The organism is Nostoc sp. CCY0012, from assembly GCF_963920855.1.
GTDB lineage: Bacteria > Cyanobacteriota > Cyanobacteriia > Cyanobacteriales > Nostocaceae > Cyanocohniella.
On the sequence record NZ_CAWUDM010000005.1, the window covers coordinates 1 to 57,671 of the forward strand.

45 protein-coding genes and 2 pseudogenes (1 of these 47 running past the window's edge) are annotated in these 57,671 nt (G+C 41.1%); 32 read left to right on the plus strand and 15 right to left on the minus strand.

Translation table 11 applies throughout. From position 1 onward, the window contains the following. Positions 1–94: 94 nt before the first annotated feature. Complete coding sequence (locus ACM0OS_RS02045; protein WP_414541486.1) at positions 95–349, minus strand: TIGR03643 family protein; 255 nt, start codon at positions 347–349, stop codon at positions 95–97. A gap of 39 nt (positions 350–388) precedes the next feature. Then, complete coding sequence (locus ACM0OS_RS02050; protein WP_414541487.1) at positions 389–1,252, minus strand: Tab2/Atab2 family RNA-binding protein; 864 nt, start codon at positions 1,250–1,252, stop codon at positions 389–391. Here ACM0OS_RS02050 and ACM0OS_RS02055 point away from each other — a divergent pair. The 3 genes from ACM0OS_RS02055 to ACM0OS_RS02065 all read left to right on the plus strand — a co-directional run bounded on the left by ACM0OS_RS02055 (position 1,251) and on the right by ACM0OS_RS02065 (position 4,245). Further along, complete coding sequence (locus ACM0OS_RS02055; RefSeq protein ID WP_414541488.1) at positions 1,251–1,403, plus strand: hypothetical protein; 153 nt, start codon at positions 1,251–1,253, stop codon at positions 1,401–1,403. The genes ACM0OS_RS02050 and ACM0OS_RS02055 overlap by 2 nt on opposite strands. Positions 1,404–1,444: 41 nt before the next feature. After that, positions 1,445–3,421, plus strand: a complete 1,977-nt coding sequence (locus ACM0OS_RS02060; protein ID WP_414541489.1) for a protein kinase domain-containing protein — start codon at positions 1,445–1,447, stop codon at positions 3,419–3,421. A 77-nt stretch (positions 3,422–3,498) separates the two neighbouring features. After that, positions 3,499–4,245, plus strand: a complete 747-nt coding sequence (locus tag ACM0OS_RS02065) for a DUF561 domain-containing protein (protein ID WP_414541490.1) — start codon at positions 3,499–3,501, stop codon at positions 4,243–4,245. Positions 4,246–4,382: 137 nt separating this feature from the next. Here ACM0OS_RS02065 and ACM0OS_RS02070 read toward each other — a convergent pair whose 3' ends face one another. Beyond that, a complete protein-coding gene (locus ACM0OS_RS02070) occupies positions 4,383–5,531 on the minus strand; it encodes a DegT/DnrJ/EryC1/StrS family aminotransferase (RefSeq protein WP_414541491.1) in 1,149 nt (382 codons plus the stop codon). Positions 5,532–5,773: 242 nt separating this feature from the next. Between ACM0OS_RS02070 and ACM0OS_RS02075 the strand changes: the two genes are divergently transcribed. After that, entirely contained in the window at positions 5,774–6,550 is a 777-nt protein-coding gene (locus tag ACM0OS_RS02075; protein ID WP_414541492.1) for an ABC transporter permease, read from the plus strand. A 114-nt stretch (positions 6,551–6,664) separates the two neighbouring features. After that, positions 6,665–8,506, plus strand: coding sequence for a tetratricopeptide repeat protein (locus ACM0OS_RS02080; protein WP_414541493.1), 1,842 nt, complete (start codon positions 6,665–6,667; stop codon positions 8,504–8,506). A gap of 26 nt (positions 8,507–8,532) precedes the next feature. Here ACM0OS_RS02080 and ACM0OS_RS02085 read toward each other — a convergent pair whose 3' ends face one another. Continuing rightward, the gene (locus ACM0OS_RS02085; RefSeq protein WP_414541494.1) at positions 8,533–8,718 is read right to left on the minus strand and encodes a hypothetical protein; all 186 of its coding nucleotides are present in this window, start codon (positions 8,716–8,718) and stop codon (positions 8,533–8,535) included. A gap of 684 nt (positions 8,719–9,402) precedes the next feature. On the opposite strand from ACM0OS_RS02085, the gene ACM0OS_RS02090 reads away from it, so the two are divergent. From ACM0OS_RS02090 to ACM0OS_RS02105, 4 genes are all read left to right on the plus strand, one after another. Beyond that, positions 9,403–10,254: an SDR family NAD(P)-dependent oxidoreductase gene (locus ACM0OS_RS02090; RefSeq protein WP_414541495.1), complete on the plus strand. Its 852-nt coding sequence runs from the start codon at positions 9,403–9,405 to the stop codon at positions 10,252–10,254. A 267-nt stretch (positions 10,255–10,521) separates the two neighbouring features. Next, positions 10,522–11,157, plus strand: a complete 636-nt coding sequence (locus ACM0OS_RS02095) for a hypothetical protein (RefSeq protein WP_414541496.1) — start codon at positions 10,522–10,524, stop codon at positions 11,155–11,157. Positions 11,158–11,246: 89 nt separating this feature from the next. Beyond that, positions 11,247–11,885 carry a hypothetical protein gene (locus ACM0OS_RS02100; protein WP_414541497.1) on the plus strand — a complete coding sequence of 213 codons (639 nt, stop codon included), beginning with the start codon at positions 11,247–11,249 and terminating at the stop codon, positions 11,883–11,885. Between the two features lie 10 nt (positions 11,886–11,895). Next, positions 11,896–12,702, plus strand: coding sequence for a pentapeptide repeat-containing protein (locus ACM0OS_RS02105; RefSeq protein ID WP_414541498.1), 807 nt, complete (start codon positions 11,896–11,898; stop codon positions 12,700–12,702). A 435-nt stretch (positions 12,703–13,137) separates the two neighbouring features. Here the strand turns inward: ACM0OS_RS02105 and ACM0OS_RS02110 are convergent, their stop codons facing one another. Further along, positions 13,138–16,956, minus strand: a complete 3,819-nt coding sequence (locus ACM0OS_RS02110; protein ID WP_414541499.1) for a PAS domain S-box protein — start codon at positions 16,954–16,956, stop codon at positions 13,138–13,140. 428 nt (positions 16,957–17,384) lie between these two features. On the opposite strand from ACM0OS_RS02110, the gene ACM0OS_RS02115 reads away from it, so the two are divergent. Together ACM0OS_RS02115 and nifV are read left to right on the plus strand one after the other, a co-directional pair. Continuing rightward, the gene (locus ACM0OS_RS02115; protein ID WP_414541500.1) at positions 17,385–19,145 is read left to right on the plus strand and encodes a ShlB/FhaC/HecB family hemolysin secretion/activation protein; all 1,761 of its coding nucleotides are present in this window, start codon (positions 17,385–17,387) and stop codon (positions 19,143–19,145) included. A 33-nt stretch (positions 19,146–19,178) separates the two neighbouring features. Then, complete coding sequence (gene nifV / locus ACM0OS_RS02120; RefSeq protein ID WP_414541501.1) at positions 19,179–20,309, plus strand: homocitrate synthase; 1,131 nt, start codon at positions 19,179–19,181, stop codon at positions 20,307–20,309. 57 nt (positions 20,310–20,366) lie between these two features. On the opposite strand, the gene ACM0OS_RS02125 is transcribed toward nifV, so the two are convergent. Further along, on the minus strand, positions 20,367–21,071 hold the full coding sequence (locus ACM0OS_RS02125) for an actin-binding WH2 domain-containing protein (protein WP_414541502.1): 705 nt from the start codon (positions 21,069–21,071) through the stop codon (positions 20,367–20,369). A 36-nt stretch (positions 21,072–21,107) separates the two neighbouring features. Further along, entirely contained in the window at positions 21,108–22,658 is a 1,551-nt protein-coding gene (locus ACM0OS_RS02130; protein WP_414541503.1) for an NAD(P)/FAD-dependent oxidoreductase, read from the minus strand. A 385-nt stretch (positions 22,659–23,043) separates the two neighbouring features. Here ACM0OS_RS02130 and ACM0OS_RS02135 point away from each other — a divergent pair, with 385 nt between their 5' ends. From ACM0OS_RS02135 to ACM0OS_RS02170, 8 genes are all read left to right on the plus strand, one after another. Beyond that, on the plus strand, positions 23,044–24,333 hold the full coding sequence (locus ACM0OS_RS02135; protein ID WP_414541504.1) for a glycosyltransferase: 1,290 nt from the start codon (positions 23,044–23,046) through the stop codon (positions 24,331–24,333). 126 nt (positions 24,334–24,459) lie between these two features. After that, positions 24,460–25,518, plus strand: coding sequence for a glycosyltransferase family 2 protein (locus ACM0OS_RS02140; protein ID WP_414541505.1), 1,059 nt, complete (start codon positions 24,460–24,462; stop codon positions 25,516–25,518). Between the two features lie 186 nt (positions 25,519–25,704). Then, positions 25,705–26,577, plus strand: coding sequence for an ABC transporter permease (locus ACM0OS_RS02145; protein ID WP_414541506.1), 873 nt, complete (start codon positions 25,705–25,707; stop codon positions 26,575–26,577). 3 nt (positions 26,578–26,580) lie between these two features. Continuing rightward, entirely contained in the window at positions 26,581–27,858 is a 1,278-nt protein-coding gene (locus ACM0OS_RS02150; RefSeq protein WP_414541507.1) for an ABC transporter ATP-binding protein, read from the plus strand. Positions 27,859–28,611: 753 nt separating this feature from the next. Further along, on the plus strand, positions 28,612–29,586 hold the full coding sequence (locus ACM0OS_RS02155) for a glycosyltransferase (protein ID WP_414541508.1): 975 nt from the start codon (positions 28,612–28,614) through the stop codon (positions 29,584–29,586). A gap of 143 nt (positions 29,587–29,729) precedes the next feature. Further along, entirely contained in the window at positions 29,730–29,906 is a 177-nt protein-coding gene (locus tag ACM0OS_RS02160) for a hypothetical protein (protein WP_414541509.1), read from the plus strand. A gap of 158 nt (positions 29,907–30,064) precedes the next feature. Continuing rightward, on the plus strand, positions 30,065–31,426 hold the full coding sequence (locus ACM0OS_RS02165; RefSeq protein WP_414541510.1) for an NAD(P)/FAD-dependent oxidoreductase: 1,362 nt from the start codon (positions 30,065–30,067) through the stop codon (positions 31,424–31,426). A gap of 231 nt (positions 31,427–31,657) precedes the next feature. After that, the gene (locus tag ACM0OS_RS02170) at positions 31,658–33,019 is read left to right on the plus strand and encodes an NAD(P)/FAD-dependent oxidoreductase (protein WP_414541511.1); all 1,362 of its coding nucleotides are present in this window, start codon (positions 31,658–31,660) and stop codon (positions 33,017–33,019) included. 165 nt (positions 33,020–33,184) lie between these two features. On the opposite strand, the pseudogene ACM0OS_RS02175 reads toward ACM0OS_RS02170, so the two are convergent. The 4 genes and pseudogenes from ACM0OS_RS02175 to ACM0OS_RS02190 form a co-directional block, all read right to left on the minus strand. Beyond that, positions 33,185–34,417 (minus strand): annotated as a pseudogene (locus ACM0OS_RS02175) (ATP-binding protein); the annotation flags it as partial. A gap of 63 nt (positions 34,418–34,480) precedes the next feature. Beyond that, positions 34,481–34,927: a response regulator gene (locus tag ACM0OS_RS02180; protein ID WP_414541512.1), complete on the minus strand. Its 447-nt coding sequence runs from the start codon at positions 34,925–34,927 to the stop codon at positions 34,481–34,483. After that, positions 34,875–36,114: pseudogene (locus ACM0OS_RS02185) on the minus strand (ATP-binding protein). The gene ACM0OS_RS02180 and the pseudogene ACM0OS_RS02185 overlap by 53 nt, the downstream one beginning before the upstream one ends. A 514-nt stretch (positions 36,115–36,628) precedes the next feature. Next, a complete protein-coding gene (locus ACM0OS_RS02190; protein WP_414541513.1) occupies positions 36,629–38,140 on the minus strand; it encodes a dolichyl-phosphate-mannose--protein mannosyltransferase in 1,512 nt (503 codons plus the stop codon). A 1,126-nt stretch (positions 38,141–39,266) separates the two neighbouring features. Between ACM0OS_RS02190 and psaC the strand changes: the two genes are divergently transcribed. From psaC to ACM0OS_RS02240, 10 genes are all read left to right on the plus strand, one after another. Then, positions 39,267–39,512 (plus strand): photosystem I iron-sulfur center protein PsaC, encoded by a 246-nt coding sequence (psaC, locus tag ACM0OS_RS02195; RefSeq protein ID WP_012411495.1) that lies wholly within the window; start codon positions 39,267–39,269, stop codon positions 39,510–39,512. Positions 39,513–39,739: 227 nt separating this feature from the next. Next, positions 39,740–41,638 carry a glutamine--fructose-6-phosphate transaminase (isomerizing) gene (gene glmS, locus ACM0OS_RS02200; RefSeq protein ID WP_414541514.1) on the plus strand — a complete coding sequence of 633 codons (1,899 nt, stop codon included), beginning with the start codon at positions 39,740–39,742 and terminating at the stop codon, positions 41,636–41,638. 47 nt (positions 41,639–41,685) lie between these two features. Continuing rightward, positions 41,686–42,003: a hypothetical protein gene (locus tag ACM0OS_RS02205; protein ID WP_414541515.1), complete on the plus strand. Its 318-nt coding sequence runs from the start codon at positions 41,686–41,688 to the stop codon at positions 42,001–42,003. Positions 42,004–42,026: 23 nt separating this feature from the next. Beyond that, positions 42,027–42,287, plus strand: coding sequence for a hypothetical protein (locus ACM0OS_RS02210; RefSeq protein ID WP_414541516.1), 261 nt, complete (start codon positions 42,027–42,029; stop codon positions 42,285–42,287). Further along, positions 42,284–42,691: a type II toxin-antitoxin system VapC family toxin gene (locus tag ACM0OS_RS02215; RefSeq protein ID WP_414541517.1), complete on the plus strand. Its 408-nt coding sequence runs from the start codon at positions 42,284–42,286 to the stop codon at positions 42,689–42,691. Before ACM0OS_RS02210 ends, ACM0OS_RS02215 begins: the two co-directional genes overlap by 4 nt. A 58-nt stretch (positions 42,692–42,749) precedes the next feature. Further along, complete coding sequence (locus ACM0OS_RS02220) at positions 42,750–43,958, plus strand: restriction endonuclease subunit S (protein ID WP_414541518.1); 1,209 nt, start codon at positions 42,750–42,752, stop codon at positions 43,956–43,958. Positions 43,959–43,983: 25 nt separating this feature from the next. After that, positions 43,984–44,229 carry a UPF0175 family protein gene (locus ACM0OS_RS02225; RefSeq protein WP_011320217.1) on the plus strand — a complete coding sequence of 82 codons (246 nt, stop codon included), beginning with the start codon at positions 43,984–43,986 and terminating at the stop codon, positions 44,227–44,229. A 290-nt stretch (positions 44,230–44,519) separates the two neighbouring features. Beyond that, positions 44,520–47,759, plus strand: a complete 3,240-nt coding sequence (locus ACM0OS_RS02230; protein WP_414541519.1) for a type I restriction endonuclease subunit R — start codon at positions 44,520–44,522, stop codon at positions 47,757–47,759. 232 nt (positions 47,760–47,991) lie between these two features. Continuing rightward, a complete protein-coding gene (locus ACM0OS_RS02235; protein ID WP_414541520.1) occupies positions 47,992–48,492 on the plus strand; it encodes a CHAT domain-containing protein in 501 nt (166 codons plus the stop codon). 571 nt (positions 48,493–49,063) lie between these two features. Beyond that, positions 49,064–49,639, plus strand: a complete 576-nt coding sequence (locus ACM0OS_RS02240; RefSeq protein ID WP_414541521.1) for a Uma2 family endonuclease — start codon at positions 49,064–49,066, stop codon at positions 49,637–49,639. A gap of 41 nt (positions 49,640–49,680) precedes the next feature. Here the strand turns inward: ACM0OS_RS02240 and ACM0OS_RS02245 are convergent, their stop codons facing one another. The 4 genes from ACM0OS_RS02245 to ACM0OS_RS02260 all read right to left on the minus strand — a co-directional run bounded on the left by ACM0OS_RS02245 (position 49,681) and on the right by ACM0OS_RS02260 (position 54,519). Continuing rightward, positions 49,681–51,084, minus strand: coding sequence for a hypothetical protein (locus tag ACM0OS_RS02245; RefSeq protein ID WP_414541522.1), 1,404 nt, complete (start codon positions 51,082–51,084; stop codon positions 49,681–49,683). Between the two features lie 168 nt (positions 51,085–51,252). Next, positions 51,253–52,467, minus strand: coding sequence for a pyridoxal phosphate-dependent aminotransferase (locus ACM0OS_RS02250; protein ID WP_414541523.1), 1,215 nt, complete (start codon positions 52,465–52,467; stop codon positions 51,253–51,255). A 118-nt stretch (positions 52,468–52,585) separates the two neighbouring features. Then, a complete protein-coding gene (locus tag ACM0OS_RS02255; RefSeq protein ID WP_414541524.1) occupies positions 52,586–53,992 on the minus strand; it encodes a cytochrome P450 in 1,407 nt (468 codons plus the stop codon). 74 nt (positions 53,993–54,066) lie between these two features. Continuing rightward, positions 54,067–54,519, minus strand: a complete 453-nt coding sequence (locus ACM0OS_RS02260) for a hypothetical protein (protein ID WP_414541525.1) — start codon at positions 54,517–54,519, stop codon at positions 54,067–54,069. A 143-nt stretch (positions 54,520–54,662) separates the two neighbouring features. Here ACM0OS_RS02260 and petN point away from each other — a divergent pair, with 143 nt between their 5' ends. The 3 genes from petN to ACM0OS_RS02275 form a co-directional block, all read left to right on the plus strand. Further along, positions 54,663–54,749: a cytochrome b6-f complex subunit PetN gene (gene petN, locus ACM0OS_RS02265; RefSeq protein WP_013189847.1), complete on the plus strand. Its 87-nt coding sequence runs from the start codon at positions 54,663–54,665 to the stop codon at positions 54,747–54,749. 7 nt (positions 54,750–54,756) lie between these two features. Continuing rightward, positions 54,757–54,918, plus strand: coding sequence for a hypothetical protein (locus ACM0OS_RS02270; RefSeq protein ID WP_414541526.1), 162 nt, complete (start codon positions 54,757–54,759; stop codon positions 54,916–54,918). Between the two features lie 151 nt (positions 54,919–55,069). Beyond that, on the plus strand, positions 55,070–57,671 hold the 5' portion of the coding sequence (locus tag ACM0OS_RS02275; RefSeq protein ID WP_414541527.1) for a GAF domain-containing protein. The gene runs 527 nt beyond the window's last position; 2,602 of the gene's 3,129 nt are visible here — the first part of the coding sequence; its start codon is at positions 55,070–55,072; its stop codon lies off the right edge, out of view.

Sequence of the window (57,671 nt, forward strand, 5' to 3'; positions counted from 1 at the left end):
GCAAGTCAAAGGCGGGGTGAGGTCAAAAACTAGACTTGCATGTTATTTAATTCATGTTCTTTAGGACAAGAATTTATGTTTAAAAATTTAATTTTTAGGTTTTTTGATTATCTGACTTAAATTTACCCGCAATAAAACTTCGCTTATTTAGGTGTTTTGTTTTGCGCTTGGTAACTCGCTCTCGCCACATCCGAAAACTAGATTCTTTCATTTCTCGCCGCATGAGGTTAATTACATCTTTTTCAGATAAGCCAAATTGAATTTCAATAGCCTCAAAAGGTGTTCTATCTTCCCAGGCCATTTCTATGATGCGATCTATGGTTGTAGAATCTAGTTCGGGTAGCTTCATGGGATTGATTAGATTTTTAGATATTCATACACCTAAAGTCTAAGCTATATTAATCTCCTGTAAAAGCCAAAATCCAGCAAAAGATTCGGTTTGGGGATCAGATTGTACACCGATAAAATGCACGCCGTTGGCGTTTTGTTTGGCTTTTTCAAAACCTTCAGCTTCTGCTAAAATTTGGGGATTTTTGATATTAGCCAAAATCCAACTTTCAGTAGCACCAGTTTCTAAAACTAATCTTCCTTGTTGTTTGGTGTCAAACTTCAAAAAAGCCAACTCTAACCCAGACATCCAACCTGCTATGGGTAATGCTCTCGGTGAGAAAATTAATACCCCAGGAATCCGGGTTTCTGGCGATAGATCAGCCAATTCTAGGGGAAAAGCTTCACCAAAACCAATTTCCCACTCTGGCATTTCCGCAAAATCCGCAGCTTGTAAGCTGACAAATGCCCATTGTTTGCCTTCTAAAGCATCTGGTAACCTTTGAGGTAAAGGACTTTCCAAACGTACCGAAGGATTAGTCCCACCTTGATAACCTTCTTCTTGGGGATAAACTTCCTCCATGCGCTGTTTCAGCCATTGGTTGAGAACTAAAATACGGCGGCTAGGTTGAGCAGGAATACCCACATCCTGACAGGCTTTAGTAATCATATTGCTCATTTGGCGACGGAAAAAGCGGATTTTGATTGGTGCTTCCCCGGCTTTGTCAATTGCTTCTTGCAATGCTGTCCGTAACCAACCCGAATTTACCTGCGTACTAGAACAATATTGTGCGTAACGAAATAAAGAATCGGGCTGTGTACTGATATCCCCAGGACTTTCGCAAACTAAAACTTCCCAAACTTTTTTCTGATTGGCGTCCAAAATAGGACGAGAGTAAAAATCGATTTCCCAAATACTACCCATGTTTTGCCGTGGAATTGTGGCGACTTTATATTTTTCTGATATTTATCATCATAAGAGGGAATGGCAAGATGAGGAGATTGAAGAAGCAGGGAGAAACTTCCTAGCTGCTATTTTTCCAGTTAGCGATCGCAAATATGAACAATGTAGGTGAAAATATGGATATAATTCACAACGGCTGATCAATAACTAAATATGAGCTACTGCCTCAATCCCAGTTGTGATAACCCCCTCAATGCTGATGGTACAGAATTGTGCCAGAGTTGTGGGACAAGAATAATACCACTACTGCGAAACCGCTATCGCATTATCCAGCCACTTGGCGGTGGGGGCTTTGGCAGAACTTTTTTGGCGGAAGATGAAGATAAGCTCAAAGAACATTGTGTTGTAAAGCAGTTAGCACCGAGAGTTTCAGGTACTACCGCTTTACATAAGGCTACTGAATTGTTTCACGAAGAAGCGCGGCGTTTGCAACAGTTAGGAGAACATCCCCAGATTCCTACTTTGTATGCTTATTTTCAGCAGGATCATTATTTATACTTAGTACAACAGTTAATCCCCGGACAAACTTTACGCCAAGAGTTGAAACAGCAGGGAACTTTCAGCGAGGAGCAAATTTGGCAAATTCTCAGGGAATTATTACCAGTTTTGAAGTTTATTCATGATTATCAAGTCATCCACCGCGATTTAAAACCCGACAATATCATTCGTCGCTGTTCTCAAGATACTAATTCTTTTTCTGCCAGTAATTTAGTCTTGATTGATTTTGGTGTTGCCAAGCAAGTAACTGCAACTTCTATGGAACACACAGGTACTAGTATCGGTTCCTATGGCTATGCACCAATGGAACAAATGAAAAATGGTTTGGCATATCCAGCTAGTGATTTATTTAGTTTAGGTGCAACCTGTTTTTATCTGTTAACGGCTATTCATCCATATCACTTGTACATGGAACAGGGCTATAGCTGGGTGTCATGTTGGCGGCAAAATTTGCAGTCGCCCATATCCACAAAATTGCAACAGGTTTTAGATAAGCTGTTACAAAAAGATTTAGCACATCGCTACCAGTCAGCAGATGAAGTGCTACAAGATATACCAACACAGCGAAAACAGGCAGTAAGTCCCATACAGCCTTTACCGTTGAAAATTAACTTGAAATCATCAGTTTTTCCTAAGACTGTAATTCAAACGGAAATTGGGTGGCGCCATAAACGCCTCATTGGTTGTGCTGGTGTAATTTTGCTGTTGGGTTTTGGGGGATTTCTGCACTCTTGGCAAAATTTATCTTTGACTGGACATTTAGCTGATGTTAATTCCCTAGCCTTCCAACCCCATCTGCACAATTCGGCTTCTGGGAAGACAATCTTTGCTAGTGGTAGTGATGACACCACGATTAAACTTTGGCATCTAGAAAAAAAACGGAAAATCCGCACTTTTAAAGGACATTCAGACTGGATTTATGCTGTTACAATCAGCCAGGATGGGCAAACCCTTGTCAGTGGTAGTAAGGATAACACCATCAAAGTGTGGAATCTGCATACAGGAGAAAAAATTCGCACGCTGACAGGACATAAAAGTTATGTTCATTCAGTTGCTGTTAGCCCCGATAATCAAATTTTGGTAAGTGGTGGTTATGACTCGCTGATTAAAGTATGGAATCTCAATACGGGAGAAGAAATCCGCACTATCAGGGGTCATTTAGGAGAAGTTTTATTTGTAGCTATTCATCCAGATGGTCAAAGTTTTCTCAGTAGTGGTACTGACGATACCATTAAAATTTGGAATTTAAACACAGGCGAAAAAATATTTAATTTGACAGGACATTCCGCTGATGTCAACGCCTTAGCCATTAGTCCAAACGGTAATTTAATGGTTAGTGCCAGCGATGATAAAACTATTAAACTGTGGAATTTCAATACTGGTAAAGAAATACGCACCTTGTCAGGACATGAAGCTGATGTCAATGCGATCGCCTTTAGCCAGGATGGTATATCTATAGCTACTGGCAGTGATGACAACACAGTGAAAGTATGGAACCTCAGCACAGGACAAGTAATACATGATTTTCGAGGGCATACAGCCGAAGTTTTTGCCGTGGCTTTTAGTCCAGATGGCAAAACCCTCATTAGCGGGAGTAAAGATCAGAGTATTAAGATATGGCAACTACCATAGATTTTTGCAGCTTTTCTACTCTGCTTACAGAGGAACGGTAGAATAGGCCTTATTTTCGTAGCCTCAAAAGAAGAACTATGACAATGCATTCTACTCTCCAACGTGCATTTACCAACCGCAGCGTTTTGAAAGTGATCAGTGGTTTGAATAATTTTGATCGCGATCGCGTTGCTGCTATCATCAAAGCAGCTGAACTCGGTGGTGCGACTTTTGTCGATATTGCAGCTGATCCTGCATTAGTTGAGTTGGCAAAAAACTTGATTAATTTGCCAGTTTGTGTATCCGCCGTAGATCCAGAAAAATTTGTTCAAGCTGTAGCTGCTGGTGCAGATTTAATTGAAATCGGCAACTTTGACAGTTTTTACGCCCAAGGACGCAGATTTGAAGCCGAGGAAGTTTTAGCACTAACTCACCAAACCCGCGCCCTGTTGCCAGAAATCACCTTATCTGTCACCGTTCCCCACATCCTGGAACTAGATCAACAAGTACAACTAGCAGAAGAACTAGTCAAAGCCGGTGCTGATATTATTCAAACCGAAGGCGGTACCAGCAGCCAGCCAGCACACCCCGGAACCTTGGGATTAATTGAAAAAGCCGCCCCCACCTTGGCAGCAGCTTATGAAATTTCTCGTGTAGTATCAGTACCCGTACTCTGTGCTTCCGGCATTTCTAACGTGACCGCACCTCTAGCGATCGCCTCCGGTGCAGCAGGCGTTGGTGTAGGTTCCGCCATTAACCAACTCAATAGCGAAGTAGCCATGATTGCTGCTGTGCGCGGCTTAGTCGAAGCCATAGCTAATCAGGCGATAAGCTTGACGGTATAGCTCTTACCGTTTAGTTAGGGAGTGGGGAACTCGGGGCCCCCTCTGGGGATAAGGGGTAATGGGGAGTGGAGAGTAAAGAACAAATTTCCCCCCTGCACCCTGCACCCTGCCCCCCTGCCTCTTCTGCTCCCTACTATTTAACTTAAACAATCTTTCAACGCATAAATCACCTGGTCTTGCTGTTCTTGTGTCAATTCTGGGAACATGGGCAAAGATAGCACCTCTTGACAAGCTAACTCTGTCACGGGTAATTGCCCTGGCTGATAACCTAGATGTTGATACACGGGCTGCAAATGTAGGGGGTGGGGATAATAAACCATTGAACTGACTCCCTGTTCTTGTAATTGACTACGCACCGAGTCTCGATAGGTAGCTGTAGAACCATTTCGCCCTTCAGTGGAGATGCGAATAGTGTATTGATTCCAGACACCAACACCACCAGGTAACTCTTGGGGTGTCACAATACCGGGAACTTGACTGAGAAATTTTTGGTAGTAAGCGGCGATCGCCTGCCTTTTCTGATTCCAAGTATCGAGGTGTCGGAGTTTAATTTGCAGAATTGTCGCTTGAATAGCATCTAAACGGCTATTTACACCAACTTCCTCGTAATAATACTGCTTTGTTTGTCCATGTTCCTTGAGTACCCGCAGCTTGGTAGCCAATTCAGGATCATTAGTCGTAATGGCTCCACCATCGCCGCAACCACCCAAATTCTTGGTAGGGTAGAAACTAAAGCAACCAATATGTCCAATACTACCGACTTTCTGATTATTCCAACTGGCACCTGTAGATTGAGCGCAATCTTCAATAACTGCTAAATTATGAGACTGAGCGATAGCCATCAGTGCTGTCATATCCACAGGTTGCCCAAATAAATGCACTGGGATAATGGCTTTAGTTTGAGGAGTAATCGCCGCAGTCACCTGATGTAAATCAAGATTAAAAGTAGTAGTGTCTATATCAACAAAAATTGGCTTGGCACCTACAGCACTAATGACTTCAGCCGTCGCCACAAAAGTAAAGGGTGTAGTAATTATTTCATCACCTGCACCAATTTCTAAAGCGCGTAATGCTAAGTAGAGTGCATCTGTCCCAGAGTTGCAAGCTATACAATTACTTACTTGATGATAGGCTGCAAATTGTTGCTCAAAGCCTTCAACAATGGGGCCGCCAATGTAACGCCCAGAAGCCAAAACCTCTAGAACAGCTGCACTCACTTCTGCTTCAATAGTGCTGTATTGTTGTTTAATATCAAAGGCAGGGATAGAATTTACGCTTTGGATCATGAGTTTTCATTAATTTGAAGATACAAAGGATGCACTTCGACGGCCAATTTTTGCTGATTGAGATATTTATCAAAAAGCCTTTGAAAGACTGTCGCCCCGGATACGCATCAAAGCGGGATATTACTGAATTTATTTTATGGTTAAGGATACCATTGGTTGGTAAAAAAGGTGATACATATCAACCAAGATCCAACACCTGGAATTAAAGTTCCAAGTATATCGGCTTAGGAGGTAGAAAACCCATGACGGATTTGATCAGGCTCGATTTGGTTGATTTAGGACTGGCTGTCGGATTGATGGCCATTGCCATTGGTTTATCTGCCTGGGAAAAACTCGGACTAGAGTTAAACTTAGCCATTGTAACTGGCAGAACTATCCTCCAACTACTGGTATTAGGATACGTTTTAGATTTCATTTTTGCTTTAGACAATCCTTGGGCAGTTTTGGCGATTTTAGCAATAATTTTGACAATTACGGCGATTGTCGCACGAAACCGCATCAGCCAAAAAATTCCCTCTGTTTTGCCTTTGGTTTGGGGAGCAATTTTAATCAGTACCGCCTTGACAGTGCTTTACACCAACTTCTTAATTATTCAACCAGATAGATGGTACGAACCGCGATACATAATTCCCTTAGCAGGAATCATTTTAGGTAACGCCATGAACGCCGCCGCCATCTCTGGCGAACGTTTGGTTAGCACCATAAACGCTCAACCGTTGGAAATAGAAACTCACCTCAGCTTAGGTGCAACTCCCCAGCAAGCAGTCAGCCAGTACCGCAAAGAAGCCATTAGAGCCGCGTTTCTGCCCACTCTCAATCAAATGATGCTGATAGGTATGGTAGCCATCCCCGGCATCACCACTGGACAGTTATTAGCAGGAATCAGACCCCTAGATGCCATTTCCTACGAAATTTTAATTATCTTCATGGTGGCGATCGCTAATTTATTGACCACAATTTTAGTCACCAAAGGGTTAATGCGTCAGTTCTTCAATTTTGCCGATCAATTGGTAAGGTAGGGCGTAGGGAGATGGGGAAAAGATTAACTAATTCGTAATTCGTAATCCCCTTGTCCGCAGTCTCTAATCCCCAATCCCCATTAAAATGAGAATTGACGTTCTCCAGTAGCTACAGTGTCAGAATCTCTGCCATTACGTGATCAATATCTCGCTTTAATTGATGAAATTATCCAAGCCACTCTCCAGGGCAAAATTAGCTCTGTGGAAATGGTGTATCAAATGTTGCAGAAAAATATTACTTCGGGGACAGGAGAAGTCTTTGAGTTAGTTTTGAGCGATCGCCTCAGCACCATCCAAGCTCAAGTAGATAATGAAACCGACGAATTGAAGAAATCTAAAGCTAGTCGGAGTTTGAGAGCAATTAAGACCATTCAAAGCCAATGGCAGCGATATTGGGAGCAAAATAAAGCTACAGAAGCGATCGCCTCGGCAGTCAAAGATATAACTACAGCTGCTACTGATGAACGTCTGGCGACATTTTTACGGGTTATCGATCCCAATCAAAAACAGCCACCAAATTCGCAACAACTACAGCAGTTATCCAAAGCTTTACAACAATTTGCTCAGGTAGATTCAGACTTGCAGGAAATCACCCAAGGAATTACCCGTGGTTTAAATGCTCGGCAACGACTGCAAAACGACTTGGTAAGTTGGATGTATGAGCAAAATCAGCAATTGGGATTTGGCGGTGTCCCTGGAGAAAGTGGCCCTTGGGCAACTTGGGCGAAACAAGTTAAAAGTGATATTCCCCAAGCATTTTTTCGCACCTTAGCAATGGAACAATCTGCCATTGAATTTGCCGAACGCCACAACAGTCTTACCCTTGGTGACTGGGTAGAGATGGCGTTAATTTTGCAATATTTACAACTAGGTTTAGTCAACTGGTTTGACCAACAAGCCTATAACATCCAAGCCGGTTCAAAGTTGTCGATTTCCACATTTTTAACCTTTGCCGTAATTTGGAGTCAATTGGCAAGTGGTTTTCAGAGTAGGGCCACATATAGTAATGCCTGTTCTCAAGTAATGCTGCAAATTCTCCGCAATTTTTCCCAGCGTTCATATTTTCCTCTTTACGGGGGAATTTTTGCTTCTTTTTCTGGGAGTTCTCTACGTGATGCCTTAGATTATTTAGATGAACCACTGCGACGAGTTGCCAGAACCCAAGAAAAAGCCAGAATTTTGACACTCCTTGGCTATTCACAGCGTGCTTTAGGACAATATCAGCGCTCTATCCAATTTCATCAGCAAGCACTAGAAATTTCTAGAAATGCAGGCGATCGCCCCTGTGAAATTGCCAATCTTAACCACCTCAGTCGTACCTATGTACAAGAGAAAAATTATCCTGAAGCGATTAACTATAGTCAGCGGGCATTAATGCTGAGTCGGCAAGCAGGCGATCGCACCGGAGAAGCCAACGCCCTGGTAAGTCTGGGTTACAGCGAAGTGATGCAGGCACAACAACTCGAACAAATAGAACCAGAAATTTACGAAACAGCTATTAACTATTTGGAACAAGGTTTAAAGTTATCAGAACAGTTAAATGATATTCAAAGTAAAGCTTTGTGTTTTAGTAGCTTAGGTATTGCTTATCTAGTTATAAGTCAAGCACCAGCAGCAATTCCCTATTTAGAAAATGCCTTTAAAACAGCCCAAATTTCCGGCGACTTGTATCTTCAAGGACGTAATCTAGCTTATTTATCTGAAGCTTATTATCAACTACAAAATTCAGAAAAAGCTATATATACTGGTGCCTTAGGTATGTATTTGCTAGAACAAATTGCGTCTAATGAGTGGCGACAACCCGCAGGGTTACTCACAATTTTACAAGGACAAATAGGAGCAGAAGCTTTTCAAAGTTTATTACAGCAACATCGTCCTAAAATGATTGCCATTATTGGTGTAGATGGCTATGATTACATTCCTAAATTGTTAGCCAGATACAAAGAAAGTATCTAATTTAATATTATTTAAAAAATCTGGGGTTATAAAATTCGCCGCAATTCTCCCACTGTATTTGCTGTGATAATATCCCGTAAAATCAATTTTAATCTTTCTAAATCAGATATTTGGACAATTTGTGGTATCAATTCCAAGCCATCACTGCCAAATTTTGCGTCTAGGCTAGTTTCGATGCTAGAAATTATTCCTTGTCTTTGTCCACCTAACAAGAATATCTAAGTAGGACGGCGTAAATAATTAAAGGTTTGTAGTGAGTTAGCGCGGTCTTGGGGGTTTCCCCCATGAGCGACTAACGTTCGCGTCAGCGTGCCGGAGGCATCACCCGTAGGGTGAGGACTTTAGTCCTCAAATAAGGGCTTCAGCCCTTACTACGAAATGAATTTTAATTATTTTACATTGCTGAACATAGTTTGATTTTTTCTCGCCGACTTACCTAGTAGCTGTGTTACCCATCTTACCCAGTTATCGAGTGCGAGACTAATTAACCTTTTGGTGCTGACATCTGCGGATTTTGCCATTGGGAAAAGACAATATTTCAGTATCAAGTTTAACAAACCATCTTGTCCACCTCAAGCGATCGCACACTATAAATAATTGGTGATTTTTGTATAGCAACAGCCAGATAAATTAGGACACAAAATGTAAAATATGTTCTATTTACCAGCAAAATTCAATAATTGCTCATCGCTCATCTAATTTCCACAGAATAAATTTAGCATTAGAAAGAAAATCTGTAAAAATTACCAAATGTTGATAATTCCTTCATAAAATTGTTTTATGTCAAGATTCATGAATGATTAAATGCCATTGCTTTGCCTGATTCCTAAAACTCATAAAACTAAGCGATCGCTTCAATAACTAATAGCTTGCAATAGACCTCTTGCAATAAAAATATGACCCAGCTAAACAAGGCTGTTGTGCTGATTACTGGTGCATCTGGTGGTTTCGGACAGGAACTAACCCGACAGTTGTTAGCAGCTGGTAGCCGACTAATTTTAACGGATGTAGATGAAAGGTTGCTGTACGAACAAATAGAAGTAATTCACCATGAAATCGGAATTGGCGAAGTACTTGCTTGCATGTCTGTAGATCTTTCTACCCGCGAGGGATGTGAAATTCTGTATCGTCAAGTGAAGAAACTCAATATTCCCATTGATATTGTAATTAACAATGCTGGGATTGCACTTTTTGGCCGCATGGACGAAATTCCTAGTGAAAAATGGGAGCGTCTGATGCAAATAAATTTACTCGCCCCAATGCGATTAAGTGCGCTTTTTATTGCTGATATGATTGCCCGCCAACAAGGTCACATTGTCAATATTTCCTCCGTAACAGGCTGGTATGCACCAAGTGGAATGGCTCATTATGCAACTAGCAAATTTGGTCTACGGGGATTCAGTGAAGGACTTTTCCAAGAAGTCAAAGACCATAATGTTAAGGTGACAGTTGTTTATCCTTCTTTTAGCCGCACCCCAATTCTTCAGTCGGAACGTTTAGGAACTTTAGCAGAAGGTTTTCATGGCTTCCCAGAAAATCTAGCAACTGATCCTGCTAAGGTAATGAGTGCCACAATTCGAGGAATTATTCACAACGAACTACACGTATTTCCCGATGCAACAGCTAAAAATACCCATTTTCTCAAACGATATTCGCCACAATTACTGACCTGGATTATTGATAAACTCTTCAAGAATTTAAAAAATAATCAAAGAAATGAAACCCAGATTTTAGGGACTGACAAATAAACATCAGCCAACCTAACACAATAAACTTCTTTGTTCCTTATTTCTCTGTGTCCTCCGCCCTCTCTAATGCCTTTTTCTATAACTGTCCCTGAGCAGTAAATGTACGCCAAAGTATATTAATAGTTAGCAGAAATTAATATTTTATTTCACCCTTCAATATTAATGAGATGAACCACTAGTAGCACTGCGCGGCAGTCAAAATACTTATAAAATAGGGTATTCTCTAATTGAGAATGGTGGCTTAATTTACGCCGTATAGTACTAGTAATGCGATTATTTTGTTCCTGGCAACATACATTGCAAAATTTCGGAGTTGAGCAAGTAGCAATTGAGCAAGCCTTTACTGATTTGGTAGAGGCTTATTCTACAGGCGATCGCCACTACCACACACTCCAACACATTGAACACGTCCTCAGCACAATTGATACTTTGCAAGCCTACGCTCATGACCTAGTTGCTGTGAAACTTGCAGCGTGGTTTCATGATGTAGTATATGACAGCCAGGCAAAAGATAATGAAGAACAAAGCTCAGACTATGCTTGTAAGATGCTGAGTAATTTGGGGATTCCCCACAGTAATATTACTATTATTAGCCGTCTCATTTTACATACTAAATATCACCAAGCCCTTACTGATGACCATGATAGTCAAGTCTTACTTGATGCAGATTTGGCTATTTTAGCAACTAACCCAGTCCAGTACCGACAATACGCCCATGCTATTCGCCAAGAATATGCATGGTTGTCAGAATTAGAATATATTACAGGTCGTAGACAAGTTTTAGAGAATTTTTTGCAGCGGCAGCGTATTTATCATACACCTTTGATGTTCCAGGTTGCCGAACAATCTGCTCGTGCCAATCTCCAGGCAGAAATTCAAACACTTGACCCCAGTCATAGGTAATAACACAGTACCAAACCTTATGGTAGGTTAAGGTTACACTCACACATTGCAATAGTTAACTTGTATCCTCATGACTGGAGAGTATAATCTTGGGAATAGAACTACGCAGTTTCGTCTTTCTCGACAGCCTGCAACCTCAACATGCAGCTTATATGGGAACAGTAGCCCAAGGTTTTTTGCCCTTACCAGGAGATACATCATTATGGATTGAAATCTCTCCGGGTATTGAAATTAATCGCATTACAGATGTAGCGCTAAAAGCTGCCTCTGTGCGCCCAGGAGTACAGGTAGTTGAACGACTCTACGGTCTACTAGAAATTCATTCTAGCTCCCAAGGAGAAACGCGGGCTGCGGGTCAAGCTATTTTGGCGGCACTAGGAGTTAAAAAAGAGGAATGTCTCAAACCGCGTGTTGTTTCTAACCAAATTATCCGCAACATTGATGCCTACCAAACCCAATTAATCAATCGCACGCGCCGAGGACAACTACTACTAGCAGGACAAACCCTGTATGTTTTAGAAGTTCAACCTGCTACTTATGCTGCACTAGCTGCCAATGAAGCCGAAAAAGCCGCAGCAATTAATATCTTAGAAGTGCAAGCTGTAGGCAGCTTTGGCCGACTGTACTTAGGTGGAGAAGAACGGGATATCCTCGCAGGTGCGGCGGGAGCATTAGCGGCGATAGAAAATGTCGCTGGTCGGGTACATCCCCAAAGTGCAAATGAGTAAAGGAGAGAAAATGGCAAATCTAGAGCATCTGACTTTACTCAAAGCAGGTGCAGTTACATGGGTAAAGTGGCGACAGCAAAATCCGCAAATAAAATTAGACCTAAGCGCCGCCGACCTCAAAGGAGATAACCTCAGAGGTGCAGACCTCCAAGAAGTTAACTTGAACAAGGTAGATTTAAGTCATGCTTTATTAGTGCGGGCTAACCTTAAAAGTGCTGACTTGAGTGGTGCAAACCTTCATCAAGCCACGCTCATAGAGGCGAATTTAACCGCAGCGAACTTTAGTGTGGCTAACTTAAGCAGCGCTGTATTAACTCAAGCCAATCTCAGTCATGCTAATTTGATTGGATCTGACTTGAGTCAGGCAAATCTGCAAAGCGCTGTCATCTTTAATGCCAACTTAATTGGCACTGACCTCAGAGACGCTAACTTAAGAGATGCCGATTTGGGTACAGCGCAGTTAATGAGGACTAACCTTTGTTTTGCCAACTTGATGGGAGCTAACTTAATTGCGGCTAACCTCAGCGAAGCTATTTTGCACGCAGCAGAACTGATGGGGACTTACCTTTATCAAACTAACTTATACAAAGCCAATCTCACCCAAGCTCACCTGAGTGGTGCATACTTGTTGCGGGCTAACCTGCGTGAAGCTGACTTAAGAGGTGCCAATTTATCATGGGCTAACCTCTCAAGAGCAAATTTGGCAGGGGCCAATCTTCAAGGAGCTAATTTGAGGGGTGCTAATCTTCAGGATGCTAACCTCATTGGCGTGAATTTTCAGGATACAATTATGCCGGATTTTTATAAGCGTGTTTAACTTCAACTCAACCCAACATTGATCTCAGAAACTCACCAGGGATATTGGTGTTGGGTTTCCTTACGTCAACCCAACCTTGTATATTGAGAGAAGCCTTGCAAAATAAGAGTTTTAGATTTTTATCTAGCGATAGTGATTAAAGAGGGTTAGTCAGGAAAGAGCTCGTACCGCTGCGCGGAAGTCAAAAGTCAAAAGTCAAAAGTCAAAAAGCTTATCAAACAGGCTGTTTGACGATTTCAAATGGTATGCCTATTTACGCCGTGTTGTACTAGTAGGTTTTAAACTTGAGTTTGGACTAATTTGCATTTAGAAGCAATGAATAGAAGGCAAGAGAAAGTAACCCAACTTCTTTGAGAGGCTGAGTTTAGATAGCTTTGCGGAATTTTTCTAGTTGTGTCAGGATCATCACGGCCTATCCAGTGACAGAATATTTTTTTAGTTGGAGTCCCTAAGTAGATGATTTAGGCTGTGCAATAAATCTTGGGCTGTGTAGGGCTTGGAAATAACTAGTTGGACTTGAGTATTATCGGCCATCTCCAAAGCTTCATGGGGGTTGATGCCGCTGCAAGCAATGATTTGCACTTGGGGGTTCATTTTTTGTAAGGTGCGGATAGCAGTGATTCCGTCCATTTCTGGCATCATGATATCCATCAACACTGCACTGATGTGCTTTTTGTGCTGGGCATAAAGTGCGATCGCCTCGATGCCATTACTGGCTATGAGAGTTCTATAGTTGTGCTTTTCTAGAATGATTTTGGCAATTTCTTGAATTTGCGTTTCATCATCCACTACTAAAATCAGTTCTCCCTGTCCAGGAAATGGCTCTAAATTCTTGGTTTCCAGTGATGGAGTGGCGGCGACGGCGGGTAAGAACAGCTTAAATTTACTACCTTGCTCAATTTTACTAGACACGCTCACAAAACCCCCGTGGCTTTTGACAATGCCCAACACGGTGGAAAGACCCAATCCCGTACCTGTACCGATTTCTTTGGTGGTGAAGAATGGTTCAAAAATCCTATCTAATGTGGCTGGTGCCATGCCAATTCCCGTATCGGCCACAGTGAGCAAGATATAATTCCCAACTTTGGCATCAAGATGCATTCGGGTATAGGCTTCGTCAATAAAGATATTTTGGGCAGAAATTGTCAGCTTACCACCGTCTGGCATGGCATCGCGGGCATTCACCACTAAATTCATCAGTACTTGATGTAGTTGTGTCACATCCCCAGAGATAGCCCACAAATCTTCTGGTATGGAGAGTACAAATTCGATACATCTAGGAAATATTTGTTTGGCTATGAGGGTAATTTCTGCAATCAGGTGCTTGATTTGCAGGATTGTACGTTCTCCTTTAAATCCTCGCGCAAATGACAACACTTGTTTGACTAAATCAGCGCCGCGTCTGGCGTTTTTTTCGATAATCGCTAGTAGACGTTGATATTGTTCTTGGTCCTGAGCAAATCTTACTTGTAGCAGTTGAGATGCTGCCAAAATTGGTGTCAGTATATTATTTAAGTCGTGAGCAATGCCACCGGCTAAAGTGCCGAGGCTTTCTAAGCGTTGAGCGCGGAAAAACTGCTCTTCAAGTTGTTTTTTTTGTGTAATGTCAGTATCAACTGAGAGGATAGCCTTGGGTTGTCCTGCGGCATCACGCATCAGTGTCCAACGGCTTTCAACGATGACTTCTTGCCCAGATTTGGTAAATTTACGTAATTCACCTTGCCAGGAACCAGATTCGGTGACGGTTTTTAAAGCAGCTTTGAGTTGAGGCGAAGTTTTTTTGAACATCAGATGTTGGACATCTTTACCCAAGGCTTCTTCTGCTAACCAACCATATAAACGCTCTGCACCTTGATTCCAATATGAGATTTGGCTTTGAAAATCTCGCACTAAAATGGCATCAGTGGCAATATCGAGTAAAGCTGCTTGTTCAAAGATTTTATTTTCAGCATGTTTGCGTTCACTGATGTCTGAAAAGGAAGCAATCACGGCATAAGGAGTGGGTTCATTGTCACGAAACAAAGGTTGGGAATTAATAGAAATCCAAACCAGTTGTCCATGAGGCTGATAAACTCCCATAACTACATTCGAGCAGGGTTGTCCTGTGCGTAAAGTGACTATTGCTGGATGAGTTTCACCAGGAAATGGAGAGCCATCTTCTTTAATGGTGTGCCAACAAGAATCAGTACAAAGGCGGCCAAATATTTGCTCGGAAGAAAGCCCCAAAATCCTTTCGGCGCTGGGATTACAAGCGATGCTCCTACCATTAGCTTCGTATACCACAATGCCCTCAGACATTGCTGTCACCACTGAACGGTAACGTTCTTCGCTGTCTCGTAATGCTAACTCTGCCTGTTTGCGTTCGCAGATGTCTCTAGTTGTACCAATCATCCGCGTTGGCTGACCAATTTCGTTATTAAAGACTTTAGCTTTGTGACTCAGCCAGTGAACGCTGCCATCGGGCTGAATAATTCTAAATTCGCTGTTTAATTCATTGGCTTGCTCAAGGCTATCAGCTATAGCGGCAGTTAAACATTCCCGGTCTTCAGGATGAACTAAGTTCAATAGTTCTGCCATGCTATGACTACCATCACCACTGGGTAAACCATATATGTCTTCCAGGTTACTAGAACACACTAGCTCGTTGGTGATCAGATTCCAGTCCCACATTCCCATGTAAGAGGCTTCTAAAGCAAAACTCAGTCTGGCCCCACTTTCTTGCAACGACTCTTCTATCTGCTTACGTTCTGTAATATCTTCGGCAATGCCGGCATTATATTCTACATGGCCTTGCTGATTATATATGGCAAAGCCCCGATCCCAGATCCATCGCATGGAACCATCGGGGTGGGAAATCCGATATTCGACATCAGCCGACTCACCCTGCTTCTGGCGCTGTATTTTGGCCAGCACACGATGGCGATCGTCTGGATGCACTGCTTCTAACCATGAGCCTGGCTGATCAGTTAAACTCTGGCAAGAGCGACCCCAAATTTTTTCATAAGCAGGATTAACATACAGGTTCTCCTCTAAATCTGGGGTTGACATCCAAATTACGGCTTGAGTATTTTCGGCAATCCGGCGAAATTTTTCTTCACTCTTTTGCAGTGATAACTCTATCTGCCGACGTTCAGTGATGTCTCTACCTACACCCTGGATTTCTACTACCTTTCCTGTGTCATCTTGGATTGCGGTTACATTCCATTGAAACCAGCGCAAACCCTTCACTGTTGCCGCACGTCGCTCATTAATAGTCAACTGGTAAGGTGGAGATAGCAAATCGGTGAGATTTTGTTTGACTTTAGCCACATCATCGGCATAGATAAAATCAAATAGAGACGAATGGCGAAATTCATCTATTTGCCAACCGAAAGTTTGACAAGCGGCTGTATTAGCGAAGGTAATTTGCCCATGCAAATCCACCCGGATAATCACATCAACTTGAGTTTCTACTAGTTGGCGATAAAGTTGTTCACTTTGCCGCAATGCTTCTTCGGCACGCTGGCGTTCATTAATTTCCTGTTGTAAAAGGTTGTTAGCTACAAGCAGTTCAGATGTGCGTTCTCCTTGAAATTTTGCCAGGGTTTGCTGTAATTTCTGATTTGCCTGCACAATTTCTGCCAATTCTGCATCCAAGCAACATGGTGATTCATCTTGAGTTTGAGAACATACCTGATGTAGTTGTTGATTTACTTGTCCTAACTCATGTGTTGGGTATTGTAAATCTTGCTGCAAGGGGTTGATCATCCCAACCATGTTTGCCAGATCAAGGGCTTTGAGTAATCTAGTGTCCGTGACAATTCCCACCAATTGCCTGCCCTCATTCAAAATGGGCAGATAACGAACTTGGTGCTGACGCAGTAGTGTCCAGGCTGTAAAAATATTTTGGGAATGGGATGTAGTCATGGTAATAACTGGCTGTACCATGACCTCGGCTATTTTGACCTGGGATATATTTATCCCGTTGGCAATGAGTTTGATGACATCTTTAGCCGTAAAAATACCTAATATTTCTTTTTCTTCCACAACCAAGACATAGCTGGTGTCTTGATGCTGAAATATCTGTTTATTTAAGGAATAATGTTGATCAATGAGGGAATAATTATGACTTCGCTCTTGATTCATCAAGACAATGGCATCGACGACATAACTATCAGGGCTAATCGTTAACGGACAATGATCAATCACATGATATAAATCAGGCATGTAAATTAGCTGATTTTTAAATCGCATAGTTAATTCATCAATTTTCATGTTTTTATTGACGTCTGAACTACATAGCGAAAGTTATGCCGAGCTAAATCTGGGGAATCAAGAATTATAAAGATTAAAACAGCTAGGGAACAGATTTATCGCTGAATTAAATGATATTTGTGTCAAATATAGCTATAGTCTAAATCAGTATCCAACCAAGGTAGTTGAGGAAATTTTGTAGTTCTTAAACCCATTGTATTGGCAAATCCTGAATAGATGACTTCTTACCTAAAGAGATTACCTTAATTAGTGGTTTCACCCTCAGGGGGTCACACCACCCACACTAAGCTACTGGACTAGAGTTGAATCTTGGGGTTACTGAACAGAATTACTACTTGCTATTCCAAAGAACAAGTATATCTAGTAATATTTTTATCTAAGGAGTCTCTGCATCATTTCATAGTTCCTGAGACAAACTAGACCAGTCCATGATAGATAACTACCTCCAGAAGTTCAGCATGTCCTGGCTGCCTCTGGGTTTGTCTGCATTACTCAGTAGCATAATTTCTCATCCGACAAAAGCTCAGGTTGTCGATCCCATACAACTACCACCCCCGCAGGATCTCCAACCAGTGGTACCTGTGCCACAAGCACCAACGACACCACCGCAACCACTACCCCCACCGGCAGATTTATTCCCGCCTGCTCCGGCTCCTTCTACACCTGAATACCAATTACCGGAGAATATTCCACAGACTATTACTGTAGAACGCTTTGAAGTTATTGGCAGTACAGTATTTAGTGCCGAAGAATTAGCCGCAGCTACTGCGGAATTTATTCAAAGACCGATCTCATTAGCTGAGATTTTTCAAGCTCGTACTCAAATTACGGAACTATACATCAGCAAAGGCTATATCACTTCTGGTGCCTACATACCACCCCAAACTATTCGCTCAGGTGTAATCAAAATCCAAGTGGTTGAAGGTCAATTAGAGGACATCCAAGTTACAGGTACTCAACGTTTAGACTCTAATTATGTCCGCAGTCGCCTAGCGATCGCCACATCCGCGCCCTTGAATCGGCAAGAATTGTTGGCAGCATTACAACTATTGCAACTTGACCCTTTAATTGAAACTTTATCTGCGGAACTATCAGCAGGGTTGCATCCAGGGACGAGTATCCTCCAAGTGAAGATTCAAGAAGCAAAAACATTTAGTGTTCAAGCCATTCTCGATAATGGGCGATCGCCTAGTGTGGGTAGTTTTCGCCGCCGCTTACAATTGAATGAAGCCAACTTGCTGGGATCGGGAGACAGCTTGAGTCTCACCTACACTAATACCGATGGCAGTAATGCCTTAGATACCAGCTACACATTGCCGGTGAATCCTCACAACGGCACACTTACCTTGAATTGGGGAACGGCTGCGAGTAATGTCATCGAACGTCCTTTCAATATCCTTGATATCCAATCATCTTCTCACTACTATGAATTGACATTTCGCCAGCCATTGCTGCAAACACCCACCCAAGAATTTGCTCTGGGTGTGACAGCTTCTAGAAGAGAAAGTGATATTTCCTCCTCTTTATTGGAGCAAAACGAGACTCCCCTTTCTGAACTTTCACCAGGAGCTGATGCAGCCGGAAGCACACGCATATCTGCAATCCGCTTTTTTCAAGAATGGACTAGTCGCAATACTCAGGAAGTAATGGCATTGCGATCGCAATTTAATTTGGGTATAGGTGCATTCAATGCCACAATTAATCCCGAACTTCCCGATAGTCGCTTTTTGGCGTGGCAAGGGCAAGCACAGTGGGTGCGCTTATTAGCACCAGAAACGTTACTAATTCTCCGGGGAAATACGCAATTAGCATCCAGGGCGCTTTTACCTTTAGAACAAGTAGGACTAGGTGGTGTCAACAGTGTTCGTGGCTATCGGCAAGATTTACTCTTGACTGACAATGGTGCTGTGGCTTCAGCGGAAGTTCTTCTACCTATTGTGCGTTGGCCCCAAATAGACAGTTTGTTGCAGGTTGTCCCTTTTGTTGATTTTGGTGTTGCTTGGAATAATAACGCCCAGAACCCTGACCCTAATACCCTAGCATCTGTTGGCTTAGGTCTGAGGTGGACACAAGGCAATAATTTTACTGCTCGTCTCGATTGGGGTATTCCTTTAGTCTCTGTGCAGCAGCAGAACAAAACATGGCAAGAAAATGGACTGTATTTTTACTTACAATATAATTCTTTGTGATCTGCGGGACTTGCTTGTGGGGGCATTGCTGATATGAGTGAAATTGTGATTAATGATACAACTCTCCGGGATGGTGAACAAGCAGCTGGTGTGGCTTTTAATTTAGAAGAGAAAATAGCGATCGCTCAATTACTCGATGCAATGGGAGTCCATGAATTGGAAGTTGGTATTCCCGCAATGGGTGTAGGAGAACAGCAAGCGATTATCGCCATTACTCACTTGGGTTTGCGCGCTCAATTACTTGGTTGGAACCGGGCTGTGATTTCCGATATTCAGTCTTGTATCGCTTGTGGTTTACAGCGCGTACATATATCTATTCCTGTCTCGACAATTCTCATTACCGCTAAATTTCAGGGTAACTGGCAAGTTGTTTTCCAAAAACTGCGAGATAGCATCAGCTTCGCTGTAGATCATGGACTTTTTGTCTCTGTAGGTGGAGAAGACTCTTCTAGAGCCGAGGAAAAATTTCTCCTTGAGGTAGCACTTTATGCTCAAGAATGTGGTGCATCGCGGTTTCGCTTTTGTGACACAGTAGGTATTCTCGATCCTTTCTCTACTTATACGCAAGTTCAAAAGTTAGTCAAATTATTATCCATACCCGTAGAAATGCACACCCACAATGATTTTGGTTTAGCAACTGCCAACAGTCTAGCGGGAATCAAAGCAGGGGCTTTATCAGTTAATACAACAGTTAATGGTTTAGGTGAAAGAGCGGGAAATGCAGCTTTAGAAGAAGTGGTAATGGCTCTCAAACGCATATATCAGTATGATTTAGGACTTGATACTTCTCGTTTATTAGAAATATCTCGACTTGTCGCCTCAGCATCAGGGTACAATGTCCATCCGTGGAAGGCAATTGTCGGTGAAAATAGCTTTGCTCACGAATCAGGTATCCATGCTCATGGGATATTACAAGACTCTAATACTTACGAAGCATTTTCCCCCGAAGAGGTGGGTTCACAGCGACGTTTAGTTGTGGGTAAACATTCTGGCCGGCATTTATTGTCTAACTTACTGCAACAGCATGGGATATTTTTGAATCCAGAAGCCACCCAGTCTGTTTTAGATGCAGTACGACAAGCATCTGTGGAGAAAAAAACTAGTTTAACGACGCAAGAACTTTTGCAAATAGCAAAAGCACAGCAGCTGATTAAAAAGAACTAAGGACTGGGGGTGAGGGAGATGAGTCATATTGTCTACCCAAACAAATATGATCGCTATTCAACGCCATCCCAAGAGGTAGCTGATAGCTTGAATAACGCTCAGATAAAAATTACCTTCTCTTTCTCGAAACAGTTGAAAGGCAGAATCAGGCGCACCAAAAAAAGGTCTGAGAGTCCATCCTAGCTGACTGCCTACGAAAGCATACAGTAATAACCAAAATTGTAAGATTTTCTTACGTGTTTTGCTACCTTCATTATCTTGTTCTAAAACTAAATTCATTGCCTGATATAAAGAAGATATGCCAATGAATCCTGTGATGGCAAAAATTACTACATTTAACAAAATTAAAAATTGATAATTATTAGTAGTAATTAAGAAAAATAGTGTAATTGGGGCAAAACTAAATAGAAGGACACTAGTAACGGAAACCGCCGTTAAAACTAGGGCAAAGTGCTGACCAAAAGTACGTTTGGAACCAAAAATAATATTAGAAAAATACAATGTTGGCAGACAAATTAGCAGTGTGATGAGATAAAGTGCTGGTAATTTGACCGCGGAAGATAACGCTTGCATCCAACTATGGTATGCACCAATGATGCCGCCATAAATAGCCAGAAATATGGAACTACAAACCAACAAAGAAATGATTTTGCTTGGTAATCTTGCACCTTGGCGAATTTCATCAAGAAAAACCAGGCGATCGCGCAGTAAGCTGATCAGTACAGGAAAGTATTTTATGCCTACAGATTTCCGCTCAATCATTTTATTTTTACACACCTAATATGCAAGTTTTGGCCATCATTCATCAGCATAATCAGCACCAGAACCATATTTCCAAGCATCAATTAAACGATGCCAATAATATTGTTGTGCGCTTGATTGATGATTTATCCATGTTTCTAACATTGGACTTAGTTTAAATAAGGCAGTATAAACACCTAAATTACTGTAATGTAGTATCCAATCGAGTAAACTACCCAATCCAACTTGGGGAATTATTTTGGCAATTAATCCCGGATGGGATAAGCCAGTGCTTAACAATGTTTGTGTCAGTGCTGAAAATTGCACGACATCTTGCAAAAACGGTTTAAGTACTGGTGTCCCTAACTGTTGCATTTCCTGAAAAACTGCCGAGAGTAAGTTATTAATTTGATCAGGGTCAATTTTTTGATTTACACCCACACTCATGGCCTTTTGAAATAACCAAGTTACTGTGAGATTTGGCTGATAAGGTTGCAACAGGGCTAAATTTGGGGCTGATAATTGATTGGTTTGTAGTGCCTCTTCAATGCCATATGTTAACCGCTTCAGGTGACGCACCATTGCCCCAAAGCCGCCAAAACTTAAGGGAGATTGACTACCACTGCTATCACCTACGGGCAAAATGCGATTCCAAGGGGTTTTCAGGGGACTTTGGCGGTAGGTAGGAAAAAAACCAAACAATGCTCGTTGAAATTGCAATTGATTTAATTCAACACCTTGATATTCTGGCAGCAGCCGCAGATACTCGGCAAATAATTCTGCTAAACTCAAGCGTTGAAGTTCTGCATCCATGTAGGTAAACAAGTAAGTGGTTCTACCATCCCTAGCGGGGAAAGCTTCCCAAAAGTACTGGCATTGATTTTGCAGAGGCGTGAATGATAACAATAAGTCGCCAGAATTATTTTCGGGAAAACCTTGGGCGCAACTTCCCACTACTAAGCACAAAGCATCTGGTTTTTTACCTTGGCGTGCTTGGCGGGAGATGGGTGAAAAATGCCCCATTGCATCGATTAATAACTTTGCTTTGTATTGGTTATTGACTATCACCCCATCTGGATGAACTATTGCTTCTGTAAAAGGTGTGTTTTCTAGCAACTGGCCCCCAGCCGCCAGAAATCGGGTTTTCAATTTCTCTAGTAGGTAAACCGGATCAATGCCGATATTCAAGACATCCTCAACCCACACTTGTGTACCACCATCAAAACTGACGCGTGCGGGGTTATATTGAGTTGCGATCGCCTGTTCTAATTCTTCACTACTTAGCATGTTTAATTGCAAAAACACTGCTAATTCTGGGCGAGAAATATTCCATTCTTGTTCTCTCCCCCGCAAAATTCCTCGTTCTATTAAGGCTACTCGCCGCCCCTGCACCGCTAAAGCGCAACCAATTAAAATGCCTAATGTGCCACCGCAGACAATGGCATCCCACTCGAAAGTGCCTAAATTTTGCTGACTTTCTTTAACTACTGTCGGTACTGGTGCTGTGTTTTCTCTGATAGATTTCAGGAGGCGATCGCCTTGATACAAACCTCCCAAGGCATCGCCTGGTAATTGCGAAAGAATTTCTTCAGTGAGGGATGGGGACATATGATATCATTTCTGCCGAGCTAATTATCTTAATCCTATCTTTACCAAAATTTAAATTGTTATTTTTTCTACAAAACTGCTATCTTCATGAAAAATTCATCTTATTTAGTATATGCTTAAGTAGATTTTTATGTTAATTTACCAAATATCAATTCATAATTAAGGCATTTTTTAGTAGTTGCCTTAACCAGCTATTAGCCAACTAGTAATTTTAGTTATGGCTGGGTTAAATAATGCACTTGCTTTGTGTATATTATGTTAATTCAAATAATTCAAAAACTTATTCTAACTATTCCTCTAGCTAGAAATTTTCCCATAATATCTGTGTTAGAAATATATAGATTTCACCAAAGATAAAATATTGTACTTTGGGATACACATTCCTATGAGAGTTGCTTTTATAGTCGGCAAATTTCCTATTTTATCCGAGACTTTTATTTTAAATCAAATCATAGGATTAATTGACCGTGGGCATCAAGTTGATATCTATGGTATCCCACCAAATAATGCCAAAGTACATCCAGATGTAGAAACTTACCACCTATTAAATCATACTTATTATCGCACAGAAGTTCCTAGAAATTACTTGTGGCGTCTCCTAAAAGGCATCAAATTAATCCTGGCGAATTTTTTCCAAGCTCCTTTAGTGATACTGCGATCGCTCAATTTTTTCCAATATGGTAGAGAAGCCATTTCTTTACGGTTATTGTACTCAGTTGTTAGGTCATTAGCCGCCCAACCATATGATATTATCCACTGTCAGTTTGGGACTAACGGTTTGGAAGGAATGGTTTTGCGTGAACTTGGGGCGATCAAAGGCAAGTTGATTACTACGTTTCGCGGCTACGATATCAGCTGCTTTGTTCAAGAAAAAGGAGAAGATGTTTATGAACCCCTATTTGCGAAAGGAGATTTTTTTCTTGCCAACTGTGAATATTTCCAGCGCAAAGCCATTAAACTAGGTTGTGATCCGCGAAAAATCGTTGTTCATGGTTCAGGTATAGATAGTAGTTTGTTTCCATTTAAAGTCAGACAGCCCCGTCCCGATGGTAAGATTAGGATTACCACCACTGGTCGGCTTGTAGAAAAAAAAGGCATTGAATATGCTATTCAAGCCGTTGCCAAAGTATCCAAAGTTCACCAAAATATCGAGTATAAAATCATTGGTGATGGCATATTACAACCAGAATTACAGCAGCTAATTGATTCCCTGGATATTGGTGATAAAGTACAGCTTGTGGGGTGGAAAACACAGCCAGAGATTGTGGAAATTATTGATAGTTCGGATATTTTTATCGCCCCCAGCATTACAGCTAAAGATGGCAACCAAGATGCCCCAGTGAATACTTTAAAAGAAGCCATGATTATGGGGTTACCAGTAATAGCTACTCGCCACGGTGGTATACCTGAATTAGTGAAAGATGGTGTCTCTGGCTTCCTTGTACCAGAACGAGATACTGATGCCATAGCTGAGAAATTAAGTTATCTAATAGAGCATCCAGAAATTTGGGCAAAAATGGGTAAAGCAGGTCGTGCTTATGTAGAAACACATTACGATCTGCATAAGTTAAACGATAGGCTAGTTGAAATTTATCAGCAGATAATGACACATAATTTATATTCTTCAACTACAGAATTAACTCCACTAGTCAATATGAATTATGAAAATATATAAGAAAATTATCATTAAATTGCCAGGAGCCAATATAGACATATCAAGCTACTAACAAAATCTAGAATTTGACAATTTCTTTACTTATTCCGGACATTCAAAACTACATTTATTGATTGAAATTACGCCATGAACTCACAAGCGATCGCCACCCCAGAAGTTACAATTGTTGTATCCCCACGGGAACGTTTCAGCTATACCAGTGAATCCCTAGAAAGCATTTATGAACATACTGAATATCCCTTTAAATTAATTTATGTTGATGGCGGTTCCCCACGTCACATCAAAGATTATTTAGCCAAACAGGCCGAACAAAAGCAATTTCAACTAATTCGCACGGATTATTATCTCGCCCCAAACCACGCCAGAAATATAGGACTACAACAAGTTACAAGCAAATACGTCGTGTTCATCGATAACGATGTCGTCGTTACCCCTGGTTGGTTAAAGCCTTTGGTTGAATGTGCCGAAGAAACAGGAGCCACAGTAGTTAGTCCCTTAATCTGTCAACATCTACCACTACACACAGAAGTACATTGTGCAGGCGGAGAATCTGGCGTAGCAGTAGAAACCAAAGGAGAAACCACAAGACGGCGGATAATTGAAAAAATTTATAAACAAGGTCGGAAAGTTGCAGATGTACTTCCCCAGCTACAACGACAAGAAACCGGACTAGCAGAGTTCCATTGCATGATGGTACGCACAGAGATATTTCAGCAAATTGGGCTGTTAGACGAAAAACTGCTGAACACCAAAGAACACGTTGATTTTTGCATCTTGGTAGCTCAAGCAGGCGGTACAGTCTACCTAGAACCAGCATCGCTCATGACTTATGTCCCAGGTGTGCAACTAGAGTTGACAGACATACCTTACTACATGCTGCGTTGGAGTGATGCTTGGGAAATAGAGAGTCTACAACGCCTACGGGAAAAGTGGGATATCACCGAAGATCAGTACTTCAAAAATAAATACAATCGTTTGGGATGGCGGCGACACATGACCATTATTAAACCTTTGTCCCGTAAACTCCTCATTGGTAAAATTAATTCTCGCCTAGCTAACAAAATTCTGGGTTCTGTAGACAAAGTAGTCAATCGTTTTGTCACCAACCGCTACGCTCAAAAACACTTACCCAGTGTCATGCAAAAGCAAAATATCAAGCAGGGTGAGTCTGTAGGTGCGAACTAGAGACTAGGGACTAGAGGCTAAAAATTACTCTACTACAAGTCGGCGTAAATAAACAGACCAGTTGAAATCAATGAAAAGCCTATAAAATAAGCTTTTTGACTTTTGACTTTTGACTTCCGCCTTGCGGTACTAGCCTCTCTTTCAGACAATTGACATTTGCAATCTCTTGGCCAAAGGTAAACAGTTTTGAAGCAACATCAAAGACGTAATTCTCAGTTAAATAAGGTCGTACATACACCAGAAAGTACACTGAGACATCCGCTGACATTGTTTCGACAAATGTGGCGAGACTTGCTAGCCTCTCGTGAACTTGCTTGGCGACTAATGGTAAGGGATATTAGCGCCCAATATCGTCAATCATTTTTAGGCATCGCCTGGGCTTTTTTACCGCCAATCGTCATGGCTGTTGGTTTTACCCTTGCTAGTAATGCCAACGTGATTAGTATTGGCGCTACTGATTTACCGTATCCCGCTTATGTTATGTTTAGCACTGCCTTGTGGCAAACATTTGTTGAAGCCTTAAATGGGCCAGTGCAAGCAGTGACTGTAGCCAAACCCATGTTAGCCAGAGTTAACTTTCCCCGCGAGGCACTTATATTAGCAAAAATAGGTGAAGTGTTTTTTAACTTTGCCATCAAGCTAATTTTAATTGTGGCATTGTTTATCTGGTTTCGCATTCCCGTAGGCTGGACAGTGCTGTTAACTCCAGTGCCATTAATTCATTTAGTTTTGCTGGGAACATTTATCGGCATTTTATTAGCGCCGTTAGGAGTACTGTATCAAGACGTATCGAAAGGACTAACGTTAATTACAGGTTTTTGGCTGTTCCTAACTCCTGTCGTTTATCCAGTTCCTACAGAAGGAACCTTTGGTTTGTTAGTACAACTTAATCCCGTCACTCCCTTACTAGTAACTACCAGAGAGTTAGCCACCACAGGAATAGTATCTGAACCTGTTGGATTTTGGCTAGTCAGTATGATTACTTTAGTAGGACTACTGCTAACCTGGATTACATTCCGTCTTGCTATGCCTTTTGTGGTTGAGAGAGTGAGTTCCTAAATAATGACTAATTTAATTACCAAAGAAATTGCTGTTTACCCTGACAATAGCGAAGTAGTTGTTTCTGTTGAAAACGTCTCCAAAAAATTCTGTAGAAACCTCAAAAAATCTTTAATGTATGGTGTCCAGGATATTGCCATAGAATTATTAGGAGCTAATAGAAAAAGTGATACTCTACGTCCAAAAGAATTTTGGGCCCTGAAAGATGTTAGCTTTCAACTGCGGCGAGGAGAAGCTTTAGGTTTAGTAGGGTCAAATGGAGCCGGCAAAAGTACGCTCCTACGTATTATTAGTGGTTTGATTAAACCAGATACTGGCAGAGTTGAAGTTAAAGGTAGAGTAGCCCCATTGATTGCACTAGGAGCCGGGTTTAATCCTATTCTTACAGGGAGAGAAAATATTTATGCCAATATGTCAATTTTAGGTTTATCTACTAAAGAAATAGAAGCAAGATTTCAAGATGTAATTGATTTTGCAGAAATTGCTGATGCCATTGATTCACCTGTACAAACTTATAGTTCTGGCATGGCAGCCCGCTTGGGATTTGCTTGTGCGGTGCATATAGAACCAGATATATTAGTAATTGATGAAGTCCTGGCAGTAGGGGATATTAAATTTAGAATGAAATGCCACCGGATGTTAGCAAAGCTGCGAGAAAAAGGCACAGCTTTCATCTTGGTTTCCCATAATGCTCATTCAATTTTAAATATCTGTAATAATTCAATTTATTTATCCAAAGGTAAGTTGATTTTAGCCGATGAAACAGAAATAGTTGTTCGTAAATACGAAGAAGATTTATCTTTAAGTGGGTTAGGAAATGCTTTAGGGGCAATGGTTTTCCCAGAAAAACCTAGAAATGAGAGTATGGGATTAGATATTGTCTCTCTGGCTTTTAAAGATACAGCAGGTAATATTTTGCCTACACTCATGACTGGTGAGCCTGCTTACTTATCCGTAGAATGTAAAGCTTATCAATCTATTGAAAATGCCAATTTGGGTGTGTTAATTACTGCTTTATCAGGCGAAAATGATCTAGTTTTATATCTGACAGCTAACAGCGATAACGAGCTTTTAAAAATATCGCCTGGAAAACTAGAAATCCAAATGTCTATGCCTTATTGCGGATTAGTTCCAGGTGTATATAGTGCTAAAATTTATGTCAGAAAAGACGTACAGACATTTGATATAATCGAGTCTTTTCGCTTCACTGTAAAAGCCAATAAAAATACAAGTCGGTGTTTATTTTATCAACCACGAACCTGGAAAGTTATTCAAAATTGAGTCTAACAGTGAACTATGGTTTACACCCACTTTGTAGGTGAAACAGGGTATGCTTCAGGTTCCTCAAGAGACTAGAATTGGTATTAACATCGCTAGTACATCAAGGCGAAAGTTAATAGTCACAAGGCTTGTATTTTGGGCGCGTAAATAATTAAAGGTTTGTAGTGAGTTAGCGCGGTCTTGGGGGTTTCCCCCATGAGCGACTAACGTTCGCGTCAGCGTGCCGGAGGCATCACCCGTAGGGTGAGGACTTTAGTCCTCAAATAAAGGCTGTACTGCTTCGCAGAACCCGTAGGGTAGCCCTTATTACGAAATGAATTTCAATTATTTTACGTTGCTTAACATAGTTTTATTTCTTCTCGCCGACTTACTTATTCAGCGGCTCTAGACCTTGAAAATTTGGTAAGAGAGCGATAAATCGCTCACTACGAATAAAAGATTATTTTATTAATTAGGTCTACCTAGTTAGTCAAAGAATAAATTTATGGGCGGACTAACAAGCTGGTACAAGATACAAAATTTATATGAAAATATAATAGCTAAAGTCCTGCATTCATAGTTTATTGTATTTATCTCTATCTATTTAAGTGCATTCAATATGAATAGGAATTACGCATTCGCTACGAAAATGAAGGCTTTGAGATTGCTTCCCTACGGTCGCAATGACGAAAATACATGGTTGGTTACGTAAGTCCTGATGAAAATAAAATCCTTTGACTAGGATTAATTGCTGGATAATACTGAGGAAAACAGATGTCAAACCTAGTTTCAGTCATCATCCCCTGCTGTAATGCAGAAAAATGGATAGCCGAAGCAATCGATAGTTGTTTACAACAAACCTATTCAGCTATCGAAATCATTGTCATTGATGATGGCTCTACAGACAATTCTTTAGAAATTATCAAACGTTACAAAGATAAAATTATTTGGGAAACTTCGCCCCACAAAGGCGGCAATTATGCCAGAAATAGAGGATTTGATTTGTCTAGAGGAGAGTATATTCAGTACTTGGATGCAGATGATTATATTTTGCCTGAAAAAATTGCCAGACAAGTCAGTTTTCTTGAGCAAACAGCAGCAGATGTGGTATACGGCGACTGGAGACATCAGCGCCATTTGTCTGATGGTTCTAGTTTCCTAGACAATATAGAAATTTCTGAATCACAAACAGATATTTTGGCTTCTCTATTAGCTAATTGGTGGGTAGCTCTCGCTGCTTTACTCTATAAAAGAACCGCAGTAGAAAAAAGTGGCGGTTGGGATGAAACTTTAACTGCTGCTCAAGACAGGGATTTTTTCATCTCAGTGGTAATGAATCAAGCTAAAGTTGTGTATCAACCTGGTTGCTATGCAATTTATAGGAGACATGGTGCAGTCACAGTGTCTACTTCGTCTAAGAGTCGTTGGTTAAAGTGTCACTATTTAGTATTAAGTAAAGTAGAGCAAAAACTCTTGCATAGAAACCAGCTTTCTTTAAAGTATCGTCATGCTTTAGCTAAATCATATTTTGACCTTGCCAGAGAGTCTTTATTTATAGATTATTCACAATATTTATTTTTTTTAGAAGAAGCTTTAAATCTGTTTCCAGAGTTTAAAGCCAATAGTAAAAGACCAGTATATAAGTTTGTACAAAATCTTTTTGGTTTTCGACAAACTGAAAGAATTGCCTGTGGTGTCTTATTTATCAAACAATTTTTTACTTCAGGAAAACTTGGTATGACATCATAGTGTATTCATACTATTCCTATATGAAATAAACATTGTTTAAGTTGGGGGAGATTCAGGATATTAATTTCAATTTTGTATATTCGGTTGTCTTGTGGCAATGTGGAATAGACACATCACAATAACCTGCAAGGAAGAAAATACTGATGAACCGCTCGAAAATAGTTGCAATTGTTACAGGCGCAATTTCTATTCTCTTAGCGATCGCCTACCTCATCTTAGTACAATTGCTGGACTACCGGGACATGAAACCAGCCCCTATTGGTCAAGTAATACAGCAACAGATAGTAATTAGGGAGTGGGGAGTGGGGAGTAGGGAGTAGGGAATGAGAAGATGGGGAGATGGGGAATGACCGATAAGTAACTTTGATTACTTTAACTATTTTTTCATATGTTCAGAATAAACAGAAAAATATATGATAAGTTTGATACATAATTGTTAAGAAGAGTTACAACCCCCGTAACACAAGGAAATATTTTTATGGTAGATTCACTCGAGAATAACCCACCACATCAAGTTGTGATTGTTGGTGGTGGCTTTGGTGGACTGTATGCTGCAAAGGCACTTGCTAAGACAAATGTAAAGGTTACTCTCATCGATAAACGTAACTTTCATTTATTCCAACCGCTGTTATATCAAGTTGCCACAGGTACTCTATCACCTGCTGATATTTCCTCACCATTGCGATCTGTACTCAGCAAAAGCAAGAATACAAAGGTGTTGCTGGGAGAAGTAAATGATATTAATCCAGAAGCACAACAAGTAATTTTGGATGACAAAGTAGTACCTTACGATACATTAATTGTTGCCACAGGTGCCAAGCATTCCTATTTTGGTAAGGATAACTGGGAAGAATTTGCTCCTGGCTTGAAAACCGTAGAAGATGCCATAGAAATGCGTCGCCGGATATTTACGGCATTTGAAGCCGCAGAACAAGAAACTGATCCCGAAAAACGTCGTGCCTTGTTGACCTTTGTGGTTGTGGGTGGTGGCCCTACAGGGGTAGAATTGGCAGGTGCGATCGCAGAGTTGGCATACCAAACCCTCAAAGAAGATTTCCGCGACATCGACACTGGCGAAGCCAAAGTTTTACTGTTAGAAGGTATGGATCGTATCCTGCCACCTTTTGCGCCAGAGTTATCCCAAGCAGCAGCAGCATCCTTGGAAAAGTTGGGTGTTGTAGTCCAGACTAAAACTTTGGTAACAAATATTGAAAATGATATTGTTACCCTCAAACAAGGCGATGAGGTCAAAGGAATTGCCTCAAAAACTATATTATGGGCAGCCGGTGTCAAAGCTTCTGCAATGGGTAAAGTCCTAGCAGAACGTACAGGTGCAGAGTGCGATCGCGCTGGACGTGTGATTGTAGAATCTGACTTGAGTATCAAGGGTTATGACAATATTTTTGTAGTTGGGGATTTAGCCAATTTCTCCCATCAAAACGGCAAACCTTTACCTGGTGTTGCACCCGTAGCCAAACAAGAAGGAGAATATGTAGCTACACTTATTCAAAAACGCCTCCAAGGTCATACTTTGCCACAATTTAATTACATCGACCGGGGTAGTTTGGCGATGATTGGGCAAAACTCAGCGGTTGTAGATTTGGGTTTCATCAAGCTAAAAGGTTTCTTTGCTTGGTTAGCTTGGCTAGTGATTCACATCTACTTCTTAATCGAGTTTGACAATAAATTAGTAGTAATGATTCAGTGGGCGTGGAATTATATCACTCGCAATCGAGGCGCTAGATTGATTACAGGTCAAGAAGTTTCTCTAGAAAAAAGAACTGTTAATAGTAGTAGTCATTACCAGACTACAGAAAAGAGACTGCCAGTCAATGTCTAGAATGTTTGCTTGATAGCTACTAATAGCTTTTATTTGTGGAATAGGTATCTTGCTTGATATGGGCAAAATACTTGTTCCACAATTCTTTTTGGCAGATGAGGGAGTGATATCATCTCCGGTTGAACATTTGTTATTGTGATCAAAGTTCAAAACAAACTGCAAGGAGTATCATAATTTTGTTACATATTTGTTAAGAATAGTTACACGCTCTTAACACAGGAAATATTTATTATGGAAGTTTCAGTTGAAAAAAATGCACCACATCAGGTTGTCATCATCGGTGGTGGTTTTGGTGGACTGTATACAGCCAAGACTCTTGCTAAAGCGAATGTAAATATTACTCTCATCGATAAACGGAACTTTCACCTATTTCAGCCGCTTTTATATCAAGTTGCTACAGGTACACTATCACCTGCTGATATTTCCTCACCATTGCGATCTGTACTCAGAAAAAGCAAAAATACACGAGTGTTGTTAGGAGAAGTAACTAATATTGATCCCAAAACGCAACAAGTTATTTTGGATGATCAAGTAATACCTTACGATACATTAATTGTCGCCACAGGTGCTAACCATTCCTATTTTGGTAAAGATGAATGGAAAGAATATGCTCCTGGCTTGAAAACTGTGGAAGATGCCATAGAAATACGTCGCCGAATCTTTTCCGCCTTTGAAGCCGCAGAAAAAGAAAGTGATCCTGAAAAACGCCGTGCTTTGTTGACTTTTGTGATTGTGGGTGCTGGCCCCACCGGTGTAGAATTAGCAGGTGCGATCGCAGAGTTGGCATACAAAACTCTCCACGAAGATTTCCGCAATATCAGCACCTCAGAAACCAAAATTTTAATATTGCAAGGGCGCGATCGCATTCTCCCATACATTTCGCCAGACTTATCCCAAGCAGCAGCCGAAGCTTTGGAATCGTTGGGTGTGGAGGTTCACACTAAAGCTAGAGTCACAAATATTGAAAATAACATCGTTACTTTCAAGGAAGGCGGTGAAATCAAAGAAATTGCCTCAAAAACTATCTTGTGGGCCGCAGGTGTCAAAGCTTCAACAATGGGGAAAATCTTAGAACACACTACAGATGTAGAATGCGATCACGCCGGACGTGTGATGGTAGAACCAGACTTGACTATCAAGGGTTATAAAAACATTTTCGTAGTAGGAGATTTAGCCAACTTCTCCCATCAAAATGGTCAACCCTTACCTGGTGTTGCACCCGTAGCTAAACAACAAGGAGAGTATGTAGCTAAACTCATTCAAAAACGCGTTAAAGGTCAGACTTTGCCACAATTTCATTACAACGACGTGGGTAGTTTGGCGATGATTGGGCAAAATTTAGCTGTTGTAGATTTAGGCTTAATCAAACTCAAAGGTTTCATTGCTTGGGTATTTTGGCTAGTAATTCACATCTACTTCTTAATTGAATTTGACACTAAATTAGTAGTAGTAATTCAGTGGGCGTGGAATTATATCACTCGTAATCGTCGCTCAAGATTGATTACAGGTCGAGAAGCTTTTGTAGAAGCACGTAGTCTTGATAATAGCAGTGCTTACCAGACTCCAGAAAAGAAGCAGCCAGTCAAGCTTTAGGATTTTTGCTTTGCGTCTTTGCGTGAGATTTTTGACAAATCTCAAACAGCAGCGAATGAAACAGCCCTGGGGAGTAGGGAGTGGGAGAAAGATTGTGGTACAAGCCGAAAGTATTCCCACTGTCCTCTTGGTTCTTCCTCTGAGGATTGACGCCAACTGAGTTCTCATCACAGGAAGCGTTACGGTAAAAGTCGTCCCCACTCCCTCTTGGCTATTAACTCTAATCTCACCTCCATGAGCCTCTACACATTTTTTCACAATGGCTAGCCCTAAGCCAGTTCCCGGAATACCACCAACATTATCTGCCCGATGAAATGGCTGAAAAAGTTGCGGTAAATCTTGTTGAGGAATGCCAATTCCCCAATCTTGAATGCGGAAAGTGACTGTTTTTTCTTGAACTATTAAATCAAATTGAACTTTGCCACCTAGTAGGGAATACTTAATGGCATTACCGAGTAAATTTCCCAAAATGTGCCGCAGCAAGCTTTCATCCCATAGTGCATCGCCCAATTCCCCAACACTGGTAAACTCTATAGTCAAGTGCTTCTGTTTTGTACTTAACTGCGCTTCATCAATTAGTTGACGACAGAATGCTGGTGACATACTCCTACACTGATGCAAGCATACAGTGTAGGCTTCTCAGTGACTCTTCTATGAAGACATTGACTGAGCTTTGTTTTAAGTCCACGAGAAGCCCCTCCGCAGACTATGCAATTTCTTACCTTGTACCCTACAAATTTTACTGTCCTGGATGAGATGCTGGCTTATTCGCGCTATAGGACAAACCCGGAGGTGATCTGTATTAATCAAGATGTGCCTACTTGCTTCTATGCTGTGCAACGGAGTCGCTTACCAATAATCGCAATGCTATTGGACAGAGGCTTATCAGACACCAATATGGGTGAAGTCAACCAAATCCATTATACCAAATTTAAAATATTTTGCTCGTTTCCTCCGTGTCTCCCTTCCTCGCTGTCGCATTGGTCGGGAGACTGTCGTCAATTCACGCGCAATTCATCTCATCACTTCCACTATCGTGTTAAGTGAGAGGCTTCTTGCTGTTCAAGCTAAATAATCTTGCGCTCCCTGACGCACTGCTTCAATAGCCAAGTCTTCATCGTTGGTATTTGTCAGTACCACAATGGGGACAGTGGGAGCATGACTCATCAGTAATGGTAGGGATGATAAGCCTTGGCTGTCAGGTAGGGTGAGATCCAACAAAATCACATCGTAGCTGCTCTGATTTAATTCGTTGAGGGCTTCGCGTAATCGCTTCACATGAACGAGACTAAATTCTTTAAACTCGGCCTGGCGCAAAAATTCCTGTAACAATCTAGCTTCTGCTAAGTTGTCCTCAATTAACAAAATTTTTACTAAGTCGCTTGCAACCGTCATCATCTAGTTTCACCCCCTATTCCCCCTCGATCTCGAAAGTGCTGAGTACTGAATTTCCCTCATCTTTTAATCCACTGGTAAGGTGACAGTAGACAACCAAAAATCTTCAATTCCTTTGACGATTTGAAATAGTTGGCTGAGATTGCGGGATTTAGTTATGTAGCAGTTCACATACAAGTCGTAGCTGTGAAAAATATCATCTTCATTTCTAGAAGTAGTCAGCACTACTACGGGAATGCGTTTCAATGCGGGGTCAGCTTTAATTTCTGCTAGCACCTCTCGACCATCTTTTTTAGGCAAATTCAAATCCAACAAAATCAGGTCAGGACGGGGTGAATTAGCATACTCACCCTCCTGACGTAAATAAGCCATCGCATCCATGCCATCTCTAACTGTTACCACTTGGTGTGGCACTGAGCTATTTTTCAAGGCTTCTTGAATGAGGCGAACATCGGCTTTATTATCTTCCACCAAAAAGATGGTTTTGTGTTTTTCTTCCGTTTCTACGCTCAAGGTCACGTCCTCCGACTGGAATCGTAAAGTAGAAAGTTGCACCTTCACCAAGTTGTGATTCTACCCAGATCCGGCCCCGATGGCACTCAATGATCTTTTTGCAGATAGCTAAACCCATCCCTGTACCGGGATATTCATCGCGCGTGTGCAAGCGTTGAAAAATCACAAAAATGCGATCGCTAAACTGCGGGTCAAGGCCAATACCGTTATCTTTTACCCAGAATAACCACTCATCTTCTAACCTTTCTGCACCTATATGGATTTGTGGTGGTTCATCGCTGCGGAATTTGATGGCGTTGGCTATCAAGTTCTGAAATAACTGCATGAGTTGGGTACTACCAGCCATGACAGTGGGTAAGGGGTCGTGGGTAACTGTGGCCCCAGTTTCTAAAATTCGTTGGCGTAAATTGCTCAAGGCCCGTTCTAAAGGCGTTTCTACTTCGGTGAGTTGAAAGGCGATCGCTCAGGGGATTGAGGGCTGGTATAATTTGTACTGCCTCGCTATGAGAATCAGGAATAATTCTGATGGAATTGGCAACGAATAATTTTCTCGCTGGTTTGGGAATATCCGATTCAGGATAATGCAATCCCAAATAAGGTTCCATTTCTGCCAGTTTTTCTTCGGCGATAACAGAACCATGTCCATCATCATCAAATTTATATAGCATCACCCGATCAAATCCGGTGACTTTCCGCACTTCCTGGACAATTATTTGGCAAAAATCATGCAAGTTTACCGTTTTTTCTAATTGGTTAATGGAAGCTTTGGCTAGATGATAAAAGCTCAAAAAGGGGATGTTTTCTCGAGAAACCGCAGGTTCTAACTCTAAAATCAAAAATCCTTCGGAATTGCGGTGAAATACGGCATCAAATACTGCGTAATCATCACCTTTTTTTCTCACCCAAATTTTTGTGGGATTAATAAATTCCAGATTACCTTCTGATATACCTGCCTTAATTCTTTCAATTTGGAAGGGGTCGAGTAAATCTTCTAGTTTCTGCTGTAAAATATTTTCTGGAGTGATGCCGAAAATCTTCCCAGTATTATCACTAATTTGTAATATTTTTAAATCAGGTTCCTCTAAGACTAAAAGCACTCCGTGAGGTTGAATTTGTCTAAAAAGATGAATTGGCGCTTCTTTTAAGCTATTTACATTAATACCTGGCAATTCTAATTCGAGACTCATTAAAGATCCTCCATAATTGTCTGGGAGCATCCAAAGTAGAGCAGTTAGGTTTTTATCCCTATTCGGGTGGCAGCACTACCTAGATGTGATTACGTTATATTTTTTCTGTGTACAGCAACAAGTAAATTATCTAAGACTAATGGTAATAAATAAAAATTGGTAAATTTCAAAACTCGCTACTTTACTTAATTCAGCATTCTTAAATTTCAGTCTAATGATGCTATCCCTGCCCGAATTAGGATTCTTTAGACGAATAAACTTTGACTCCTTAGTCTTGTTTTGCAGTAATTTCCTAAACTGCTTTGCGTTTTACAGTTTAACAGTCCGTACATGGATATATATATAAGTAATGTAAAAAATTTGGTGATTAACTAAATCAGTCAATGTATATCTATGTTAAGTGATTATAATTAATATTTACTCCGTTGGTGATTAGCGGGTAAGATGCCCGCACCACAAGAAATTTTTGGATATTTTTGATTGGTCAATCACGGAAAAAAACCACAATCAAGCGTTAAATCCAAGAGTTGAACCAAAGCCGCAGTCTATAACCGAAAGGGGATAGAGGTAAACCCAGATATATGGGCATCCAAAAAATAAAAGCTGCCACAATCACAAATGTAATACTCACACCTACTGCGCGGATTTGGCGGTAATAACTGCGAAGACACTGATCTACAAACCAGGCGATCGCTAAAAATATAAATACCACTGCACACATATAGTGATACATAAAAACACATCTTGTAACTTTTACCCAAGGTAGTAAGTTGGCGGCATAATTTAAAATCAAAAATAAAGCAATCCAAAAATCAACAATCCGATTTTTCGGGACATAAAAATGCTTTTGCTGGAACCAAGGAATCACAACTTGTAACACCAGCATCCCGATTAAAAACAACATGGCGGCGACACCAAACCACCATAAAAATGGATTGCCCATTGCGTGTACACTATAGATAACTTTCCCTGTTCCAGTCGGCAAAGGTGGCCCCAAAAAAGATACAGGATCATTCACACTTTGAGCCGTTTGGTAATAATATGCCATCGGTCGAGTCATTAAAGGCCACTTATACCAAGCAGCACAATAAGGATGCACATCAGGACTATTACCACCCAAATGGAGATGATACTTCAGAATTTCTTGATGTACTTTGATAAACCCGAATCTTTTATCTAGCTGGAGATGGGGAATCCAAATAACACTGTAAGTTAATGCAGGGATAATTCCTAAATAAACCAGCATCTGGAAAATATTTAGCTGTGTCAGATTTTGCAGAGGTGTCTGAACTGCAACTTTTGGGGTGATTTTTTGGCTATCTTTCCACTGACGATACCACTGACTGAAAAAAGTTGTGCCTTGTTTCAGAATTTGGGTATGAGGAAGACACTGCATCCCTTGAATTAAATGAGCTGCTACCCAAATAAGATAAGCACCGAACAAAAACCATAAGCCATTCCATTTAGTAGCAACTGACGCACCAAAATTAATTCCAGCGAGAACTAACCAAAAAGAACGGCGTTGCTTTTGGTTATCTAATGCTAATAATAAAAACCACTGTCCTAGTAAACCAAAAATAACTATATAAATATTGTTTAAAGCATAACGAGACTCTACCAGAAATAAACCATCACAAGCTGTAAATAAACCTGCCAATAAAGCAAAACCACCACGGCGACTCAATTGATAGGCCATCAAAGCCACAACTACAGGAATAAAAGAGCCAGTGAGGGCATTTAGCCAACGATAACTCACAGGCGATCGCCATGAACCTGTGAGATAATTTACCGTATCTTGTGCCAACGGAAGATGACTGCCAATCCACATGCCAATGCCAATAATATATTGACTCAAAGGCGGATGGACATTAAAAAATGGTGTATTAGTGAGATAGTTATTCCCAAATTGGGCAAAGTAAACTTCATCAAATACTAAGGTGTTAAATCGCTCTAATCCCCAAAACCTGAGGGCTATTGATAGGAAAAATACACCTAATAACCCAATTTGGAACCACTTTTTAGTCATTTGTCAATAGTCAAATAGTCTCCCGTCCTTATATTATTTCAGGTGCGTTTATGAGGAACAGGAGCAGTCCGAGTTCTTGACACTCTCCGGGCTAAAGCCACGGAGATTCTTGATTCAACGAGTCCACTTAGATGAAACCCCTTGCGGTATCTCACCCAGAGGTGGTTCTCTCCTCAAGCGTTAACTTTCGGTATGCCCTACCGTAGTTGGATGACTCCAAAATTTGTTTGAGTTAACCTTTCGACTAAGTCCTTCGGACACGCTACGCGAACACTCAGGGTTAAACTCGAGCGGAGTCGAGGCTTTAAATACTGGTCGTCTAGTCTCCATGAAAATTTTACCTATTCCTGGTATTGAGCTAGAACTATGGAATAGAACCCCATATTTTCAATTGTCAAGGTGCAGCGTAGAGCCTTCCGGCAACATCGGGTTTTTATACAGGTTGATTACCCTTCCTGTTCAAATCAGTTTAACATCAAAACACCCTCAAGGGTGCAGCTAGCTTTCATCACCTGCCTAAAGTCCGAAAAACGCCACAATGTTGCTGTTTCTCAGGTGTTTTCAGCGTTTTTCTTATAATACTGGTTTGTTGGCCTGATTCAATTTTAGATTTTAAATAGGGAAGTGCTTTGTGTACTTAATTTACCAGCGGATCAACCTAAGAATCAGGTAACTCCAAAATTTTATTTGCTCATGAGCCAGGCGAAGCTTTGTCGAAGGCATCGCTAACGCACTTAAAATTTACTCGTTGAAGTAGTAATTTTTCCATTACCGACTCCCTAAAATTTCTGGCTGCGACTCTTGACAAAATTCTTAACTTAGCCAATGAAACAGCCGATCCCGTCTCCCTCTGCTCTTTTCGCTGACTTACAGGAGCATAAATATTTCATATATCTTTACATAAAAAAATTCAGTTGCCGGAGTCTGTGAGGTAAACACAGTATGGCAATGTTGCTGATTTATAAGGCAAGAGAGAATTTTCGCAAAACAGAATTTGCTCAAGTGCCTATTACATTGTTTAAAGTTATGTAGCCTTTTACTTACGGCGCATAAGCCACTGCGGTAAACTATGCGTTGATTATGATTCTTTCGCAGAGAAGAACACTCGGAAGGAGCCTTTTTTTCAATGTCTCATACCGTAAAAATCTACGATACATGCATTGGCTGCACCCAGTGCGTTCGCGCTTGCCCTACAGACGTGTTGGAGATGGTTCCTTGGGATGGCTGTAAAGCCGCTCAAATTGCCTCTTCACCCCGTACAGAAGACTGCGTGGGTTGTAAGCGTTGCGAAACTGCTTGCCCCACTGACTTTTTGAGCATCCGAGTTTATCTTGGTGCTGAAACAACTCGCAGCATGGGTCTAGCTTACTGAGGAATTTCTTTTAATTTCTCCTTTGGTTGACAATCTACTGTCTTCAAAGCAAGCTCCTTTAGGATTGTAGGGTGGGATTTTCTCACCCTACAAAATTTTTTAAAAAAGCATAACCATACCTAGTAGCGTAGGGAGCGATGCGCTCCTTTTTTTTTTGGAAAAACCGTGGCTATTTTCGGGACAACTATACTAGATTTAATCATCCTGTAAGCGAAGTGGTGTGAGCAATGTGTGGAATAGTTGGGTATATAGGCACGCAAGCGGCGACAGATATTTTATTGGCTGGGTTAGAAAAACTGGAGTATCGCGGGTATGATTCCGCTGGCATCGCCACAGTCTGGGAAGGCGAGGTGAACTGTGTACGCGCCAAAGGCAAACTGCATAACCTGCGTTCTAAAATTGCACAAATAGCCACTCCTGCTCAAATTGGGATTGGTCATACTCGGTGGGCAACTCATGGTAAGCCAGAAGAACACAACGCCCATCCCCACATGGATATGGCTATGCGCGTGGCAGTGGTACAAAATGGCATTATCGAAAACTACCGCGAGTTACGCGAAGAACTCAAACAAAAAGGACACAAGTTTGTCTCAGAAACCGATACAGAAGTAATTCCCCATCTCATAGCTGAATTTTTAAAGCATCCCCCATCGCCCCACCTTCCCACCTCCCCATCCCCCTTTTTCGAGGCAGTTCGCCAAGCTGTTAATTATCTTAAGGGAGCATTTGCGATCGCAGTTATTTCTGCTGACTACCCAGATGAATTGATTGCAGTTCGCCAACAAGCACCTCTAGTCATTGGCTTTGGTCAAGGGGAGTTCTTTTGCGCCTCCGATACCCCAGCAATTGTGGCTTATACTCGTGCAGTTTTACCGCTAGAAAATGGCGAAGTTGCCCGTCTTACACCCTTGGGGGCTGAGATTTACAACTTTGCTGGCGACAGATTGAAAAAACAGATCCGAATGCTGACTTTGAGTCCCACAATGGTAGAGAAGCAGGGATTCAAACACTTCATGCTCAAAGAAATTTATGAGCAACCAGGGGTGGTAAGAGCTAGTTTAGAAGCTTATTTTAATACTGATACTGATACTAATGAATCTATCTCACCCATTAAACTAGGCTTGCCTGCCGAATTTTACGCAGATTTAGCACAAATTCAAATAGTTGCCTGTGGTACCAGTTGGCACGCAGCATTGGTAGGAAAATACTTAATTGAACAACTAGCAGGAATTTCTACTCAGGTACACTATGCTTCTGAGTATCGCTATGCACCATCACCCCTAACACCGAATACATTAATCATTGGTGTTACCCAATCGGGTGAAACGGCTGATACCCTAGCAGCTTTAGGTATGGAAAAAGAACGTCGCCAAGGAAAAGAAGCCAAATATCAAGCGCGACTGTTAGGCATCACCAATCGCCCAGAAAGCAGCTTGGGGTTAATGGTTCCCCATATCATCAACACCTTAGCGGGAATTGAAATTGGGGTAGCAGCAACGAAAACTTTTATTGCTCAATTAATGGCTTTTTACGCGTTAGCGTTAGATTTAGCGGCTCGTCGTCAAACAGTAGCCCCAGAGAAATTAGCAGAAATTATTGATGCTTTGCGGCAAATTCCCCCAAAAATTGAAGCCACATTGCAAAGCCAGGAAAATTTAACTGAAAACCTCGCCCACGACTTTGCTGAAACTACAGACTTTATCTTTTTAGGTAGAGGAATCAACTTCCCCATTGCCTTAGAAGGAGCTTTGAAATTAAAAGAAATCAGCTATATTCATGCTGAAGGTTATCCAGCCGGGGAAATGAAACATGGCCCCATTGCTTTATTAGATGCCAAAGTGCCAGTAGTTGCGATCGCAGTTCCTGGTAGTGTATACGAAAAGGTGATTTCTAATGCTCAAGAAGCCAAAGCCAGAGATTCCCGGTTAATTGGCGTCACACCAGTCGAAGATGGCGAAGCCGCAGAAATCTTTAATGATTTGCTCCCCGTGGCGGAAATAGATGAATTACTTTCACCAATTCTGACTGTAATTCCTTTGCAATTGCTGGCTTATCACATAGCCGCCCGTCGTGGCTTGGACGTTGACCAGCCTCGGAATTTAGCCAAGTCTGTAACGGTGGAATAGTATAAATTTAAGCTTGGGCAAGTGTTGATAGGGTTTAACAAAAGGCGATGCTCCACAGGAGCCGCTACGCGATCGTAATCTTTGGACGGAGGGCGATCGCCTTTTTAATTTCAGATTTCGTTTTAGCTACTGATGTGACGGGGTTGTGTAAGTTGGCGACTCCCGCAGATGTGAAAGAGCAGGATTATTCCCTAAATCCTGGGCGGTATGTGGGTGTGGTGATTGAGGAAGATGGGAAGACTGAGGAGGAGTTTATTGAGGAGATTTTGAGTTTAAATGATGAGTTGGAAAAGTTAAATCAAGAGGCGCATCAGTTAGAGGGGATTATTGCTCATAATGTGAAAGAGATTGCGGGGGATAATTAGGTAAGGAGTAAAGGAATAAATCTATGAATACTCGTGAAACTGTAGTTAATAAGTTACAACAATTACCTGATCCTCTGTTGGCAAGAGTAGAGGAGTTTCTCGATTTTTTGATCGCTCAACAGCAAAAGCAAGCAGTTAATGTTCAATCTGAAGATACTTTAACAGATAGGTGGAAGCAGTGGTTTGAAGTGGTTGATCAATTATCTGTATCAACTCATCAACCGCAGAATGAGTATCAGCAACGCTTACTGGAAAAATATCGTCAGCAGGGTTTAGAGTTGTGATTCTGTGTGATGCAGGAGTTTTGCTTTGTTTAGTAGATCGCACACAACCGCAACATCAAATTTATAAAAATCTGGTGATGGGTGTTAACAAACCTCTGATTACAACTTGGGCTTGTCTAACTGAGGCGATGTATCTTGCCCTTCATAGAGGCGGGTGGGTGATGCAAAAACAACTAGGGCAAATGCTTTTAGACAATTTACTAACTATTTATGAAATTCAGTCTAGTGATTATAATCGATTGTTTGTATTAATGGAGAAATATCAAGATCGACCAATGGATTTGGCTGATGCAACTCTAGTATTGACTGCGGAAAAGACAGGATTTTATCAAATTCTCACTCTTGATTCGGATTTTTTGTTTTACCGAATTGATAATCATGTAAGCTTCGAGATAATTAAATGATGATGAGGAAGTTTGAGAGTATTATTACTCATAATGTACGCGAATTAGCGAGTGAGTTATGAGTATTTGGAAAAATATACCACTAGGTAAAACAGCATTACAGTTTATTGATGGTGATAGATCGAAAAGATATCCATCCAGAAGCGAATTTGTAGATTCTGGAATACTATTTCTTAACGCTGAATCCATTAATAGTGGTGTTATTAATAGGGCGAATGCAAATCATATTAGTGAAGACAAGTATAGAGAAATCAAGAAGGGAAGAATACAAAAAGGAGATATTTTACTAACAACAAGGGGAAATGGTATAGGGGATTGTGCAATTGTCAATATTCATGATAGAGGATTGATAAATGCACAAATGCTAATTTTAAGGACAGCTAAAAAAGAGTTTGAACCGTATTTTTTATTTTACTATTTCAGTGATAATAGTATAAAAAGTACAATAAAAAATTTTTCTTCTGGTTCTGCACAACCTCAAATACCTATACGAGATTTAAAATTTCTATCAGTTCCTATTCCGCCGCTTTCCGTTCAGAAAAAGATTGCGGCGATACTTTCTGCTTATGATGACCTGATTGAAAACAATAATCGCCGTATTGCCATATTAGAAAAAATGGCTGAGGAAATCTACCGCGAGTGGTTTGTCCGTCTGCGCTTTCCGGGTCATGAACAGGTTAAGTTTAATAAAGGCATCCCACAGGGTTGGGAAGTTGTCAAAATCAAGGATATTGTTAATCGTAAACCTTTTGGAAAGATTTATAGAGAAAATGAGCTACTTACTCAAGGAGCAATCATAGTTATAGACCAATCTCAAAAAGAATTTTTGGGGTTTCATAATGAAAAACCAGAACATATGGCTTCATTAAATGAACCAATAATAATCTTTGGTGATCACACCTGTAAGATGCAAATAATGACTCAACCGTTCTCTCTAGCTGAAAATGTAATTCCGTTTACATCGAAAAAATCTATTCCTGTTGTATTTCTTTATTATTTAGTTAAAAATTTAGTCGATACGCAAGAATATAAACGGCATTGGACTGAACTTTGTAATAAAGAAGTGTATATTCCTGATTCTTTATTGTCAGAAAAGTTTTCACAAATCATAATAAAACACTTAGTAATAGTCAATTTTCTTCAAAAGGCAATTTGGAATCTTAAACAAACACGCGATCGCCTCTTAACTCGTCTCATCTCAGGTAAGCTTTCCGTCGAAGACTTAGACATCCAATTCCCGCCCAGCATGACAGAAGAATTAGAATAAATATGAAGATTTGGAATTTCCCTAGATGAGCGTCACAATTCCCGATGATATCCTCAGAGCATCAAACATGACAGAGGATGAACTGAAATTAGAAATTGCTATCTTGCTTTACCAGCAAGGTAAAATTAGCAGTGGCAAAGTCCGAGCATGGACAGGAATCACAGTCCTGGAATTTCAGCATGAATTAGCCAAACGTGGTTTACACATTAACTATGATGTTGAAGATTTCCAATCTGATATAAAGACACTGCAATCAATGGGTTTGCTGTGATTATAGTTAGCGATACATCACTGTTTATAGACCAAATTACCCCCCTTAATCCCCCCTTGCAAAGGGGGGAAACCGGATTTAATTCTGCATTGTAAAGGGGGGAAACTGGAAAATCTAGTTCCCTCCCCAATGCATCGGGGAGGGTTAGGGTGGGGTAATTTTACCACTTTGCAAAGGGAGGTTTAGGGTGAGTGAATACACTACCAAACTAAACAGCCATCGGTTAAAATTTCTACATTAATAGAGAATGAAATCAAAAACGCTCTATAACCGTGTAGCTTGCCTAAACCATGCCTAACTTTATCTCTGAAGATGACATCGAACAAGCGGTACTTGCCAATTTAAAGAAGCACGGCTTTAAATTACTCAACTGCTTCACCACCAACCCCGACGATCTCAACGACAGATCCAACCGCACAGATAAAAGCGAGGTCATTTTTAGCGATCGCCTGAAAGCAGCAGCAATTCGCCTCAACTCTAACTTACCAGCAGATGCGATCGCCCAAGGTTTAGAAACTCTCACCAATAAACGCCAGTTGATGTCTCCCATCGCCGCAAATCGGGAAATAGACAGGCTAATTCGTGACGGTATCCCCATTGAGTATGAAAACGCCCAAGGTAGAAGCGAACACGGGAAAGTGCGCTTAATAGATTTTAATGACTTGAGTACAAACAGAAATAATGAATATTTAGCCGTTTCTCAACTGTGGATTAAAGGAGAAAGAAACTATCGCCGTCCTGATATCCTGCTATATATCAACGGTTTACCCCTGGTTTTCATCGAACTGAAAAACTCCAACATCAAACTGCAAACAGCCTTTGACGACAACCTCAACAACTACAAAAAAGATATTCCCCAACTCTTTCTCACCAACGCCTTCTGCATTCTCTCCAACGCCCTAGAAACCAAAATTGGCAGTTTTACCGCAGAGTGGGAACACTTTTTTAACTGGCTGCGGGTGGAAGATGAAAAGGAAAAAATAGATCGTCAGCAGATTCAAGAATCTGGTACTAGCCTAGAACTAGCCATAGACGGGCTTTGTCACCCTTCTAAACTACTCGACTACATCGAAAACTTTATTCTCTACCACAAAGAGACTCAGAAAATCATCGCCCAAAACCACCAGTTCATCGGTGTGAATCGCGCCATTGATGCCTTCGACCACAGGGAAGAAAAACAGGGTAAATTAGGAGTTTTCTGGCACACACAAGGCTCTGGTAAAAGCTTTTCGATGATTTTTTATGCCCGGAAGATTTTTCACAAGCTCACGGGCAATTTTACCTTTGTGATCATTACCGACCGTGATGATTTAGATGGGCAGATTTACCGCAATTTCTTAAACACCGAAACCGTCAAAAAAAGCGAAGCAGCCCAACCGAAAAACAGTAAACAACTGCGGGAGTTTCTCTCGCTAAACAAACGAATTGTCTTTACCCTGATTCAAAAGTTCCGCTACGAGAAGGGGAAGGAGTACCCAATATTGAGCGATCGCAACGACATCATTGTAATTGTCGATGAAGCACACCGCACCCAGTATAAAACCTTAGCGGAAAATATGCGGGCAGGTTTACCCAATGCCAATTATCTCGCCTTCACAGGTACACCCCTATTAGGTAAAAAGCGCAAGACTAACGAATGGTTTGGCGATTATGTCAGCGAGTATAACTTTTCTCAGTCAATGGATGATGGCGCAACCGTCCCCCTGTTTTACCAGAAGCGAGTACCAGAGGTACTGATTCAAAACGAGGATTTAAGCGAGGAATTTTACCAAATACTTGAAGATGAAAACCTGGATGACACCCAGCAAGCCAAGCTAGAAAGGAAATTTGCCCGCGAAACCGAGGTAATAAAACGCGATCATAGGTTAGAGACAATCGCTAAAGATATTGTTTACCACTTTCCCCGTCGTGGCTATCTGGGTAAAGGCTTGGTGGTTTCTCTAGATAAATTTACTGCTGTGAAAATGTACGACAAAGTACAGTATCACTGGAAAGCAGAAATTAAAAATCTGGTGGGACGAATTAAGAAATCTAGTAATGACATTGAGAAAGTTCGCCTCAAAAAGATTCTCGACTTTATGCGAGAAACAGAAATGGCTGTGGTGATTAGTCTGGAAGGAAGCGAAAGCGAAGTTGAAAAATTTGCGAAACAAGGACTTGATATTAAACCCCACCGCGAAAGAATGAATACCGTTGATGCACAGGGACATGATATCGAGTATCAGTTTAAAGATGAGGAAAATCCCTTACGGTTGGTGTTTGTCTGCGCCATGTGGCTGACGGGTTTTGATGCGCCCACCCTCTCGACGCTTTACCTTGACAAGCCGATGAAAGACCACACGCTGATGCAAACTATCGCCCGTGCGAACCGCGTCACCTCATATCAGATTCACAACGTCACCAAAACCAACGGCGAAATTATTGATTATTACAACGTCTTCCGCAACATGAAGCAAGCCTTGGCAGATTACGCTTTGGGCGATGATGGAGACAAGGAAGACTCACCTATTCAAGAAAAGTCTAACCTGTTTGAGTTACTCGATGATGCGATCGCCCAAGGACTGAATTTTTGTAGTGAACTGGGGATTGATTTAGAAAGCATCCTCAAAATTCAAGAAACTTTCCCGAAATTAGGTCAATTTAACCAGTTTGCTGACACCCTACTGCAAAAAGATGAATGGCGTAAAGCATTTTTTGTCTATCAAAATACCATTACCTCACTCTATGAAGCCTGTAAACCAGAGATAATCAAGCAACCACGTCCATTGGTTTTCATCTTCCAATATCTGCGAGGAATGATTGATAGCATCATTGAACGCAAAGATATTGATAGCGCAAGTTTAAAAATTGCGGAACTGCTAGATGAAAGCGTAGTTGCTGATAATCAAGGAATTACCACTAAAGAATATAGTGCAGAATACAACATTATCCAGACAGGTCAAATTTGGGATTTAAGTAAAATTAACTTCGAGCAACTCAAAGCCGAATTTAGCCATAAACCCTATAAAAATATTGAAATTACCGATTTACGCAGTTTTATTGAAGACAAGCTGAACAAAATGATTCAGCAAAACACCACCCGTACCGACTTCGCCCAAAGGCTACAAGCCATCATTGACAAATACAACGCTGGTGGTTCATCAATTGATAACTACTACGAAGCCCTCGTTAACTTTACAGAAAACCTGAAAGCAGAAGCAGAAAGACATATTCGGGAAGGGTTGACAGAAAACGAATTGGAACTATTTGATTTACTCAAGAAAGACAAAATGACTGCGGAGGAAACCCAAAAAGTCAAGTTAGCTGCACAGTCCCTCTTGCATCGACTCATAGCAGAACAGCCAAAAGTATTAGTGCAAGACTGGTATAAAGATATGCAGAGTCAACGCAGAGTCCAATCCGTAGTGGAAGCAGTTTTAGATCAAAATCTGCCTGACAGTTATGATCGAGTGTTATTTAAGTTTAAATGTGACACAGTATTTGATTTGATCTATGACCACGCTAGTAAAGGTTACAAGTGGGTAGTATAAAAAGTGGCATAATTTTTATTTGGACTGCTATTATAGGAAAAATTAAAGGATGCGATCACTGACACTTTTGGGATTCTAAATTGCGTATTCCCAGTATTTTGGATACTGCTAAATTTGGATACTGCTAAAACAAAGCTGGTGGTACATAGCTTAAAAAAATTTTCCAACTTTTTTATTTGCAAATCCGACTCAGGCTAGTAGAAATTCTCAAGCCATCTAAGCTAAATTACGGATGATCAACCCTCAGCTAGACTCAACTATTGAGCGTTATGAGACAGAAATTGAGAAACTGAAAACGACTGACGCTTCTATAGATGCCGAGCAGGTGTTGGAAGTGTTAAATGTCAGGAATGATTTACACGTGGTATTGAAGAGTGAAACATTTATCCCTACCAGTAGGCTAAAGCAGGTTCTAGAGTTAGATGCAGAACTCAGGAAACAGGCAGTAAAAATTAACCAAGTTATCAAAGCTGAACGTGAGGGGGTTTATGGTTTGCGTCGTGCTTTCGTGATTGCTGGCTCACAAAGTCAAGTTATCAGTTTATGGAAGGTAGCGGATGATGCTACGAAAGATTTTATGGTTGCTTACTATGACAGGTTGTTAAGCAATAAAGGACGAAGTGAAGCACTGCGGCAAACACAACTAGAGATGCTGCGGGGTGAACAGTATCACAATCCCTACTACTGGGCAGCGTTTATCCCTTCTGGTGATTGGACACCGATGGATAAGTGAATTAGTTTTGCGAAGTTTGGCGATAATTCTATATGATTGGCTCAACATTAGGACTTACGCACTCGCTACAAAAATCAAGGCTTTGAGATTGCTAGAGCCTCCGGCACGCTACGCGGTAAGCGCAGCCATGCCCGTTAGGGCTTTACCCTACGGTCGCAATGACGAAAATACGTGGTTGGTTACGTAAGTCCTGAACATGAAATAGAGTGCGAGCAAATAAAATTTTGCCGTAGCAGAACTGCTCAAATTAGTATTGAACTTATTGAAGTGTTCCAAACCTGTATGAATAAGGAGTTTACAGAATTGTTTAATCGTTTTATTCGATTTTTTTACTGAAAGCCAAGTATATTATGGAGAGTGCGTTTAAATTGTTCAACCGCTTAATTTTATTAACTACGATAGATTAAGCATTTGAGGATAAGAAATTGTTCAACCGAATTATTCCTCTACAGCCCTTTGTACAACAAGAAAAAATTTGTATACCCATTTAAACGCTACTACCAGCCAATGTGCAATTCCTCATGATCTTTTGAAGACTACCTCAAAAATACCTTTTATTAGAGTTTACGCCATGACACAGACAACTACAGAGCGTCTATACTCTTTTGAAGAATATCTTGCTTATGATGATGGTACTGATAACCGTTATGAACTGGTGGATGGAAAACTAGAACTGATGAATCCACCAACTTTTAGACATTTGCTGATTTCTAAATTCATTGAACTGGCATTTGACACAGAAATCAAGCGCTTGAGTTTACCTTGGCTATGCTTTAGAGAGGCGGGGGTAAGAACAGGATGGCGAAAGTCAAGATTGGCTGATGTTTATGTTGTAACAGCTGAACAGGTGATAGAATTCCTTGATGAGTCGGCTGTTTGTCAGTCGGCACCGATATTAGTAGTGGAAGTTGTCAGTCTTGATTCAGTGAAGCGCGATTATCGCTATAAACGTTCTGAATATGCAGCGTTGGAGATTCCAGAGTATTGGATTGTAGACCCAATAGAGTCAAAAATTACAATTTTATTGTTGTCAGAAGGATTGTACGAGGAACAAGAATTTAGCGGAAGTCAGCAAATTGTGTCTGCGACTTTTCCGCAAATTGTGCTGACAGTTGAACAAATTTTAGCTGCGGGTAATATTGAGTAGAAAATAGCGATATCTCCGTCAATAAAATACTAAAATTTTTGTCAATGTACTGTATCTTCTAGCTGTAAACTATACCAGCCATACCAGTGACGCACTGCTAACCAAATAACTGAAAGCAAGCCTGCAACACTGAGAGTCAGACCACTGAATGGTACTAATAATCCGAAAACTGGTAATACTGCTCCAGCTATGGTGCAAATAATGGCAGCAAGAGAAGCATTGCGATTGTAACCTAAACCCCATGTCAGCGCTAATAATACTAGGGAAATCATTGCCCAAGCTAACTGTGCATTTATGAAACGACTGAGATAAGTCAAAGTCAGCAGACAAGCAAAGAAAATACCAGATGCGATCGCTACATTTTTGATACTCATTGGTAATGACCAGTACAGCAACAAGATCCACCACAGAAATATCGCTGGTGCTAATAATAACAGCCGGGGAATAATCCCCGTGTCGTGAATGGGGTTTGTATTGGTAAACACACCAAATGGGTTTCTCACTGCTACATTATCATCAAATTTCCAAATAAATTCTGTGCTGCGTCTATCAACTTTCGTCTCATTAGGAACAATTCCACTGGCAAAATCAGCAGAGGCAAAGTTGGCAATTGCTGTCAGGCGGAAATTAGAGAGTAACTGTCCAGCGCTGTCATATACCCAGCGTGATCCTCCTTGCGCCTGATAGGTAACGCGAAAATTAGTTTCCGCTCCTGGTTGTAAGCTGAAAGGAAAACTATATTCCCCTGGATTATTGGGTTCTAATCGCGTCTGATCACGCTCAACTTTATAGTTAGAAAGTAATGAGTAACCGTTGGGTGGTGGTGCTTCAAAAAAGAAATTATTAATATCTTTTAGTCTGTTAATAATTTTATAATCCGCAGTATAATCAGCACGATAAATGTTACTGCGTCCTTGAACATCTGTATTTTGATCAAGCTTTACCTGAATTTGTGAGCCAGATAATGCCAGATAGCGACTAACCTCTTGTGTATCAGTTACCTTGATAATTTTGCCATCAACTTGGGTTGTATAAGTGAATGGTTGTTGTGTCACATAGCGGAGTCGGGGGGCAATTTGCTCTAACTTTTCACCAGCAACACTTTGAGCTACTTGAGCCACCTTTGCTTGTTCCCAGTGGTGATATCGATTGCTCAGGGTGGAACAGAGAAAAAAGCCTACCACTAACAGCACCAATACTACAGTTAAATGCTGTAATCCCTTCAAAATTTGGGAGTAACGAATAGACCACTCACCAACGAAAAATACCTGTTCCGATTGATAGCGACGCAGAGAAAAACTTACAAGAGCGATCGCTATGCCTAAAGCTATGACTAAAAATACCAATAACAATGAAGCTTGCAGTACCTGAGAGCCAAACTGAATTAGCTCTGTAGGATGTGTCAAATCAGGTAAACCGGGAATACCCTGAGTGGAGTAAGACATTTATGGGTTTTTGTATAAGTTGAAACATCAGACTAGTGAAATACAGTGAAAGTTTCTGAATTTTTCAACATCAGGTTTTGTTTGAAGTTTTAAGGTAAACGATTTTGTCCTCGCCCGCTTTGTATTTGTAGTAGTTGCAAATTCTTCGTCACCCCCGCGTGCGCTCGATTAAATATTCACTATCTTGTGTAAACCTTGCACTAATCTTTCTATACCTTCTTTAGCAGTATCTTTGTGCAGCGCACCATAAGCAACCCGCAGATAACATCCGTCTTTCATCCCAAAGGTTGTACCAGGAATGACTGCTACTTGATGTTCCTGAATCAATCTTTTAACTAATTCAAAAGCATCCATTTGGGTATGAACTTTGAGGAAAAAATAGAAAGCACCATTGGCCGCAGCAATGCTACACATACCTTGTAGGTTATTGAGTGCATCTATGACTATTTCTCGTACTTGAGCGATGCCTACGGCGTTCACTGAGCTTTGTCGAAGTGCGGGCTGTGCCAACGCACCGATATTTTTCTGTAAATACTCCGGTTTAGCTTGCAATGCACCTAAGGCTGCATACTGGGATACAACTGGTGGACAAATCAAAATCGTATCCTGGATTTTTTTCACAGCCACCAGCAGGTGTTGAGGAATCACCATGTAACCAATGCGCCAACTGGCAAAACCATAAGCTTTAGAAAGACTGTAAAGAGAAATTGTGTAATTTCTACCACCACTAAAAGCACCAGGGGAAATGTGTTTTACCCCGTCGTAGGTAAAGTATTCATAGGCTTCATCGCTAATATGGTAAATGCCATGATTACCACAAATTTGATTTACCTGCTGCAACCCTGCTTGTGAATAAACAACCCCAGTCGGATTATTCGGTGAAATTGTGACTACCGCCCGTGTTTTCGGTGTAATTGCTTGAGCGATCGCCTGTGGCCGCAGTTGGTAATTTTCATCTGTTGCTACCAATACTGCATGACAGCCAGCGATGGCGATCGCCATTTCATGATTGAAATAATAAGGTGTATTTAGGATAATTTCGTCGCCTGGGGAAGTGATCGCCAGAATGGCATTCATAAACGCCATATTGCTGCCCGCAGTTACTACAATACAGTTATCTTCATTAATGGCAATGCCGTTGAAGGTTTGCAACTTTTCCCCTAGTGCTGCCAATAATGGGGGAATACCCTCAACTGCTTTGTATAAATTATTAGTTGGTTCCGCGAGAAACTGAGATAAAAGTTCTAACACTTCAGGAGGTGGACTATATGAAACCACACCCTGTCCCAAAGAAATAGTGCCAGGAGAATTTTTAATTAATTCCCCAACCACAGGAATAATGGGCGACTGCACAGCCTGCATACGAGAGGTTAGGGATTCCATATCGAAAATGCTGAGTGCTGAGTAAAAAGACAGCGCACAAGAGAAGGATTTTCGACCTACCCTATACGCAATTAGATTTTAATATATTACCAATGAGTTATTTGCCACTTTTGTCGGTTTAATTTGTTGCCACGTTCAGTGGAGATTTTCCACGCGATAGCGATTCACTGCTGCAAGGAGATCGCTTACCTGTAATGACCATATTGACACCACGACCTGGTGCAAGGGTAACACCTCTACGGCGGGGTACTTCTGGTTGATCATCAGCCAATGCGAGTTGATACCGTGACAAGATTGTTGCCAATACTAGCTTCATTTCAAACAGAGCCAAAGCCTCACCCACACAGCGACGCACACCGCCACCAAAGGGGATAAATTCATAAGGAGAAAATTGACGTTCTAGAAACCGCTCTGGTCTAAATTGCTTTGGTTCTGGATATAAATCTTCACGCTGGTGAATAAGATACATAGAGCCAACTACAATCGTACCAGTATCTAGAGAATGTCCCAAAAGTTCCACAGGTTCTTGGACTATTCTGGGAAACGTCAACATAACCACGGGATAAATCCGCAAGGTTTCATTACAAACAGCCGTCAGATAAGGTAACCGGGAAATGCTCATGGGATCTGGTGAATCACCAAGGGTATCCAGTTCTTGCAGCAGTTTTTCTCGGACTTCGGGTTTTTTGTGAATCCAATATAATGCCCAAGCCATTGCTATAGCTGTGGTTTCATATCCAGCTAACAACAGAGTCATCAACTCATCACGTAACTCCTGATCTGTCATGGAGTTACCTGTTTCATCTTGTGCTGACATCAGCAAGGAAAGGATATCAATCCGATTTTCATCGTTCTGCTGGCGGCGTTCCGAAATTTCAGCATAAATTAACTGATCCAGTTGCTGTCTATCCCTGATAAACTTGCCCCAGGGACTCCAAGCGCCTAAATCTTTTTGCAGAGACGAAAAAAAGAGAAAACTAGAACTTAATGGTGAGCGAAATAGATTCGTGATCAATAGCAGTTGTTTTTTAAGTTGTTGACTGCGTTCTCCCTCCCACACACCGAAAACAGTCTGTAATATGACTTGCAAGGAAATTTCTTGTGTAGCGTTGCGAGTAATGAAGGGTTGATCTGTGGGTAATTGACTCCAGACTTTTTTTGTAATCTGACGAATTAAATCACCATAGTTTCGCATCCGATCGCCATGAAAAGATGGCATTACCAGTTGTCGCCGTTTTCTATGGCGATCGCCATCCAGCATAAAAGTTGAATAGTTGCCAACTAAAGGTTGCAAAAGCTTATTCTCTTTACCAGCAGCAAAAAACTGCTTGCGATCGTTGGTTAAAATTTCTTGCACCGCCTGGGGATGGTTGACAAATACCAACTTGTTACCAAAACCGACGACATGAGACGTGAAAATGTCAGGATATTTTTGGGCTGCTTTTTCCATATACCTTACAGGATCAGCCACCCACTGTAACTGCTGGAGAAAAGAAGGGGTTTTCAGAGGATTAGGTGTTGACATGAAATTTTGGCTGGCGAAATTGTGATAATTCCAGTGTAACTTTTCTCATATACACGCTTAATCACTGCTGTGACTCAACTTGAGTTTCCCGATGCAAAAGGTTTAACCCAGCCGATTTGGATAGCTGTATCGAGAGCGATCGCCCCCATTGCAAACCACAACACACTTTCTCCAGCTAGCACTAGATTAGGTAACACTGTAGTAACCGAACTTCCACCAACTTCAATCTGAGTTAATCCCCTCACCAAGCCAAAAGCCAAAACACCACCAGATTTGAGGTGAGAATTTTCATCTGTGCGGATGATATAGCGGTAGGTAACACCAAAGAGTAAACCAGAAAAGCCAGCGATTCCCCCACTCAGCCACCAGTACCAATTAATATCCTGATGCAGACTTGCAAGTAACGGAAAATATTTTGCCAGTAGCAGAGTGTTAGCCAAACTTGTAATTACAAAAGCAAGACACAGAGAAAAACCCGCAGTTATTCCCGCCTTAAGAGATTCTATACGTTCTGCCATCAGTTGCATATCTGAAGTTTCGTTTCCTTTGGTTAATGGGTGAGATGCAAAAAACTAGTCCCTAGCCTAAGCGCCTCTTTTTAAGAATCAACAGCCTTTTCCCAGTATGATGGGTATTAGAGATGTTTTGTAATGATTGAGAAAGTAAGACTATGATTTTGACACTGGGTTGGGTATCACTATTGGTTGTGTTTACTTGGTCAATTTCAATGGTAGTTTGGGGACGTAACGGACTATAGGGAAATCGTGGAAAGTCCATTTCTGGGTATTTTGGCTTTACTTGCTCTAGTGCTGCTATTAGCAGTTACTGGTGGTGTTGGTTATTTAACGTTGGCAGATTGGCGCGATCGCCGTCGCCGAGAAGATGAAAAACGCGAACTTCGACGCAGCTCTCCTAAACGGCGATAATTTACTGAAACTTGCACAATGTTTTTGTAGGGATGTGATATTATCATGTCCCTACATTGTTCTGTGAATAAAATATGACTGAATGTTCAATTTCCAGTGATTAGGGGCATTCTAAGATAGAAGACCCTCGCTATTTAAACTCGCACTGGGAATGGAAAACTCTCCTACCATACAACCCATACAACCGAATTCAGAATCACTACAAAATCAGCCCGATGAGACATTCTCTCTGTATCAAAGCGAGAAACAAAAAGCTTTATCTGGAGTAATTGCCCGCATTCGTGAATCTCTGGATATAAATGTCATATTTAAAACTACAGTTACGGAATTACGCCAGCTTTTAAATACTGACCGAGTAGGGGTATTTTGTTTTTATCCTGAATTGGGATGGGAAGGAGAATTTATCTATGAAGATGTGGGAGAAGAATGGAGTTCGGCATTAACAGCCAAACTGCGTGACCATTGCTTTGCAGCGGAGTTTGCGGGACTGTATCAGCAAGGTCGAATTAAAGTCATGGCTGACATCTATGAGGCGGGTGTCAGTGATTGTCATATCCAGATGCTAGAAGCATTCCAAGTACGTGCTAATATAGCTTCTCCTTTGATGAAGGGTAAGGATTTATGGGGATTGCTATGTATTCATCAGTGTAGTGGCCCTCGGCAATGGAACACCTCAGAAATTGAGTTTGTGCAACTCATCGCTGAACATTTAGGCGTGGCTTTGCAGCAAGCAGACTACTTAGAACAGGTAAAAAACCAATCGGCACAACTAGCAGAAGCAAAAGCCCGCGAAAAAGCAGCAGAATGGCAGAAAACCATAGCCATAACCATAGAGAAAATTCGTCAAACCCTTGACCTGGAAAGCATTTTTTACACAAGTACCGCAGAACTACGGCAGTTATTGAATGTTGACCGTGTAGCTATCTATCGTTTCAATCCCGATTGGAGTGGTGAATTTGTCTTTGAATCTGTGGGAGAGGGTTGGTGTTCCCTCATGGATGAGCAATTACAGCATCCAAAATTACGTGAAAATATTAGTGAATGTAGTGTCAAACATTTAGCTCAAATTCCAGTTGTAGATACTTACCTACAAGAGACAAAAGGTGGTCACTTTACTAGAGGTGAAGTCTATCGTATTTGTAATGATATTTATAATGCAGGTTTTAGCGACTGTTACATTGAAATTTTAGAGAGTTACCAGGCAAAAGCTTATGTAATCATGGCTATTTACCACGGTCAAAAACTGTGGGGTTTACTAGCTGTCTACCAAAACACCGGCAGCCGTGATTGGCAAGAAGATGAGGTTTATTTGCTCACCCAAGTTGGGACTCAACTCGGTGTAGCTTTGCAGCAAGCGGAATTTTTACAAAAAATGCATATTCAAGCAGCAGAACTCAGTAAAGCTGCGGAAAGGCAACGGGGATTGGCGAACACTGTCGAAAAAATTCGGCAATCTCTGGATATTGACACTATTTTTAAAACCACTACTCAAGAAGTTCTGCGGTTATTAGAAGTAGAACGAGTAGCAATTTATCGCTTTTACCCTGACTGGAGTGGCGAATTTGTCGCTGATTCCATAGTTGATGGTTGGATACCCATAGTTAAGCCCCAGCCTGTGACAGAACGTATTCTTTTACCAGAAACCCAAGCAGAAAAGTATCCGCGTAATGAAGTTTTTGTCCCTATTTCTCAGGGCGAAAAATTATGGGGATTGCTAGTAGCTTATCAAAACTCCCGGCCCCGTTATTGGCAAAATGAGGATATTAATTTGTTGGCACAAGTGGGAGTACAACTGGGGGTAGCTTTACGGCAAGCTGAGTCATTACAACAGGTGCAAATGCAAGCCGAAAAACTGGCTAAAGCTGCCGAACGAGAACGCAAAGCAGCGCAACGAGAAAAGACGTTAGCAGCAACGGTGGAAAAAATTCGTCAGTCGCTGGATATTGACACTATCTTTAAAGCTACTACTCAAGAAGTCCAACGCTTATTAGAAGTTGATCGAGTGACAATCTATCGCTTCAATTCAGATTGGAGTGGTGAATTTGTAGCTGAATCATTAGCTTCTAGTTTGACATCAGTGCAAGAACTTTTACCCATGATTGCAGATGACTATTTGCAATCAACCCAAGGCTCAGACTTTGCTGATGGAAAAATGTTGGTTATTCCCGATATTGATCATATCAATGATAATCTCCGTCATATTCCCCTAATTACGCCACTTTTAGCTAGGGCCTTGATGATTGTACCAATTTTTCAAGGTGAGAAACTCTGGGGATTATTAGCAGCGTATCACAACACCAACCCTCGTGACTGGCAGGAAGATGAGATAGATTTGCTAGTACAGATTGGCGCTCAATTAGGCGTGGGTATTCAGCAAGCAGAATTACTAGAACAGACTCAACAGCAAAAAGAAGAAATCGCCCAAACCCTCAAAGAATTACAACAAACTCAAAGCCAGTTGATTCAAAGTGAAAAGATGGCGGGTTTAGGTCAATTAGTTGCTGGCGTAGCCCATGAAATTAATAATCCCATTAGCTTTATTTACGGGAATATTACTTATGTGAATGAACATACTGAAAATTTGTTTAAATTGCTCCATTTTTACCAGAAAAGGTATCCCAAAGCCGCAGGAATAATTCAACAGCAATCAGCAGAATTAGATTTAGATTTCATTGCTGATGACTTGCCTAAAATTCTCAAATCTATGATGATGGGGGCAGAGCGGATTTCTCAATTAGTTTTGTCTTTACGCA

Coding starts and splice junctions, on each gene's coding strand:
- ACM0OS_RS02045 (WP_414541486.1), bottom strand. CDS start 349: ATGAAGCTACCCGAACTAGATTCTACAACCATAGATCGCATCATAGAA.
- ACM0OS_RS02055 (WP_414541488.1), top strand. CDS start 1,251: ATGTTTTGCCGTGGAATTGTGGCGACTTTATATTTTTCTGATATTTAT.
- ACM0OS_RS02050 (WP_414541487.1), bottom strand. CDS start 1,252: ATGGGTAGTATTTGGGAAATCGATTTTTACTCTCGTCCTATTTTGGAC.
- ACM0OS_RS02060 (WP_414541489.1), top strand. CDS start 1,445: ATGAGCTACTGCCTCAATCCCAGTTGTGATAACCCCCTCAATGCTGAT.
- ACM0OS_RS02065 (WP_414541490.1), top strand. CDS start 3,499: ATGACAATGCATTCTACTCTCCAACGTGCATTTACCAACCGCAGCGTT.
- ACM0OS_RS02070 (WP_414541491.1), bottom strand. CDS start 5,531: ATGATCCAAAGCGTAAATTCTATCCCTGCCTTTGATATTAAACAACAA.
- ACM0OS_RS02075 (WP_414541492.1), top strand. CDS start 5,774: ATGACGGATTTGATCAGGCTCGATTTGGTTGATTTAGGACTGGCTGTC.
- ACM0OS_RS02090 (WP_414541495.1), top strand. CDS start 9,403: ATGACCCAGCTAAACAAGGCTGTTGTGCTGATTACTGGTGCATCTGGT.
- ACM0OS_RS02095 (WP_414541496.1), top strand. CDS start 10,522: ATGCGATTATTTTGTTCCTGGCAACATACATTGCAAAATTTCGGAGTT.
- ACM0OS_RS02105 (WP_414541498.1), top strand. CDS start 11,896: ATGGCAAATCTAGAGCATCTGACTTTACTCAAAGCAGGTGCAGTTACA.
- ACM0OS_RS02110 (WP_414541499.1), bottom strand. CDS start 16,956: ATGAAAATTGATGAATTAACTATGCGATTTAAAAATCAGCTAATTTAC.
- ACM0OS_RS02115 (WP_414541500.1), top strand. CDS start 17,385: ATGATAGATAACTACCTCCAGAAGTTCAGCATGTCCTGGCTGCCTCTG.
- nifV (WP_414541501.1), top strand. CDS start 19,179: ATGAGTGAAATTGTGATTAATGATACAACTCTCCGGGATGGTGAACAA.
- ACM0OS_RS02125 (WP_414541502.1), bottom strand. CDS start 21,071: ATGATTGAGCGGAAATCTGTAGGCATAAAATACTTTCCTGTACTGATC.
- ACM0OS_RS02130 (WP_414541503.1), bottom strand. CDS start 22,658: ATGTCCCCATCCCTCACTGAAGAAATTCTTTCGCAATTACCAGGCGAT.
- ACM0OS_RS02135 (WP_414541504.1), top strand. CDS start 23,044: ATGAGAGTTGCTTTTATAGTCGGCAAATTTCCTATTTTATCCGAGACT.
- ACM0OS_RS02140 (WP_414541505.1), top strand. CDS start 24,460: ATGAACTCACAAGCGATCGCCACCCCAGAAGTTACAATTGTTGTATCC.
- ACM0OS_RS02150 (WP_414541507.1), top strand. CDS start 26,581: ATGACTAATTTAATTACCAAAGAAATTGCTGTTTACCCTGACAATAGC.
- ACM0OS_RS02155 (WP_414541508.1), top strand. CDS start 28,612: ATGTCAAACCTAGTTTCAGTCATCATCCCCTGCTGTAATGCAGAAAAA.
- ACM0OS_RS02160 (WP_414541509.1), top strand. CDS start 29,730: ATGAACCGCTCGAAAATAGTTGCAATTGTTACAGGCGCAATTTCTATT.
- ACM0OS_RS02165 (WP_414541510.1), top strand. CDS start 30,065: ATGGTAGATTCACTCGAGAATAACCCACCACATCAAGTTGTGATTGTT.
- ACM0OS_RS02170 (WP_414541511.1), top strand. CDS start 31,658: ATGGAAGTTTCAGTTGAAAAAAATGCACCACATCAGGTTGTCATCATC.
- ACM0OS_RS02190 (WP_414541513.1), bottom strand. CDS start 38,140: ATGACTAAAAAGTGGTTCCAAATTGGGTTATTAGGTGTATTTTTCCTA.
- psaC (WP_012411495.1), top strand. CDS start 39,267: ATGTCTCATACCGTAAAAATCTACGATACATGCATTGGCTGCACCCAG.
- glmS (WP_414541514.1), top strand. CDS start 39,740: ATGTGTGGAATAGTTGGGTATATAGGCACGCAAGCGGCGACAGATATT.
- ACM0OS_RS02205 (WP_414541515.1), top strand. CDS start 41,686: ATGCTCCACAGGAGCCGCTACGCGATCGTAATCTTTGGACGGAGGGCG.
- ACM0OS_RS02210 (WP_414541516.1), top strand. CDS start 42,027: ATGAATACTCGTGAAACTGTAGTTAATAAGTTACAACAATTACCTGAT.
- ACM0OS_RS02220 (WP_414541518.1), top strand. CDS start 42,750: ATGAGTATTTGGAAAAATATACCACTAGGTAAAACAGCATTACAGTTT.
- ACM0OS_RS02225 (WP_011320217.1), top strand. CDS start 43,984: ATGAGCGTCACAATTCCCGATGATATCCTCAGAGCATCAAACATGACA.
- ACM0OS_RS02230 (WP_414541519.1), top strand. CDS start 44,520: ATGCCTAACTTTATCTCTGAAGATGACATCGAACAAGCGGTACTTGCC.
- ACM0OS_RS02235 (WP_414541520.1), top strand. CDS start 47,992: ATGATCAACCCTCAGCTAGACTCAACTATTGAGCGTTATGAGACAGAA.
- ACM0OS_RS02240 (WP_414541521.1), top strand. CDS start 49,064: ATGACACAGACAACTACAGAGCGTCTATACTCTTTTGAAGAATATCTT.
- ACM0OS_RS02245 (WP_414541522.1), bottom strand. CDS start 51,084: ATGTCTTACTCCACTCAGGGTATTCCCGGTTTACCTGATTTGACACAT.
- ACM0OS_RS02250 (WP_414541523.1), bottom strand. CDS start 52,467: ATGGAATCCCTAACCTCTCGTATGCAGGCTGTGCAGTCGCCCATTATT.
- ACM0OS_RS02255 (WP_414541524.1), bottom strand. CDS start 53,992: ATGTCAACACCTAATCCTCTGAAAACCCCTTCTTTTCTCCAGCAGTTA.
- ACM0OS_RS02260 (WP_414541525.1), bottom strand. CDS start 54,519: ATGCAACTGATGGCAGAACGTATAGAATCTCTTAAGGCGGGAATAACT.
- petN (WP_013189847.1), top strand. CDS start 54,663: ATGATTTTGACACTGGGTTGGGTATCACTATTGGTTGTGTTTACTTGG.